Raw genomic sequence first — 57,671 nt, 5'->3', positions numbered from 1 at the left:
GCACTGGCACAGCCGGACAACCTGCACGTCACCGCCCCTTACCTGTGCGTGACCGGCGCCTACATGTGCATCACCCTGTCCCAGGGCTACTCCCAGGATGGTGAACTCCGGGTCCTGTGCTGCGACATTTTAGCCAACCCCACGCAGCCGCGAGTCAGCCGGGACTGATTCCGTACACCAGGGCGATCACCGTTACCGTTAAGGCGCCTATAAACAGGTTCATGGGCAATCCCACCCGCACAAAATCACTAAAACGGTAGCCGCCTGGGCCAAACACCATCATGTTGGTCTGATAACCCAGTGGCGTCGCAAAACTGGCTGACGCAGCCATCATCACTGCAATGACAAACGGCTCAGCTGCCACCCCCATGGTGGCCGTCATCGACAGCACAATTGGAATAACCAGCACAGCGGCCGCGTTGTTGGTGATGACCTCCGTCAGCACCGACACGGTGATGTACACCAGCAGTACCGCCAGCAGGATATTGCCCTGACTGAGCCCGAGAATGCCCTCAGCGACATAATTGGCGGCTCCGGTCTCCTGCAATGCCGCACCCAGGGCAAAGGATGCCGCGATGGTGAGGATAACCGGCACATCAACGGATTTCTGCGCCTGCCCTACCGAACAGCAACCGGAGATGATCATCAAACTGGCGCCCAGCAGGGCCGCGTTAAGCATGCTCAGCACACCGCAGGCCGCCAATCCGACCAGGACCAGCAGGATACCCCAGGACAGCCATGCGCGGTCGTGGCGGGGCGTCTCGGTGTCCAGATCGTTAATCAGCAAGAAGTCTTTGTTATAGCGCTGCCGGCTGACGAAGGCGGGACGCGCTTCCAGCAGCAACACATCGCCCGGTTTCAAGCGGATATTCCCGAGATTGCCGGATACCCGCTCACCACCCCGGGCGACTGCCAGCACCACGGCGCCATAACGATCACGGAAGCGGGCGTCACGAATGGTCTGTCCGAGCACATCAGACTGGGGGGACAGGGCCGCCTCTACCAGCCGGCGTTCAGCCCGGTCTTTACTCAGGCTGGGCTCATCCTCGTGAACGGAAGGTACGATGCCATTGATACGCAACAGGTCAGAGATGGCCTGGGTGTCACCAGCAAACACCAGGCGATCGCCGCCCCGGAGCCGCTCTTCCGAGGGCACTGCGGTAACCACGCTGCCGTCACGTTCGATCTCGACCAGATAGAGCCGCTCCAGTTCCCGCAAACCGGCCTCGCCCACGGTCTTTCCCACCAGCGGACCATCAAAGGACACGGCAACTTCCAGGGTAAATTCGCGCATCGAACCGAACTTCTGCTGGTCTTTGCGATCTGGCAGGAATCGCGGCATGACCAACAGCATCACCGCAACACCGATCACGGCCACCGGAAGCCCGACCGCCGTGATGGTAAAAATGGAAAAGCCCGGACCGCCGGTAAGCTGCTGAACCTGGCCATTAACCACCAGATTGGTGCTGGTACCGATTAGCGTGAGAGTACCGCCAAGAATGGCGGAGTAGCTCAGGGGGATCATGAGCTTGGAGGGCGAGATGCCAATCTTGCGAGACCAGGCATGCACCGCAGGAATCATGGTGGCCACAACCGGCGTGTTGTTCAGGAAGCCACTCAGCAATGACACCGGCAGGGCAATCCGGGCCTGGGCACTTCGAACGGTACTGGGGTTGCGGAGCAGGTGGTGCACCAGCAGATCAACACCGCCGGAGTGGTGGATACCGGCGGCTACCACAAACATGGCGACCACGGTGATCAGCCCCGTGTTGCTGAAACCGGAAAGCGCCTGTTCGGCAGAGACGATACCCGTGGCACTGAGCACGACCAGCACCCCCATCATCACCATGTGGGGTGCTAAGCGTCCAACACTCATGAGTATCAGCGAGGTGCCCGCCAGGCCCAGCGCAAACCAGCCTTGCCAGTCCATTTACGGTTCTTCCCGAACAGAAAACTGGCAGGATAACGACTTTGAGGAATACTGAGAAAGAATAAAGGATGCTTTTTATAGCACCCTTAGATATATCACGTCACGACGTCGGCGATGTTGCCGTAGGTTTCCAGCCAGGACCGACGATCGGATGCCCGCTTCTTGCCCAGCAGCATGTCCATACGGCTGTCGGTGTCGTCATTTTCTTCGATGGTGAGCATCACCAGGCGGCGAGTATCCGGTGCCATGGTGGTTTCCCGCAGCTGCAGCGGGTTCATCTCACCCAGGCCCTTGAACCGGGTGACCGAGATCTTTCCTTTGCGCTTCTCGGCAGCCAGGCGGTCGATAATGCCCTGCTTTTCGTGCTCATCCAGGGCATAGAAAGTTTCCTTGCCCAGATCCACCCGGTACAGCGGTGGCATGGCCACAAACACATGGCCCGCGGCCACCACCGGACGGAAATGCTTAACGAACAGCGCGCACAGCAAGGTGGCGATGTGCAGGCCGTCGGAATCGGCGTCCGCGAGGATGCAGACCTTGTTGTAGCGCAGCCCATCCAGCTTGTCGGAACCGGGATCTACCCCGATGGCGACAGCAATATCGTGCACTTCCTGGGACGCCAGCACTTCCGACGGATCCACTTCCCAGGTATTCAGAATCTTGCCTCGCAGCGGCATCACCGCCTGAAATTCGCGATCACGGGCCTGTTTGGCGGAACCACCGGCCGAGTCACCCTCAACCAGGAACAGCTCCGAGCGCGCAGTATCGCCACCGGAACAGTCTGCCAGTTTACCGGGCAGCGCCGGGCCGGACGTTACCTTCTTACGGGCAACCTTCTTGCTGGCGCGTAAACGGCGCTGAGCATTGCTGATAAACAGCTCCGCCAGCACCTCGGCAATGTCAGTGTGCTGGTTCAGCCACAGGCTGAAGGCGTCCTTGACCACACCGGAAATGAAGGCTGCGGCCTCGCGGGAAGACAAACGCTCTTTGGTCTGACCGGAGAACTGCGGCTCCTGCATCTTGAATGAGAGCACGTAGGCGGCACGCTCCCAGATATCCTCGGGCGACAGCTTAACGCCGCGAGGCAGCAGATTGCGGAATTCACAGAACTCGCGCATGGCTTCCAGCAAACCCGTCCTCAACCCATTCACGTGGGTGCCGCCCTGGGCGGTGGGAATCAGGTTTACATAGCTTTCCATGACCGTCTCACCGCCTTCGGGCAGCCACTGGATGGCCCAGTCCACAGCTTCTTTGTTTCCAGAAAAGCTGCCGGTAAACGGCTCAAGGGGTACGGCTTCGATGTCCGCCAGGGTGGACCGCAGGTAATCCCGCAGGCCATCCTCGTAAAACCACTCGTCCTTCTCTCCGGTTTTTTCCTGCAAGAAAGTCACCGTGAGCCCCGGACACAGAACTGCCTTTGCCCTCAGATTATGGCGCAGGCGACTGACGGAGAAATTCGGGCTGTCGAAATAGCTGGTGTCTGGGGTGAACTTCAGCCGGGTGCCGGTGTTGCGCTTGCCGACGGTGTCGATCACCTCCAGTTCACTGGCCTTCTCGCCATGGGCGAAAGTCATGCGGTGCAGCTGGCCATCACGCTTGATCGTGATTTCCAGATGCTTGGACAGCGCGTTAACCACAGAAACACCAACCCCGTGCAAACCGCCGGAGAAATTGTAGTTACCCTGGGTGAACTTGCCGCCGGCATGGAGCCGGGTCAGGATCAGCTCAACACCCGGCAGCCCTTCCTCTTTATGCAAATCCACCGGCATACCCCGGCCGTCGTCCTCAACACTCAAGGAACCATCGTTGTACAGGACCACATCAATGCGGCGCGCATGCCCCGCCAGGGCTTCGTCCACGCTGTTGTCGATAACTTCCTGCGCCAGATGGTTGGGCCGACTGGTGTCCGTATACATGCCCGGACGCTTGCGCACCGGGTCAAGGCCCTTGAGTACTTCAATGGCTTCAGCGTTGTATTGTTGTTGGCTCATAAGCAGGAAGAAACTCCGCGATTGGAACGAAAAGCTGGGGCATAGCTTAGGGATTCGGCCGGAAAGATCAACGGTTGTTTTCGACCGGTGCGATCCGGATGTCGTCCCAGCCGGACGCCGTGACCGCAATGGCCGCGCATGGGGTGGTGAGTGCCTGGCTTACCATCATTCCTGGCGCTGGCTCCCGGATGTCCACCGCGAGCACCAGCTCGTCGTCGATAATTTTCGCACCCGCCAGGGTGATACTGAATCCGCCGGTAGGCTTTTGGCCCAGGGCGGCCAGTACCACGTGTTCGCGGCTGAACTGGACCGATCTCAAGGACGCCAGCGGTAGCATGCGGCCCGGCAAGGCGTCCAGCCGGTCGACATCGTCAGCGCTGGCCAGGTGAATATGGCCGGGGGCAACCAGGCCACAGTGAGCCGACTGCGCGATCTGGCGGGCCAGCGGTGCGCCGGACTGGGTTTCGGTCTGGCTGACGGCGCAACCAGCACCGAGGGCACTGGCACACACCGCCACACTGATCGCCTTGCGAATGGATTGCGTCATGGTTGTGATAATGCTTTCACGTTGGTGGCGTCGGGATTCGGTGACAGCAACTGGTAGCCCTGGAAGTCAGGCCGCGGCAACTGCTCCGGAGAAGCCGCGGAAATCGACGGCCGGGAATAACTCGTGGTCATGCGAATACCTTCGATCGGGTTGCCTGCCGATAGGGTAATTTCCTGCCGCAACCCGGCAACCGGGTATTCGGCACAGGCCTCACCACCGTGACAAATCAGGCCATCATTATCCAGATCAGAGCCGGCCACCAGGATGTAATTGCCCGGCGACACCTCGTTCAATTCTTTTGGCGGCACGCCATCATCCGGTTCGAACACAAAGCGATACTGGCCATTCTCGGCCACCACGTTGGTCTGGGCCTCAGTGCTGAAGAAACCACCCTCCGGCTCCGGACTGACCAGCAGCACGAAATGCCTGCCGGCGTCTCGGGCCTGCTGGTCGGTAACCTGCTGGCCAACCACGGGAATCTCGAGTGTTCGAGTCTGGCTGTCGCCTTGGTACTCAACCTCAATGGTGGTTCTTTCAGACACCCCTGGTTCGAGGGCTGCCAGGTTGAGACTCACGGAAATATCAAAGCTCGTTCCAGAGTCGGTGCTCGCCGGAGCAGAGTCTATGGACAACCAGTCTGGCGGCTCAGAAACACTCCTGATGGTAACCGTGCTGGGATTGTCGCCGTAAACCTCAAGCGCTACGTTCGCCGTCCGCGCGCCTTCCGAGGACAGTGACACCACCGCCGGTGTGGCGGTGAGCAAATCGCGAATGGGCGTAGCCTGGGCCGCAGAGGCCGCTTTACTGGCATCCAGCAGCCCCCAGCCAAGCTGGTCGGTCCTTGGGCAGTTTTGACTGCCGCAATCGGCCACGGTCAAATCGCCAGCCATCAGAAAGCCGTTGATATCTTCGTAGTCCAGCGCAGCATTCTCGCCCTTCATCAGGGCCAGTACACCCGAGACATGGGGCGCGGCCATGGAGGTGCCCTGCAAACCGATGTAGGTTTCCTCGGTCCCGTTGATCACGCTGGTGCTGACCACCACGTCGCCGCGGCCATCGCCATTGCCATCACGGCTGGCGTCGCCACCGGGAGCCGCCAGATCAACCCAGGTACCAAAGTTGGAATACGACGCCAGCTCGCCAGCGCCATCCGCGGCGCTGACGGCAAATACGTCGGCAAAGGCCGCGGGGTAAGACTCTGTACTCGTCGATGAATTGCCGGCCGCCGCCACAAAGATCACACCGCGATTGGTAGCGTTGCTGATGGCATTCTGCAGGGACTGTATGAACGGCAAGCCACCCAGACTCAGGTTCACTATGTCGGCGCGTGGCTGACCACTTGGAGGCCCGGAGACCCACTGCAGCGCCGCCAGCAGATCCGCAGAGGAGCCGGAACCACCGTCTCCGAGAACACGAACTGGCAGCAGCGTGGATTCGAACGCGACGCCACCACCACCGGAGCCATTGACCACAGCGGCTACAGTGCCAGCGACATGGGTGCCGTGGTAAACACTGCCGCCCACACTGTTGCCGGGATCAGCTGGGTTATTGTCCCGCCCGGGCTGACCATCGTTGTCGAATTGCTCCGAGACAAAATCCGTTCCCGGAGGTAACGGTGAAATCACGTTGGCGTTGATGTCCTGATGCCAATTGCCACTGGATGCCCGGTACAGACCGGTGTCCATAACCGCCACCGTCACATTGCTCCCGGCATTAGGCGCCAACTGCCAGGCGGTTGGCCCATTCAACAAGCCATAGTGCCATTGCTGAGCGCCATATAAAGGCTCATCCACGGGCGTCATGGTCTGCATCCGGTAATTCGGTGTTGCCGATTCAATGCCTGGCTGGTGTTTCAGTGAACGGATCCAGTCCAGCGTTGCCACCTGGGCACTCTGACCACTGGCAGCCATGGCCTGCACCGGTGCTTTCACTCGCCAAAGGCCTGGTGCCAATTCCTGCGCAGCGGCCATATTGGCCTGAGCCATCATCGTCTGGGCCGATGCTGGGTCGGGACTCGCCTCCAAGACAACGATGGCCTCCCCTTCGACAAATTCATGGGCCGGCCAATCAAAAGATCTCGCCTGCCTCGAGGCATTCACCGCGGTCGAGAGGACATAGAGCATGGGCGTGGGGCCCTGGGATTCGACCCGAACGGTGGAGGTGCCATCGCCCCCGGCATTGGTCACCGAGATCTGACTGGCGGAACTGTTGGTGGTCGCCGAATCAACTTCACCACCACCCTGGCTCAACGACAATCTAAGCGCTGAGGCCCCTTCCCGGGTACCAAAGGCCTGAAGCTCAACCGACTGCCCAGTGCGCAGCGACATCGAGAACTCATCACTTGGGTCGGCGGCATAAGCGAAGGAGGGAAAGTCAGGGATCGAGGGATACACACCATCGGAAGCACTGACATAGCCCGCCAGCACGTATTCCTGCGGCAGGCTTTGTGCGGTGCTGCGGGGCGTCGAATTCAGAGTCAGGGCGTCGGCGTTATCGGCGTCTACCCGGGTGCCGGTTTCGATATCGATAAAACCAGACAGGGCCACATTCACTGACTGCAGATCTGAGTCAGAGCCACCACCGCCACAACCGGCAAGCATCAAAAAAGTCGCGGCAGACGCCGCCTTTTTAAAAAGCGTTTTGGGGGTCAGCATGATGTCCATAGCACTCATCTCTGCAACTGCCTCCAGCATACAGCATCCCGGGGCGACGTTTATTAACTGAGTGTTAACCGATACGCCCAAAGCTCTTACTCAGATGCGAAAAAACCGCCTGCGGCTGATGGCCGGAGGCGGTTTCGTATTAATCTGGACTGTTTACAGGGCGTAGAACATCATCGGTACGAACGCCACCAGCAACAACGTGGGTGCCATGACGGCCAGGGGCAATAGCAGGCGCTCGTAGCGGTGCCAGAAACTTCCGGTGCGTTCACAGGCCAGCACCTCTGTTTCGCCCACAACCTGGCGCGTCAGCAGGTGGTTCAACGCAACCGGCGGGCTCAGGTAGCCGAGTTCAAACGCCACCAGGCAAACAATCCAGAAGTGCAGTGGATCGATACCCAGCTGAATGGCGGGCTGAGCAATGGTCGCGGATACGAGGATCACCGCGCCAAAGGGATCCATCACCATGCCGATGAGTGTCAGCATCACCACAATCACCAACATCGCGATCCAGGGGCTGGTGAGACTCTCCGGAAACAGCGCGTGGACGATCTCGGAGCGCTCCAGAATGCCACCAAGGCAGATGGAGAAACCAATCAGTGCCAGCAGCGCACCGATATGCACGGCCGAATCACTGGCGGCGGCGGTGCTGCGATTCCAGAACGCCTGAAACCGGGACTCGCCCTCGTTCCGGGAGTCTTTACCCGCATCCAGCAGCACCAGCGCCAGCATCACCAGCGGCAGGATCAGCGGTGCACTGTATTCGTTGAATTGCAGGCCAAGAATCACCCAGACGGCCAGCACCACCAGCACAGCCACGATGACGTACGGCAGCAGTGGCCGGGTTTGCCGCACGGCAGCACGAAACGCACCTGGCGCAGGCCGCGGCTTCCAGTTGCCCTGGGTCTTGCAGACAATCAAGGAAAACAAGGTCGCGGACATGATGAACACCCAGAAACCCCAGCCGTACATTTCGGTGGTAGTGACTTCCTTGTTCAGGGCTGCAATCACCACAATCAGCAGGCACGGGTTCAGCACCACACCCAGGCTTCCGGACATGGCGGTGGTGGCCAGCGACAACTGGCGCCCAGCCCCGGCTCGCCTGAGCTCGTCATAAACCACACCACCAACTGCCAGGATAAAAATACCCGAGGCACCGGTGAAGGCGGTGGGAAACGCCGTGGCGAAAATGATCACTGAAGCCAGCATCGGCGCCGGCAGATTGAACGGTTTGATGGTGTTGAGCAGCAATTCCGGTAATCGGGTTTGCTTGAGGATCATCCCCACCAGAACGTACAAGCCAATGTTGATGAACATCGACGACAGATTGGACATCATGCCGAAATAGATCGCCAAACCTGACGCATAGCCATCCACGAAGAAGAAGTAGCTCATGGCGATCAACCCCATACCGCAATACAGGGGCAGTACCAATCCAGACGACAGCGCCAGGTTGCCGCGTCTCAGCCGATCCGGAACGTTCACAAACCGGACGGCATTGATCACCATGAACAAACCAAAGACCCCGGCCCAGGCGTACTGAAGGCTGACCGTTCCTTCCGATCCTGGCGAGCTTTCCAGCTTACCCAGGTACGAATTCAGGCTTGCCACCATCAGGCCATTGACTGCGAACTGGGCACCCTGACTCAGCCGCCACTCCGCCCGATTCCGGGGCAGGCGCAAGGCAATGTGATCGGCGTCCATTGCAGCAATCGCCGCGGCCAACGCAAACATCCCAATGAACAGGTATTTGGTCAGCTCAATGTTATCCAGCAGGAAGGTTGCCAACCCCTGCTCAACGGCTTTGAAGGCCCCCAGAGCAGGCGTGGCATGCTCCAGATTCTGCTCGTAAAGGGCGTACTTCTCCTGGCACAGCTCCAGGTTGCGCTCGAGCGACGTCCGCAACGCCTCTGGATTGGGTGGCGAGCTGAACAGATCATCTGGATCGGGCCTATAGGCATTGATGCGCTTGCGCACCTCTGCATCCACATCCATTTCGAGCTGGCACGACGGCTCGGTGGCATCCGGATTCAGAAGATAGTAGTTGGGCCAGGTTTGCTCCCCCACCCACAAAAGTCGGGAATGCAGGGAATTGCCCATGCCCAGCAGCAAGGTAAACAATAGAAGCAGCAGCAACACTACCCCGTGAATGCGATGCACGGGGTAAAGAGTTCTGGCTGCGGGCGCGGTTACGGCTCGCCAGTTCATCGGTGTTCCACCCTGTTATTCGCGGTTGCCCGCGGTGCACTCGGAGGATGCGGGATTGCTGGCACAACGAATCTTACTCAGCAGGCCCAGCATCTTGGGGTGGTAAACATCGGGGGCACCGTTCAGACCGTCACGCATCTCCAGGCGGTTCTGGCGGAACATCTCCTGATAGCCCTGGATATCCTTTTCCGGAATCCTCACCCACTTCTCGTCCGGAATCGCCGCCTCCTGACCGGAGATCAGGTTCATCGCTTGCGGGAACATGCCCCAGGCCACTTCACGGGCGGTCTGGGCTTTGTCGTCAGACAACACGTCATCACGGGCAATCACCTGCATGGTCAGTTGGGCCAGAGGATAGTCGACAACACCGCCCTCTTTGCCAATGCCCTTGTAAAGCTCCAAGGCCTCGTAGGCGAAAGCCGGGGCGTAGGCGGTATCGACCGAGCCATTGTTGAACTTGCCGGCAAAATTGGTGATGTCTGAAGGGACCACCGTCGCCTTGACGTAGTTCACCATGTGAATGGCGTCTTTCTGATAATCCAGCGTGGCCATGCGCTTACCTGCCAGTTCCCCGGCGGTATCAATGCTACGGTCGTTGACAAACAGGTACCCAGCGCCCACCGGCACAATGCCCAGCACCTCATAACCGTTTTCCTTCATCAGCGGCGCTGCTTTCGGCTGTGCCAGGGTCGCCAGCAGGGTTTTCAGATCGTCGTAGGTTGGCAATGCACCCACGGCACTGATGCTGCCGGTAAAGCGGTTGAACGGACGCGTGCGAAGGTCTGTTGCCGCCACTGCATCGCACTGGCCAGCATTGAAATCGCCCACGGCCACGCCTTCGTCGGTGTAGGGTTTGAGCTCAAAATCGACGCCGTGCGCCTTCATCTCCAACGCGTAGTCCTTAACCATGTTATAGAGATCACCGTTGGCGCCGATTACGTCGAACACGCACATAGACACGGTTTTGGCAGAAGCCACGGGAACAACGGCAGCTAGGGCGACTGCGGCGAGAGATTTGCGGATCATAACGACCTCCGGGTCATTTTTCTGTTTGTTAGTAGTCGGATAGCGGTGTGTGGGGACGCTAAAGCAAATCGTCCAGACTCATGGTTTCAACGTTGTCCATGTCTCGTTTCGGGCTCATCTTGCCGAAGTAACTTTGGGGCGTCCGGTACCCGTAGTTCGCAGTCCAGTGCTTATCGGAAGAAAACCGGATAACGCCGGCGGCCACTTCATCTACCAACTGGTAGTCGTCCCATACTTCAACCTTTTCCTCAGAGGCCGCAAACTGCGCGATGGTCTCGGCCAGCACATCCGGCCGGCCAAACGTCTCTGCCGCCACGGCTTCCAGAGCCATGGATGCACGCAGACCCTTCTTCACGCCAAGCTCAGAGCTGTGATCCAGCACCGTCCACGGATCCGGTGACAGCGGCGGCTTGGTATCCGGCAGCAGCAACCAGACCAGAGCCCGAATTGAATTGGGCAGGCCGCCCCATTTCTCGTTGTCGACACAGATCGCCGCACGCTCTGCCTGGGGCGCAATGTTGCGTGGAATGCCCGCCAGAGCGCCGGAGTTAGCGTCGTTCACGATCGCCTGCATCCCGGTCAGCAACCCGAGCAGGAAGGTCAGTTCATCCTGTTCGCTGAACAGGAACGGACACTCCAGCGGCTCTGCAGCGGGATCAAATTCGTAGGCCGCCATAGCGCGATTGAAGGCTCTGAGGCGACGCTCGGCGGTCTTGGCATTCAGGCGTTTGGCTTCTTCCCGGGCGTCTTTGGCAGCCGGGACATTGCCTTCGAAATCAGCGCGGAGGTAGGCAAGCTCTGCCTCCCAGGCTCGGTATTCCATGCAGTTACCCGCCAGCAGCATCAGCAATGAGCCGGTGGTATCCGGTGCGTCGGTTACCCGCGAGAAGGAATACAGCAAGGGGTCAATACCCTCGCCCAGAGAGCAGGCCATATGGGGATCCGACATCTGTAGCACGTAAGGCGTCGCTTCGCCCTCGGAGTAACCGGACAACACGACGCCGGTAGTGCTGTAGATGGGATTGGCGGAACAACCTGCCAGCAACAAAAAGAAAACCGCGGTCACGATGAACTTTACGGCGCCACCGGATCGCATGAAGGTATACACCTGCGAGGAATTCATAGTCCGTCCTGTTGTGCGTTTTTGTTATGAACGGCGACAAGCATGCTGCGAATCTTGTCCTACAAAAATGGCTTGAATGCCGATACCAAATGCCGATCAGGCCAATGGCCTATTCTGCACCATGCAAAAAGGGCAAACAGACATCAGGCGTGGAACCATTTCAACGCCCCCTCCGTTACCGATTGTTACAAAAACCAAAAGAAATAGAAGGACGGACCATGATTCCACACAAACACATACTCCCTCTGACCCTGGCGCCATTGCTCTTGGCAGGCTGCCTTTCTGGCGGCGACTCGTCGTCACCTGCTCCTGGCAATACCGAAACCACAGAGAAAACCCCTCCGAAATCACCACCTGAGATTCCGGATGTTGATGACGAGGTCGCTGAAACAGTTTACAGCGCCACGCTTCGGCGCACCGAATTCGGAATTCCGCACATCGAAGCGGACGATTTTGAAAGCATGGGTTACGCCTACGGGTATGTGCAGGCTGAGGATAACCTGTGCCTGTTGGCTGAAGACACCCTGACCATTCGGGGTTTGCGCTCCCGCTATCTGGGCGCCGACGGCACCTATCGGATCCCGTCCAACGGTGCCCAGACCACCAACTTGAACGCCGATTTCTTCTGGAAGGCCACGGCTACCGACAAGGCCATCGCTCCTTTGAAGGCCAACAGTGATCCGGAAGTTATCGAGGCCTCTGCCGGCTACGTGGCGGGCTTTAACCGCTACCTGAGCGAGATCAAGAGCGGCCAGCACTCCGGACGCCATGAAGCGTGCCGAGACGAGGAGTGGCTGTTCGAGCTGGAGGAAAGCGACATGTACCGCCGGTATTTCCGGTTGGCGGTGCTGGCCAGCTCCTCGGTGTTTGTCGATGGCATTGCGACCGCGAGCCCGCCTAAGCAGGATGGCACGGACAGCCCTCAGCCGGGGGAAGGCGACCTTACTGCCGAACATCTTGAACGCCTCCCCAAACGGGTAGCCAGAGCAATCGAAAATAACCTAGCCCCCCTTAGCAACCTACCGGACCAACCGGGAAACACCGAGCTAGATGCGCCCGACGACACCCAGCCCCTGGCATCGACTGAACGCGACCGAACTGAAACATTGCTCTCTGCGCTGCAGAAGGACGAGATCGAGCTGGGCTTTCCCTTCGACCGGGAACTCCCCATCGGCAGCAACATGTACGGCCTTTCCGCCGAGGCCAGTGCCAACGGCGAGTCCATGTTGTTCGGTAACCCCCACTTCCCGTGGGAAAAGACCGAACGCCTGTACCTGGCGCACCTGAAGGTCGGCGACAGTACCGAAATCATGGGTGCCTCACTGTACGGCCTGCCGGCGGTGCTGATCGGCTTCAACGAGCATTTTGCCTGGAGCCACACGGTTTCCACAGCCTACCGCTTTACCTTCTACGAGCTCACCTTGAATCCCTCCGATCCGACCCAGTACTGGTACGACAACCAGTTCGTGGACATGGAAGCGCGTGACATCAACATCGATGTATTGGAAGACGATGGCAGCGTTAGCACTCACACCCGCACGCTGTATTCATCCCATTATGGCCCGATGCTCACCTTTGAGGCCGCCGGTGTGCCGGTGCTGAACTGGTCTTCTGCTAAGGCTTACACACTCCGGGATGCAAATGCTGAAAATGACCGCTTGCTAAACCAGTTCTTCCGATGGAATCAGGCAAAAAGCTTTGAAGAATTCGTAGAACTTCATTCCTCTGTGCTCGGCGTTCCCTGGGTCAACACCGTGGCGACAGGCCCCGGCAAGCCGGCTTACTACGGCGACGTGACCGTCGTGCCGAACGTTACGGATGTCCAAGCTCAATCACCTGCCTGCGCATCCTCGCTGACTCCGGTGTTCGCTCAACTCGCACCCGGGCTTCCCATCCTGAATGGCTCCAACCCCGAATGCGCCTGGGGTAACGATGACGACGCACCAGCTAGGGCTGACGGAATTTTCGGGCCCAAAAACCTACCCAAACTGGAGCGTAACGACTGGGTACACAACTGCAACGACAGCTACTGGCTCACCAACCCCAAAGAACCGCTCACTGGCTTTGCCGGGATTATTGGGGATGAAAATACGCCTCGGACCCTGCGTACCCGAAAATGCATTTTGCAAGTTAAGAATCAATTGGAGAGCAACGAGCTCTTCGATTTGGCAGGTTTGCAGTCTGTGGTTCTCGACAGCAGCCTGTTGTCCGAGGAGCTGGCCCGAGAAGATGTCCTCAACGCCTATTGCGACTCTGAAACACTGCTGGCCAGTAATGGCGAACAAGTCAACATCACCCAAGCCTGTGAGGCCCTGAGGGCTTGGGACGGAACCCATAACCTGAATTCCGGGGGAGGACATACTTGGCGCGAATTCTGGCGCACTGTTGCCAGCATTTCCGACTCATCCCCTGACAAGTGGCTGGTTCCCTTCGATGCGACAGGTCAACTCGACGGCCCGGTTAACACGCCCCGGGTTCTTAACGTGGCGAATCCGCGCATTGAAATGGCCTTTGCAGACGCCGTAAAGGCCATTGAAAACGCGGGCATTCCCTTCGATGCCTCCATTCGGGAAATCCAAATATCTGGCATTCACGAAGGTGAGAACATCCCCGTCTTTGGCGGCGAGGGCTTCGAGGGCGCGTTCACCATCGCCATCAGCCGGCCGAACGACCTGAGTGACGGCAAATATGATGTCAACTACGGCAACAGCTACATTCAAACCGTAACCTGGAACGATGATGGCACTCCGAAAGCGGAAGGCTTCGTTACCTACTCTCAGTCTACCGATCCGGCCTCGCCCTATTACCGGGACATGACCGAGGCTTACTCCAGGAAACAGTGGATCCGTTTCCCCTTCACGGAAGAGGAGATCGCCCTGAACGAACTTCCGGTGCAATACCAATTTGAGGAGCTCGCCAAGGACTAGTCAGCCGATAATAACTCGGCCCCTAAAACGAAAAAGGACCCACTCGTGGGTCCTTTTTTTGGCCGCGCTTTTGCGAAGGAACGGGCCGCGATTACGCCCCCGGGGCAAAGCCCATCATGGCCATGGTCTGATCGGTGAGCCCGTCCAGGGTTAATCCGCCACGTTCTGGCCGATACCAGGTGACCGTCCAGCTCAGGGCTCCGGTGAGCATGCGGCGAACCACGAATGGATCCGCTAGCAGGCGTCCTTCCTGCCGCAATGACTCAAGGGTATCCAGCCAGAGCTTCTCGTAGATGTCCCGCAACTCCAGCACATCCGCCTGGGACTCTTCAGCCAGGCTGCGCCACTCAAACACCAGCACCGCCATGGCCTCTCCGGTCTGACCGTTGACCGATTCCAGCTCGGCGCGCACCAACGCCCGCAGCTTTTCCTGACTGGTCGGCGCCGCATCCACCGCTGCCTGCATCAGGGCGGTATTCAGCCGAATAGTCTCCACCATCACCGCTTTGAGAATTTCCTCTTTGGTGCGGAAATGGTGGAACAGACTGCCGGACTGGATGCCAACCGCGGCGGCCAGATCCCTGACCGTGGTGCGCTCATAGCCCTTGTCCCGGAACAGGCGTGCCGCCTCTTTTAACAGGCGACCGCGGGCGCCATTGGGGTCGGAGACAAGGTTGTCAGAAATCAGGTCCTTCAGGATTTTGCTTTGGTTCACAATGGCTTTCCGGCAGTCGAAACAGGCCAATGATTCTACCCGACATTTCCCTGTTTACAAACCAAGCGCTTGCTTGGTATTGTCAAAACCATCCAGGGACACTATCGAAAGACGCAGGCTGCCCTACCCGGCCAGATCGCCTCCGACCTCAAAGGGTTTTGACGCATGACAGACTCCGCCAAAGACACCGGAAAAACCATCCGCATCGGCTGCTCGGCTGCGTTCTGGGGGGATACCGAAACCGCCGCCGCACAACTGGTTCAAAGCGGCCGGATTGATTATCTGGTGGCGGATTACCTGGCTGAAATCACCATGTCGATCATGGCTGGACAAAAGATGAAAGACCCGTCCCAGGGCTATGCCCGGGATTTTGTGCAGACGGTCATGGGTCCGCTGCTGGGTGAGATTCGCGAAAAAGGCATCCGCGTGCTGGCTAATGCCGGCGGCTTTAATCCGGTGGCCTGCCGAGATGCTTTGCAGGCACTGTGCAAGCAGGCTGGCATCGAGATGAAGATCGCCCTGGTCCTGGGCGATGATCTGCTGCCTGAAAAGAAAACCCTGGCAGAGGCGGGCATTACCGAAATGACCACCGGCCAACCGATGCCGCCCATGATGGTGAGCCTGAATGCCTATCTGGGCGCGCCAGGCCTGGTGGCGGCGCTGGAACAAGGCGCGGACATTGTGATCACCGGTCGCGTTGCCGACAGCGCCTTGGTACTGGCGCCCCTGGTGCACGAATTCGGCTGGAACTGGTCCGACTACGACAAACTGGCCCAGGGCAGCCTTGCCGGCCACCTGCTGGAATGCGGCGCGCAGGTGACAGGTGGCAACTTTACCGACTGGGAGCAAGTAGCCGATGGTTACGCGGACATGGGCTTTCCGATTGCCGAGGTCAATGCCGACGGCGAGTTCGTGATCACCAAGCCCGAAGACACCGGTGGCCAGGTCAGCCTGGGTACAGTGGCGGAACAGCTGGTGTACGAGATTGGGGACCCACGGGCCTACCTGCTGCCCGACGTAACCTGCGATTTCACCCGAGTGACCCTGGAAGAAACCGGGCCAGACCAGGTCACTGTATGCGGTGCTATCGGCTTACCCCCTACCGACAGCTACAAAGTGTCCGGCACCTGGCCGGACGGCTTCAAGTGCACGGTTACCTTCCTGATAGCGGGCATCAACGCCCCGGCCAAGGCCCAAAAGGTGGCTGACGCCATCCTGGCGAAAACCTCACGCCTGTTCCAGGAGCGGGACCTGCCGGACTACACGGAAACCAGCGTGGAATTGCTGGGCACTGAAGCTACCTACGGCGCTCATGGTCGCGGCGGTGAGAGCCGGGAAGTGGTGGTGAAGATCGGCACCGCGCATCCAAAAAAAGAAGCACTGGTGCTGTTCTCCCGGGAAATTGCCCAGGCCGCCACTGGCATGGCGCCCGGCCTGACCGGCATTGTTGGGGGGCGCCCGGCCGTGTGGCCTAAAATCCGGCTGTTTTCCTGCCTCGTGCCCAAGACCGGGACCTCTGTATCCGTGGATCTCGACGGTAACCGCCAGCCGGTATCGGTCGCCACCGGCGGTGGCTTTGACCCGAGCCAACTGTCCGAAGCAACAGCAAGCCAGACCGCTCCGGCAACCGACACCACCGTTCCCCTGATCGAGCTGGCCTGGGCCCGCAGTGGCGACAAAGGCGACCACAGCAACATCGGCGTTGTTGCCCGCCATCCGGATTTCCTGCCCTTCATCGACGCGGCGCTGACCGAAACCGCCGTTGCCGAGTGGATGCAACACACCCTCAACCCCGACACCGGCAGAGTCACCCGCTGGGCCATGCCGGGGCTGAACGCCTTTAACTTCCTGCTGGAGCACAGCCTGGGTGGAGGCGGCGTCGCCAGCCTACGCATCGACCCCCAGGGCAAGGCCTTCGCCCAGCAACTTCTTGAATTTCCGGTTCCGGTTAGCCGGGCTGTCATGGAAAAAGGACACCGTACATGAGCTATCAATCCGTCTTTCATCCCGAGCTGTTCAAGGGCCAGACCTTCATCGTGACGGGCGGCGGCTCCGGCATTGGCCGCTGCACCGCCCACGAACTGGCCGCCCTCGGCGCCCGGATCGCTTTGGTGGGTCGCAAAGCTGAGAAGGTTGAAACCGTAAAGGCCGAAATCGAGGAAGACGGCGGCATTGCCTCCGCCCACGTCTGCGACATCCGCGAGGAGGACTCGGTAAAAGCCACCGTGGCCGCCATCCTTGAAGAGCACGGCGGGCTGAACGGTGTGGTCAACAACGCCGGCGGCCAATTCCCGTCACCGCTGACCGGCATCAACCAAAAAGGCTGGGAGGCCGTGGTTCGGACCAACCTGACCGGCGGCTTCCTGATGGCGCGGGAAGCCTACACCCAGGCCCTGGCCAAGACCGGTGGCGCCATCGTCAACATCGTCGCTGACATGTGGGGCGGCATGCCCGGCATGGGCCACTCGGGCGCGGCACGGGCCGGCATGGTCAACTTCACCCAGACCGCAGCGGTGGAATGGGGCACCTCCGGTGTGCGCGTCAACGCAGTGGCACCGGGCTGGATTGCCTCCAGCGGCATGGACAACTACCCCGAACAGATGAAGGAATGGATCCGCAGCCTGGGCGACAACGTGCCCATCAAGCGCATGGGCACCGAATCGGAAGTCAGCGCCGCCATCTGCTTCCTGCTCAGCCCCGGGGCTGCCTTTATCAGTGGCGACTGCCTGCGCATCGACGGCGGCGCCTCCCAGGGCGGGCGTATGTGGCCCTTCCCCAAGGCCAAGAACAACGAACCGTTCAATGGCTTCCACCGCGCCACCACCCCGAAAGTGCTGAGCGACGACTGAGGAGAACGCCATGCAAGTGCTGGAGACCACAGTCAATCCCCAGTCGGACGACTTCCGGGCCAACACCGAAGCCATGGAAGCTCACATCCAGACCTTCCGGGAAGTGGAGCAGAAGGTGCTGGACCTGGCCGAAGCGGCCCGGGAAAAGTTCACCAAGCGCGGCAAACTGCTGCCGCGGGATCGGATCAACCGGCTGCTCGATCGCGGCACGCCTTTTCTGGAACTCTGCTCCCTGGCCGGCTACCAGATGCACGACGACAAGGACGGCAGCCTGGCGGGCGGCGGCATCATCGCCGGCATTGGCACCGTCAGCGGTATTCGTTGCCTGGTGGTGGCCAGCAACAGCGCGATCAAGGGCGGCACCATCACCCCGGCCGGCCTGGACAAGACCCTGCGCCTGCAGCAGATCGCCGCCGAGAATAAACTGCCCGTGGTATCGCTGTCCGAAAGTGGTGGCGCCAACCTCAACTACGCCACCGACATCTTTGTGCAAGGCGCAAGGAGCTTTGCCAATCAGGCCCGAATGTCTGCCGCGGGCATTCCCCAGGTAACCGTGGTGCACGGCAACGCCACCGCCGGCGGCGCCTATCAGCCGGGCCTTTCTGACTACGTGGTAGCGGTGCGCGGCCAGGCCAAAATGTTCCTCGCCGGCCCGCCACTGCTGAAAGCCGCCACCGGCGAGGTAGCTACCGACGAGGAGCTGGGTGGCGCCGAGATGCACGCCCAGGTCGCCGGCACCGCCGAATACCTGGCCGAGGACGACGCCGACGGTATCCGCCAGGCCCGCAATATCCTCGAAGCCTTGTCCTGGAACGAACAGCTACCACCCCAGCGCGAGCTGACCTGGGACGACCCAAGGTTTCCAGCGGAAGAACTGCTGGGGGTGATCCCATCCGATTCCAAGAAACCCTACGATGTTCGTGAAATCCTGGCCCGTATTGCCGACGGCTCGAAATTCATGGATTTCAAGAATGAGTTCGATGACCAGACCGTGTGCGGCACCATCCGCATCGAAGGCCATGCGGTGGGCATCATCGGCAACAACGGCCCGATCACCCCGGCTGGCAGCGCGAAGGCGGCCCAGTTCATCCAGCTATGCGATCAGGCCGGCACGCCGCTGCTGTTCCTGCACAACACCACCGGTTTCATGGTGGGCACCCATTCCGAGCAGAACGGCATCATCAAACACGGCTCCAAGATGATCCAGGCGGTCGCCAACTGCCGGGTACCCAAGATCGCAATCGTGATCGGCGGCTCCTATGGTGCAGGTAACTACGCCATGTGCGGCCGCGGCCTGGACCCGCGTTTCATCTTCGCCTGGCCCAACAGCCGCACCGCAGTTATGGGCCCGGCCCAGGCCGGCAAAGTGATGCGCATCGTGGCCGAAGACAAGCAGCGGCGCGGCGGCATGGAACCGGACCCGAAGACCCTCGATTTTCTTGAGCAGGCCACCGCCAAGAAACTCGAAGATGGCTCCACCGCCCTATACGGCACCGCCCGGCTGTGGGACGACGGCTTGATAGACCCGCGGGATACCCGCCGGGTACTGGCGCTGGTGCTGTCGGTCTGCCGCGAAGCCGATGCCCGCCCATTACGCCCTAATTCGTTCGGTGTCGCCCGGCTGTAATCCGGCGGCACAGACACAACAATTAAGAACCGATTTCAGACAAGGAGAACAACAAAATGAAATTCACCGAAGAGCACGAAGCGCTGCGAAAAACAGTTCGGGACTTCGTCGAGAAAGAGATCAATCCGCACTGCGACGAGTGGGAAGAAGCCGGCGAGTTCCCGATTCACGACGTGTTCAAGAAACTGGGCAAGCTCGGCATTCTGGGCATCCAGAAGCCGGAAGAATACGGCGGCATGGGCCTAGACTACAGCTACAACCTGGTGGCCGCTGAAGAACTGGGCATGGCCCACTGTGGCGGCGTACCCCTGGCTGTCGGCGTACAAACCGACATGTGCACCCCGGCCATCGCCCGGTTCGGCTCCGATGAACTCAAACGCACCTTCCTGGCCCCCGCCATCACCGGCGACATGGTCGGCTGTATCGGCGTCAGCGAAGTAGGCGCAGGCTCCGATGTTGCCAACACCAAAACGGTTGCCCGAGCAGACGGCGACGACTACATCATCAACGGCTCGAAGATGTGGATCACCAACAGCCCGAAAGCCGACTTCATCTGCCTGCTGGCCAACACCAGCGACGACAAGCCCCACAAGAACAAATCCCTGATCGTGGTGCCGATGAACAGCCCGGGCATTTCCTTTAGCCCGCACCTGAACAAGCTGGGCATGCGTTCCTCGGAAACCGCCCAGATCTTCTTCGACGACGTGCGCGTGCCCCAACGCTACCGCATCGGCGCCGAAGGTACCGGCTTCATGATGCAGATGCTGCAGTTCCAGGAAGAACGCATGTGGGGTGCAGCCAACGTCATCAAGTCCCTGGAAAACTGCGTCGACAAAACCATTGAATACTGCCGGGAACGCAAAACCTTCGGCCAGTCACTACTCGACAACCAGGTCATTCACTTCCGACTGGCTGAGCTGCAGACCGAAATCGAAGCCCTGCGTGCCCTCACCTACCAGGCCTGCGAGCTGCACATCGAAGGCAAGGACGTAACCAAATTGGCCTCCATGGCCAAGCTGAAAGCCGGCCGACTGGGCCGCGAGGTTACCGACAGCTGCCTGCAGTACTGGGGCGGCATGGGCTACATGTGGGACAACCCGCTGTCGCGAGCCTTCCGGGACGTTCGCCTGGTATCCATTGGCGGCGGCGCCGACGAAATCATGCTGGGCATCATCTGCAAGATGATGGGCACACTACCGGGCAAACAACGCAATTAAGCAAACTTAGTGGAGTTGGTTGGGATGGAATCTTTACCTCATTGCGAAACACTGCTGCTGGAAAAGCAGGGCCCCACCCTGTTGGTCACCATCAATCGTCCGGATGTACGCAACGCCATGAGCCTGCAAATGGTCGCCGAATTATCCACGGTGTTTGCCCAGATCGAATCCGACTTGGCTATCCGAGCAGTGGTTATCCGCGGAGCCGGTGGCCATTTCTGTGCCGGTGGCGACATCAATGACATGGCTGGCGCTCGCAACCAGCCAGCGGCCGAGGGTGAGGCTGATCCGTTTTATCGGCTGAACCGGGCCTTTGGCCAAATGATCCAGCAGGTCAACGAATCCTCCAAGGTGGTCATTGCGGTTACCGAAGGCGCTGTCATGGGCGGCGGCTTTGGTCTTGCCTGCGTCTCCGATGTAGCCATCGCCGGCCCTACAGCCACTTTCGGCATGCCGGAAACCTCACTCGGCATCATCCCGGCCCAGATAGCCCCGTTTGTGGTGGAACGCATCGGCCTCACCCAGGCCCGACGCCTGGCGCTGCTTGGTTTGCGGATTAATGCGGAAGAGGCCTGCACCCTGGGCATCGTTCATGAAGCGGCCGATTCAGATCCGGAACTGGAAGAAATGCTCATCCATACCCTGAACCGAGTCCAACTGTGCGCGCCCGGCGCAACAGCGGAAACCAAAGCTCTCCTGCACCGGGTTGGCCACGAAAATATGAGCGGTCTGCTGGACGATGCTGCTGAGAAATTCGCCGAGGCAATCCGCGGTAGTGAGGGCGCCGAAGGCACCGTTGCATTTATGCAGAAACGGCCGCCGTCGTGGGCAGAACAAGATTAGTTCGAGGGAGTGAACGGTGGCGGACAGGCTTTCAGAAAATGTCGGAGGCCATGGATGGCCGGAGCCAAGCGCACATGGATGTGCTTTTAGCGGTTTTCTGAAAGCCTGTCCGGTACCGATCACGGACAGGCACAACCAACGAGACCTGCACCATGTTGACCAAACTGCTAATCGCCAACCGCGGTGAAATCGCCGTCCGCGTCATCCGCACGGCCAAAGCCCTGGGCTACCGCACCGTTGCCGTCTATTCCGAGGCAGACGCCAACGCCCTGCACGTGCACGAAGCCGACGAGGCGGTCTGCATCGGCCCCGCACAGGTAACGGCCTCCTACCTCAATGCCGAGGCCATTCTCGAAGCCGCCCGCAAAACCGGTGCCGACTGCATCCACCCCGGCTACGGCTTCCTGTCCGAGAATTCGAACTTTGCCAATGCCTGCAAAGCCGCCGGACTGGTGTTTGTTGGCCCACCTTCGGATGCCATCGAACTGATGGGCAGTAAACGCCGCTCCAAGCTTGCCATGCAGGACGCCGGCGTACCGGTAGTACCCGGCTATGAAGGCAATAACGCCACCGACGAAGAACTGATCGCTGCGGCCGCCGACATCGGCTACCCGCTCATGATCAAAGCCTCTGCCGGCGGCGGTGGCCGCGGCATGCGACTGGTCGATGCCGAACGGGAACTGGCCGACAACATCAAACGGGCCCGCTCCGAAGCCAGACAGGCCTTCGGCGACGACGAGCTGATACTCGAAAAAGCCGTACTCGAACCCCGGCACGTTGAAATCCAGGTGTTCGCCGACAGGCATGGCAACGCCGTGTACCTGGGAGAGCGAGACTGCTCGGTACAACGCCGACACCAGAAAGTGGTCGAAGAGGCCCCCTCCCCCTTTGTGACACCCGATCTTCGCTCAGCCATGGGCGAAGCCGCCGTCACTGCTGCCCTGGCCTGTGGTTACGAAGGCGCTGGCACGGTCGAGTTCCTGGTGGACAAAGACCGCAATTTCTACTTCCTGGAAATGAACACCCGCCTGCAGGTGGAACACCCGGTCACCGAACTGATCACCGGCCAGGACCTGGTGGCCTGGCAACTGGCTGTGGCTGAAGGCCGCCCGCTGCCATTGGCCCAGCACGAGATCGAGCTGAACGGCCACGCCATCGAAGTCCGGCTGTACGCCGAAGACCCAGCCAACGGTTTCACCCCCCAAACCGGCCCCCTGCTGCAATTCAAACCGGCCGAGGGCGAAGGCCTGCGCTTCGACACCGGGGTCCGATCCGGCGACACCATCACACCTCACTATGATCCGATGCTGGCCAAAGTCATTGCCTGGGGCCAAACCCGGGATGATGCCCGCCGGCGCCTGATCCGTGCCCTGGAAGAGACGGCCATTTTCGGTGTTACCACCAACCGTTACTTCCTCAGCCGCATCATCGCAGACGACACCTTTGGCGCCGGTGAAGCCACCACCGCCTTCTTGCAGCAGGCGTTCCGGGACGATCCATCACTTCAGCCCCAGCAACCGTCACTGCGGGAACTGGCCCTAGCCGCCGGCATACTCGACCACGGCCAATCGGGCCGCAAATCAGGCCAAACTGCCTGGAGCAATGCACCGGCGACCCGCACCCCAATCACCCTTGAACTGGCTGGTCAAAACCAGAAGCTGCTGGTGTCCCGGGCGGGCAACCGGCTGAACATCGCGGTTGGCGATCGCCAGCACGAACTGGTTATCGAAGCGTTTGAGAATGGCTCCCTATGCATGATCGACAATGGCGTCCGTCAAAGGTGCCAATATCACCGCGACGGCGATTCTCTATATTTTCAGGCCTTCGGGCAGTCCTGGTCGGCGCGCGATGTTACCCACCAGCCTCCCGCGGGCGGCCTGGGAGCAGGCAGTGGCCTGGTACAGGCATCCATGGATGGCGCCATCATCGAAGTGCTGGCCAAGTCGGGGCAAAGAGTCAGTCAGGGGGATACACTGGTTATTCTCGAGGCGATGAAAATGGAACATCCGGTCAAGGCCGACCGTGACGGTGTTGTCAGCCAAGTGCTGGCAGGTGCGGGCGACCAGGTTAAACGCAATCAGCTTCTGGTCGAGATAACGACTGAAGAGTCCGCCCAACAGGAGGCCGAGTCATGAACACACTGAAAGGACGCACCGTCTTTATCACTGGCGGCAGCCGCGGCATCGGCCGGGCCATTGCCTTGGCCTGCGCCCGCCAGGGTGCCAACGTGGTGATCGCCGCCAAATCGGACACCCCGCACCCCAAATTGCCGGGCACCGTCCACACGGTTGCCGAGGAAGTACGGGCGGCCGGCGGTCAGGCACTGCCCCTGGTGCTGGACGTGCGCGACGATCAACTGGTCAAACAGCGCATGGACGAAGCCGCTGACCACTTTGGCGGCATCGACGCCCTGGTTAACAACGCCGGTGCCATTCGGCTGACCGGTGTAGAGCACCTCAAGGCCAGTCGCTACGACCTGATGCATCAGGTCAACGCCAGGGCAGTGTTCACCTGCAGCCAGGCCGCGCTGCCCTACCTGAAACAATCCGATCGCGGCCACATTCTGAGCCTGTCGCCACCGCTAAACTTGAACAGCAAGTGGTTCGCCCAGTACGGCCCCTACACCACCACCAAATACGCCATGACCATGCTGAGCATCGGCATGGCCGAAGAATTCCGGCGCTACGGCATTGCCGTGAACACACTCTGGCCCAAGACCCTGATTGCCACCGCCGCCATCGAGTTTGAAGTGGGCGGCCCAGCCATGATGGCCCAGGGCCGCAAGCCGGACATCATGGCCGATGCAACGGTGAGCATTCTGAACCGGTCTGCAGATGAGCTTTCCGGCCAAAACCTGATCGACGAAGACCTACTGCGCCAAGATGGCGTAACTGATTTTGAGCACTACCGATACGCGGCGGGTGACAAGCCCCTGCTACCGGACCTGTTCCTGGACTAGGAAAAACAAGCATGAGCAATGATCAAGTCAGAGCCCGGGACATCGTACGAAGCCTACCCGGCATCGTCCGGAAGTTCCCTACCATCGCCCGGGGTTATTACTACTACGCCGTTAAGGACCAGAACCGGGAACTGACCCTCGGCACCCTGATCGAGCGCAATGCCGAGCGGCACGGCGACCGGCCAGCGGTGTTGTTTGATGACCGGGCGATCAGCTGGAGCGAGTTCAATGGCTGGGCCAACCGCATTGCTCATTTTTTCCAGAACCAGGGCCTGACCAAGGGCGACGCAATTGCCGTGTTCCTGGAGAACCGACCGGAACTGCTGGCCGTTGTCGCCGGCGCCGCCAAGCTGGGTGTGGCTTGCGCCATGCTCAACACCTCCCAGAAAGGCAAAGTGCTGGAACACAGCATCAACCTGATTGAGCCCAAGATGGTGGTTGTCGGCGAGGAGCTACTTGCCTCGTTCGACGGAGTAAAAGGTGGCCTGAAAACCGGTCATCCCGACCCGTTCCTGTTCATGGCCGACATCAACACCCTAAACGCCTTTGGCGAGGCTCCCGACGGCTTCACCAACATGGCCGAGCGGGTCAGTACCTTCAACAGCAGCAACCCGGCGCTGCTCGACCCGCCGCGCATGGGCGACACCGCCATCTACCTATTCACCTCGGGCACCACTGGCCTGCCTAAGGCCGCGCCCGGCTCACACCGAAAGTTCGTTAAAGCCTACGGCGGCTTCGGCATGATGTCCCTGGCCATGGAACCGGAAGACGTCCTGTACTGCACCCTGCCGCTGTATCACGGTACGGCACTGCTGGTGTGCTGGGGCTCGGTGCTTGCCGGTGGTTCCGCCATCGCAGTGCGCCGCAAGTTCTCCGCCAGCGCCTTCTGGGACGACGTCCGCCGATACCGCGCCACCACCTTCGGCTATGTAGGCGAACTCTGCCGCTACCTGTTGAACCAGCCCGCCAGCGAACAGGACCGAAACCACAGCCTGAGCAAGATGATCGGCAACGGCCTGCGGCCTTCCATCTGGCGCGAGTTCAAGGAGCGCTTTGGCATTGACACCGTGGCCGAACTCTATGCCTCCAGCGAAGGCAACATCGGCTTCAGCAACTTCTTCAACGTGGACAACACCGTTGGCTTCTCCACCGCTCCCTACAAGCTGGTGAAGTTCCACGACGGCACCCGGGATCCGGTCCGCGACAAGAAAGGCTTCATGCAGGAGGTCGCCAAGGGCGAGCCGGGACTGCTAATCGGCGAGATCACCAAGAAGTGGTCATTCGAGGGCTACACCCAGCAAGAGGCAACCGAGAAATCCATCCTTCGGGATGCCTTCAAGAAGGGCGACGCGTGGTTCAATACCGGCGATGTATTGAAAGAAATCGGCTGCCGCCATCTTCAGTTTGTAGATCGCATGGGCGACACCTACCGCTGGAAAGGCGAAAACGTCTCCACCAACGAAGTGGAGAACATCATCGACGGCTCGGGCATGGTCGAGGAAGCCATCGTCTACGGCGTGGAGATCCCCAACACCAACGGCAAGGCCGGCATGGTCACATTGGTGCCTCACTCCAACGGCAGTGAGTTTGACGTGAACAAATTGTTCGCTTACCTCAAAGCCAACCTGCCTCCCTACGCGATTCCAGTCTTTGTGCGGGTCACCCGCGCCATCGAGAAAACGGGTACGTTCAAGTACCGCAAAGTGGATATTCAGAAAGCCGGCTATTCGCTGGAACGGAAGAATGATGAAGTGTTTGCCTGGTTGCCCAGGACCGAGGGTTATACGCAGCTGACGTCTGAGCTGGTTGCTGACATTGATGCAGGGAAGGTTAACTTCTGACGTTTGGTTCGGGGACTTGTCTTTGGCCATAGCCTGAGAGGAATGGAGTCTGCCATGCTGCGGTTGCCTTCCCAAAAACCGCTACAAGCACATCCGTGTGCGCTTGTTTCGGGCCGTCCATGGCCCTCCACATTTTTGGGAAGGCAACCCCAGCACGGCTCGGAAACTCCAGCGGGATCGTCTATGAATTCTTGGCTAGATCCATCAAGTTGCTCATGCCCGAGACCAATATGACTATCTCCGTGTATTCCGAAGGGTATAGAGGGAAGCTTCTCCCAAAAGTGTCGAAGGCCAAGGATGGCCGTAGACAAGCGCACATGGACGTGCTCGTAGCGGTTTTTGGGAGAAGCTTGCCTCTATACCCCGCACCCAACCCCACAGGCTAGGTGCGGAGACAGATCCAAAATCAGGAGCCGACCTTAAGCACCACCTTCCCAGTAGCGCGACGCTCAGTCAGAGCACCCAGAGCCTTGGCGTAGTCTTCAAACTCAAACACTTCGCTGATCTTCGGATCGATCTTTCCCTCAGAGTAGAGCTTCATCAGCTCCATCATGTTCTGGGCACTGGCCTCGGGCTCGCGCTGGGTGAAGCTGCCCCAGAACACACCAACCACGGAGCAGCCTTTCAGAAGAGTTAGGTTGGCCGGGACCTTGGGAATGTCGCCGGCGGCGAAACCAATGATCAGGTGGCGGCCATTCCAGGCCATGGCGCGCAGGGCCTGCTCGGTGAAATCACCGCCGACCGGATCGTAGATGACATCCACGCCCTTGCCCTTAGTCAGGTTCTTCACCGCTTCCTTCAGGGGCTCTTCGCTGTAGTTGATCAGCTCATCGGCACCGGCTTCCTTGGCGATGGCCAGCTTTTCCGCGGAGCTTGCCGCCGCGATGACTCGGGCACCCATGGCTTTGCCCAGTTCCACTGTGGCAAGACCAACGCCGCCACTGGCTCCCAGCACCAACAGGCTTTCGCCGGGCTGCAGATTAGCGCGCTGCTTAAGGGCGTAGTAAGACGTGCCGTAGACCATGGTGAAGGCTGCGGCTTTCTCATCGGACATACCTTCCGGCACCGGCAGCAGGTTCTGTTCAGGAACAATGACTTCCTCGGCAAAAGCACCATAACCGGTCAGCCCCGCCACGCGGTCGCCCGGCTTGAAGCGTGTGACCTTCTCGCCCACCTCAATCACTTCACCGGCCATCTCGCCACCCGGGGAAAACGGCAGGTTCGGCTTCAGCTGGTACTTGTTCTCGATGATCAGGGTATCCGGGAAGTTGAGGCCAGCGGCTTTGACCCGTACTTTTACGCCGCGCCCCTTCACCTCCGGGCTTGCGACCTCTTCGATAACCAGCGTGTCGGCCGGGCCGTACTCCTTGCAAAGGATGGCTTTCATGGAAACTCCTGTAGTGACATTGTTATTGGGCTCAAAGCAGACCAAGGATCTGCCTGAATTCAAGTACCCGTCAAGCTAAACAGTGTCACCCCATGAAGCAAATAAAGCTTCCTAATCCATTTTTATAAGTGGGGCTTATCCGGCCTTCAGAGCATAGAACCTGCGTACAGCAATGCACCGAACAAGCCCAGAGCCGCCATGATCAGCCCCGTGCGCAGTCCGGTCGAGAATACCTGCGGGTGATCGGGCTGTCTGCTGCTACTCGCCTCATCGTGATTCACCAACTTTTGATCCGCACTGGAATTGCGGATCAGGTCGATCATTTCCTCACACTGCTCTGAAGTGAATTTGGCGGGATCAAACCTGGTAAGACCATGATTTTCAAGAAACCGTCGGACATCTCTGGACAGCGGTACGTACTTCATCGACCAGCTGGAAAACGTGGATGCCTCCAGTGGCTCCTCGATGAGCGTCACGATATTGCGGTGCCGATCATCCTTTTGGATTCTCCTGTAGAGCTCCTGAACGTCCGCTTCTTCACCCTCCAAATACTGGAAAAATCGGTTATCGCCATAGTAAAGCCCACCAACCAATTGGCGCTTGGCATTGTTCTGGCGAGACGTCATTAGAATCCTCGCGACGTGGGGTTCAATACCCTTTTCAACGGGGTTGTGCTCAAAGGTCGCTTCACTGGCATAGGCTAAACGCAGAAAAGGCATTTCCAAGGCTCCAAAATGGGATAGTTGTAATTAGCATACAACTACGCTCGTTAGGCCGTATCCGGATCAAAACCTAACGCACTGTTGACGACAGCACGATGATCTACTGATGATTTTCAGCTATTCTTCGCGCAGCCAGACCACGCCCACTGAGGCAATTCGACCAGTCAGGTTTTTTTGTGTTCGATATTATCTATCTGCTTGAAATGACCGGAATCATTGCCTTTGCCATCTCAGGCATGTTGGTGGCGCGGGTGAAAAATATGGACCCGGTAGGCGTCTTTACTATCGGCTTTATCACGGCAATGGGCGGCGGCACCCTGCGCGACCTGATCCTGGACAACCACCCGGTGTATTGGATTCAGCACCAGGAACTGCCGATGTTGATTCTGGTTTTGGCCATCGTGTTCAGTTACTGGCAGCGCGCCGGACGGCTTCCGACATCGAAGATCGTGCTGCCGGATGCTATCGGGCTGGGCGTGTTCTCCATCCTCGGTGCCCAGCTGGCGCTGGACCTCGGGCACTCGTGGTTCATCGCTTCGCTGCTTGGTGTGATGACCGGCACCTTTGGCGGCGCATTGCGTGACACCCTGTGCAACGAAGTGCCGTCCATTTTCCGCAAAGACCAGATCTACGCGTCGATATCCTTCGCAGGCTGCTGGGTCTACTTCCTGTGTCAGTGGTGGCTGGAAAACGAAGCCCTGGCGTTGACGATAGGCCTGTTTTTTATCGTCATCGTCCGAATGGCGGCTGTGCGCTTCGATATTCGCCTGCAACGGGATTCAACCCAGGGCTAATTCGCCGGCTCATCTTTAGCACACTGTCAATCATCCCTTGGCCTGAAAGCCTTCAGCCGGTAAGATTGTCGTTTTTTCGCGCAATCCGCGTTTCCCGTTCGAAACCGATTCCCAACTCCTAACTTTTGGCATCCTGAGAGGCAGACTCCCGTCATGCTTGAACGACTGTTCCAACTCCAGGCCCACGGCACCACTGTTCGTAAAGAACTGGTTGCGGGCGTAACCACCTTCCTGACCATGGCCTACATCATTGTGGTCAACCCCAGCATCCTGTCGTCGACCGGCATGGATTTTGGTGCCGTGTTTGTCGCCACCTGCCTGGCGGCCACCATTGGAACCCTGATCATGGGCCTCTGGGCCAACTACCCCATCGCCCTGGCTCCCGGCATGGGACTAAACGCCTTCTTCTCGTTCACCGTGGTCGGCAGCATGGGTTACAGCTGGCAGGTGGCGCTTGGTGCGGTCTTCCTGTCTGGTGTTATCTTCTTTCTGCTCAGCATCTTCAAGGTCCGTGAGTGGATCATCAACAGCATTCCGATGTCCCTGCGTTTCGGCATTTCCGCCGGTATCGGCTTCTTCCTGGCGCTGATCGCCCTGAAAAACGCCGGCATCGTGGTGGATAACCCCGCCACACTGGTCGGCCTGGGTGATATCAAGGTTGCCGAAAGCCTGTTGTTCTTCGGTGGCTTCGTGCTGATCTGTGCACTGTCGTTCCGACGTGTTACCGGTGCCGTTATGATCGGCATCATTGCCATCACCGGTATTTCCATGATGCTTGGTATGGTTGAGTACAACGGGCTTGTTTCTGCCCCGCCGAGCCTGGCACCGACATTCATGCAGCTGGACATAGCCGGCGCCCTGAACGTTGGCATGATCAGCATTGTCTTCGCGTTTCTGTTTGTTGATTTGTTCGACACCTCGGGCACGCTGATCGGTGCCGCCCAGCGCGGCGGCCTCCTGGACAAGGACGGCAAATTGCCACGCCTGGGGCGCGCCCTGATGTCCGATTCGGTCGCCACCATGTCCGGCGCCGCCATGGGCACCTCCACCACCACCAGCTACATTGAATCCACGGCCGGCATCTCCGCCGGTGGCCGCACCGGCCTGACTGCCGTGGTCGTCGCTGCCCTGTTCCTGGCGTGCCTGCTGTTGTCACCCATTGCCAGCATCATCCCTGCCTACGCCACCGCTCCGGCATTGATGTATGTAGCCGTGCTGATGACCGGCGGCCTGAAGCTGGTGGACTGGGACGACATCACCGACGCCGCTCCGGCAGTGGTGACGGCACTGATGATGCCGCTGACCTTCTCCATCGCAAACGGCATCGCTATGGGTTTCATCACCTATGCCATCGTAAAAGCCCTGAGTGGCCGCTGGTCTGACCTGAACGCCAGCGTTGTTACCATTGCCGTGGTCTTCGTCCTGAAATTCATCTTCCTGGATGCGGCATAAGCCGCATCCTGAATAATCACCGGATCTGTCATGGATTATTTCTCTGAAAGCATCAAGAAGGCGATTCGCACCGTGCCGGACTGGCCCAAGCCCGGCGTAGCGTTTCGCGACATCACCACGGTCCTGCAGGACAAGACCGCGTTTCGTAAGCTGATTGATGCCTTTGTCCATCGCTATCACGGCCATGAAATCGATGCCGTGGCTGCTGTCGATGCCCGCGGTTTTATCATTGGTTCGGCCCTGGCCTACGAGCTGAACGCTTCCCTGGTCCTGGTGCGGAAGAAGGGCAAACTGCCGTTCGACACCCTGGTCGAGGACTACGAGCTTGAATACGGCAACGCCTCCGTTGAGCTGCACAAAGACGCCTTCAAACCCGGCGACAAGGTGGTCCTGGTCGACGACCTGATCGCCACCGGCGGCACCATGCTGGCCGCCACCCGCCTGATTCGCCGAATTGGCGCGGAAATCGTGGAAGTAGCGGCGATGATTGACCTGCCCGATCTCGGCGGTTCCCGAAAGCTGCAGGAAGATGGGCTCCGGGTTTATACTGTCTGCTCGTTCGACGGAGAATAAACAGACAGCGCACGGGAGGCGGTTATGCAGGACTATCAACATCACTGGAAAGACGGCACACCCGTGCACTTGCCTCTGGGCAAGATTGTCTGCATCGGCCGCAACTACGCGGAACACGCCCGGGAGCTGAACAATCCGGTTCCGGATGAGCCGCTGCTGTTTATCAAACCCTCAACAGCAGCGGTGCACATCACCCGCCCGTTGGCGGTTCCCCACGACCGTGGCGAGGTTCATTATGAGGCCGAACTGGCCGTTCTGATTGGCCGCCCACTGACCAACGCCTCCGCCAGCGAAGCGGAAAGTGCCATTCTTGGTTACGGCATGGCGCTGGATCTGACACTGCGGGATATCCAGAGCAAGCTGAAAGAGAAAGGCCAACCCTGGGAACGGGCTAAATCCTTTGACGGCGCCTGCCCGCTCTCCCCCTTCGTCGCTGCCGACAAGCTGCATAAAGACCATATCCAGTTCACCCTGGATATCGACGGCGAGCGTCGCCAGACCGGCGACAGCCGCGAAATGCTCAACCCCATCGTGCCTTTGATTGCCCACATCAGCAGCCAGTTCAGCCTGATGCCGGGTGACATCGTACTGACCGGAACCCCCAAGGGCGTCGGCCCGCTCCAAATCGGCCAAACCCTGTCTCTCGAACTGGAAGACCTGCTGTTCGTCGAAACCAAAGTGGTTTAACGTTTGGCGTGAGCAAACTTATCTCCGGTTGAGGACGTACAACCTGCATGGCAAAAAAACCGGTAACTTCCCGTAGTGGTCGATTTCTGAAACTCGCAGGCATGACGGCTTCCGTGGCTGGTCAATACGCCGGTCAGCGGGCACGTCGCATATTCCGGAGCGAGAATGACGATGGCGCCCAGAGTGAAAGCTACACCCGTATGGCCGGGCAGATAGCCGACACGCTGGGCGAGCTCAAGGGCGCGGTCATGAAAGTTGGCCAGATCGCCTCACAAACCCAGGACTTTCTGCCCAAGGAATTCTCTGACGCCCTGCAAACCCTGCAAAAAGAAGCACCGCCGATGCCGTTCCCGGTGATCGTCGAGCAGATCGAAACCGAATTGGGCAAGTCCATTGCCGAGCTGTTCGAGTACCTGCAGGAGAAACCCTACGCTGCCGCGTCCATCGGCCAGGTCCACCGCGCCCGCCTTCACGACGGCACCGACGTCATTGTCAAAGTGCAGTACCCCGGCGTGGACGATTCCTGCGATTCCGACCTTAAGCAACTGCGCCTGGCACTAAAACTGGGCGGCCTGCTGAAAATGCCCAAGGAAGCCGTCGACCAGCTCTTTGGCGAGATTCGGGAGCGGCTTAAGGAAGAGTTGGATTACGTCAACGAAGCCGACAACCTGCGGCTGTTCCGGAAATTCCACGAGAAGGACGACTGGATCATCATCCCCGGCGTGATCGACAGCCACTCCACCCGCCGGGTCCTAACTTTGGAACTGGTGGAGGGCGATCACGTCAGCGAAGTGACACCTGCACGCTACGACCAGGACACCATCAACCTGATTGGCCACCGCATCTTCACCACCATGGCCGACCAGCTGTTTCGCTTCCAGTGCATCCACGGTGACCCCCACGCCGGCAATTTTGCCTACCGACCGGACGGCTCGATTATTCTCTACGACTTCGGCTGCGTGAAGAAGCTGAAGCCTGAAATCATCAAATCCTACCGCCAGGCCTTAGTAGCCGCACTGCAGGAAGACTATCAGGCCCTGGATCGCCATCTGATTGACCTGGGTGCACGGGTGGAAAGCCAGCCAGCGGTGGACGAGGCCTATTACGCCATGTGGCGGGACATCCTCATTGTCCCATTCGATCAGGAAGAACCTTACGACTTCGCGGAAGCGGACGTGCACCAGCGTGTAGCCGCCAAGACCAGCACGGTGTTCAAATACCTGGAGTATTTCAAACCGCCAGTGGAGAGTATCTTCATTGACCGCATGATTGCCGGGCATTACTGGATGCTGAAGCGGCTGGGTGTGCAGGCGGCGTTCCGGTCCGAGCTGGAAAAGTACCTGGAGACCTCGCTCGACTGAGCAGGCTCAGCCCCATCCTCGGGTAAATTCAGCTTAGGCCGGCAACCCAGTCGGCCACGCCTTCGCAGGCGCCCTTCTGAATAAAGCGGGCCCGGGACACGGACGGAGGTTCGGCCGGGTCCACAACCGTGACAGGAACTCCCGGCTCCACTTCATAAACCAGGCCTGCTGCCGGATAGACCTGTAGCGAGGTGCCGACGATCAGCAGATGATCGGCGGTACGAACCATCTCGGCCGCAGCATCCAGCATCGGCACTTCTTCACCGAACCAGACAATGTGGGGCCGCAGCTGGGCGCCGCGCTCGCAGGTTTCACCCGGCTGGATGTCCCGGTAGCCGATGTCGTAAACCAGCTCCGGGTGCTGGGAGCTGCGGGCTTTGGTGAGTTCGCCGTGGAGGTGAATGACATTGCTTGAGCCACCCCGCTCGTGCAGATCATCAACGTTCTGGGTGACGATGGTTACCCGGTATCGTGACTCCAGTTCCGCCAGCAACCGGTGGGCCTGGTTGGGCTGGGCAGATTCAAGCTGGCGCCGGCGGTCGTTGTAGAACCGCAGCACCAGCTCCTGGTTACGGGCAAATGCCTCCGGCGTCGCCACATCGTAGACACTGTGCTCTTCCCACAAGCCCCCGTTATCCCGGAAAGTGGAGAGGCCGCTTTCGGCGCTGATGCCAGCACCGGTCAGTACCACGACGTGATCACGCATCAGTCGAAGATCTTGCCAGGATTGATAACCCCATTGGGATCAAACACCTGCTTGATGGCCTTCATGTAGGCAATTTCGGCCTCGCTTCGGGTGTAATGCAGATACGGCTTCTTGGTCATGCCCACGCCATGCTCGGCGGAGACACTGCCCTCATAACGCTGAACAATCTCAAACACCCACTTATTGACCTGCTGGCACTTCTCGAAGAAGTCCTCGTTGGCCATGTCCTCGGGTTTGAGGATGTTCAGGTGCAGGTTGCCGTCGCCAATGTGGCCGAACCAGATGATTTCAAAATCCGGGTAATGCTGGGTGACGACCTCGTCGATTTCGGTCAGGAAGCCCGGCACCTTGGACACCACCACGGAGATATCATTTTTATAGGGCGTACGCGGCGCGATAGACTCGGAGATCCGCTCCCGCAGCTGCCACAGGTTCTGGGCCTGGGTTTCGCTCTGACTGATAACGCCATCCAGCACCCAGCCCTGCTCCACGCATTGCTCGAACAGGGCCATGGCATCGTCCATGACCTGGTCGGAAACGGCCTCGAACTCCAGCAGTGCGTAGTACGGCGCCTCGGTCTCGAACGGCGCCTGCACCTGGCCATGGCCCAGCACATGCTGCATGGCCTGGTGCGAGAAGAATTCGTAAGCGGTCAGGTCGATCTGCTTCTGGAAGGTCTGCAGCACGTCCATGGTGTTGGTGAGGTCGTTGAGGCCCAGCACCAGCACGGTCAGGTTATCTGGCTGCCGAGTCAGCTTCATGGTGGCTTCGGTAATAAAGCCAAGCGTGCCCTCCGCGCCAATGAACAGGTGACGAAGATCGTAACCGGTGTTGTTCTTTTCCAGATCCTTGTTCAGTTCCAGGATATCGCCCTTGCCGGTCACCACTTTCAGCCCGGCCACCCAGTCGCGGCTCATGCCGTAGCGGATCACCTTGATACCACCGGCGTTGGTGGACAGGTTGCCACCCAGCTGGCTGGAGCCTGCCGAGGCGAAGTCCACCGGATAATACAAACCATTCTCTTCGGCCAGATTCTGCAGCTGTTCGGTGACCACGCCGGCCTGGCAGTGCACGGTGCGATCGCTGGCGTTGAATTCCAGGACCTGGTTCATGTTGTCGAATGCCACAACCACTTCGCCATTGGCCGCCACTGCACCGGCGCTCAGACCTGTACGACCACCCGAAGGCACCAGTGCCACCTGGTTCTCATTGGCAAACCGCACCAGCGCCTGCACCTGTTCGGTGGTTTTTGGCAACACAATGGCGGTGGGCTTGGGCGGGTAGATCTTGGTCCAATCCTTACCATAGGCCTGAAGATCGTCAGGATCGGTCAGCACCTTGCCGGCATTGTCACCGGTGGCAATCAACTCTTTCAGGGAGGCGATGATTTTTTCGGAATTCATGGATAGGTCAGTCTCGTCGAGGTTGGTCCGGGGACCGGTAACCCTGCGGTTACCAAGGCCTTTTATTCAGGCAATCCGGCGCGCTGTGAAATTCTGCGTTTATGGTATCATACCGCCCCTGTTCTGTGAGCCAGCCCTGACGATCACTGGCCACAGGTCATTTCACGTGACGAAAGGTTCGGAAGCAAGCCCATGTCAAATACGTCTCTCGAAAAGAGCAAAATCCGGATCCTGCTGCTGGAAGGCGTGCATCAATCTGCGATTGATACCCTGAATGCCGCAGGCTACACCAACATCGAATATCTGACTCACTCGCTGTCCGAGGAAGACCTGATTGAGAAGATTGCCGATGCGCACTTCGTTGGGATTCGTTCGCGCACCCAACTGACTGAGAAAGTATTTGACGCTGCCAATAAGCTGGTAGCAGTGGGATGTTTCTGTATCGGTACCAACCAGGTGAACCTGCAGGCAGCGACCCGCCGCGGCATCGCGGTGTTTAACGCACCCTTCTCCAACACCCGTAGTGTTGCCGAGCTGGTTCTTGCCCAAGCGATTCTGCTGCTGCGTGGCGTACCTGAGAAGAACGCCAAGGCGCACCGCGGTGAATGGCTGAAATCCGCCAAGGACAGCTACGAGATTCGCGGCAAGAAGCTGGGCATCATCGGCTACGGCAACATCGGCACCCAGTTCAGCGTGCTGGCCGAGGGCCTGGGCATGGACGTCTATTTCTACGACGTCGTTTCCAAGCTGTCGATTGGTAATGCCACCCAGGTAGGCACCCTGCAGGAATTGTTGAACATTGCCGATGTAGTGAGCCTGCACGTTCCGGAAACCCCGGCCACCAAGTACATGTTCAAGGCTGAGCAGTTCGCGCAGATGAAGCCGGGCTCCATCCTGATGAACGCGTCCCGCGGCACCGTGGTCGACATCGACGCCTGCGCCGATGCCCTCAAGAGCGGCAAGCTCCTGGGTGCGGCCATCGACGTATTCCCGGTTGAGCCCAAATCCAACGACGAAGAGTTTGTGTCACCGCTGCGCGAGTTCGATAACGTGATCCTGACTCCACACGTAGGCGGTTCCACCATTGAGGCACAGGAAAACATCGGCCGCGAAGTGGCCGAGAAGCTGGCCATGTACAGCGACAACGGCACCTCGGTATCTTCAGTCAACTTCCCGGAAGTTGCGCTGCCGTCACACCCGAACCAGCACCGCCTGCTGCACATTCACGAGAACGTGCCCGGCGTGATGTCCGAGATCAACCAGGTGTTCTCCGAGAACGGCATCAACGTGTGCGGCCAGTACCTGCAAACCAAGGAAGACATTGGTTACGTGGTTGTCGACGTGGACAAGGCCTACGGTGAGCTGGCGCTGGAGAAGTTGCTCCAGGTGAAGGGCACTATCCGCTGCCGCGTACTGTTCTAACGCAAGCACCGATGAACGGGTAGTAAAAACCGGGGCCGAGACCCCGGTTTTTTTGGGCCTGCAGTTTACTGTTGAACGCGCAACAGCAGGTTTGGAGAACCGGCCTTGATACCCGACAGCACGTTGGGCGTGGTTTGCTGCACCAGTGCTTCGTGCACTGCTGCCGGGGTTAGCTGGCCATCCGCGGCCAGCAGAAGAGCGGCGTTACCGGCAACATGAGGCGACGCCATCGACGTGCCACTGATGGTATTGGTCTGGTTGTCACTCTGATACCAGGCTGCTGTGATGTTGGAGCCCGGAGCGAACAGATCCAGGCAGCTGCCATGGTTGGAAAACGAGGAGCGTTCGTCATTGCGAGTGGTGCTGCCCACCGTGACCGCCTCAGCAACCCGGTTCGGCGAGCCGCTGCAGGCGTCTGCATCATCGTTACCGGCGGCAACCACAAAGGTCACGCCTTCCTCGATGGCACCACGCACGGCGTTGTCCAGCGCCGTCGAATTACCACCACCCAGGGACATGTTGGCAACGGCTGGGGCTTCATGGTTTTCAGCGACCCAGTCCACGCCGGCAATCACGTCCGAGTTACTGCCGGCGCCGGCACAGTTCAGCACCCGGATTGGGGCGATGGCAGCGCCCTTGGCAATACCATACTCGGTGCCCACAGCAGTACTGGATACGTGGGTGCCGTGGCCATTACAGTCAGACGTATCTTCCGGATCGCTGGCCTCACCGCCCAGCAAACCAAACAGGGGTAACCCCAGGCCACCGGCACCGGCGAAATTTCGGCCTTCGCTCACGCGTCCGGTAAATTCAGTGTGCGAGTCTCTCAGACCGGTATCAATCACATACACGGTTACGCCGTTGCCTGCATTGGCAGGGTAAGCGTAGCGATCATTCAGCGGCAGGAACGCCTGGTCCACGCGATCCAGTCCCCAGGTGGCGTCCTGCTGGGTTTCGGAGGCCAGAACCACACGGTCCGGCTCCACCGCCTGCACGCCCGGCATAGACGTCAGCAAAGCGGCCTGGCTTTCAGACAACGCAACGGCGGCGCCGGTCATGGCGGTATTGTATAGGTGCAGCAGTTCTCCGCCACCGGTTGCAGTCAGCAATTGCTGGACGGCGGTTTCGAGGCTGGAGGTATTGAGCAGTGTCGGCAACGCCGGGTCCAGGGTCAGGATGAAACGCCCAGGAATCACGTCGCCAGCGGAGGCTGCAGCACCGGGAACTTCAGTTTGGCCGAGGAGCGGTTCGGCCAGATCAAACAGTGGCCCACCATGGGCAAGGGGCGCGGCGGCAAGCGTGATTGCGAGCGGGGCGGCAATCCATAAAGTCTTGTTCACGAAAAAACTCCTTACTCGTTGATTCTTGTCATTAGAGTTACCAGTGCGCGTTTTGCACGCGACTGCGCGCCCACGTTGGCACCCCACGTTATGAAAATCACGGGAATAGCCTTAATTTAGTTCCACATTTCAATAATTTAATCAGCTGTCCATGGAATCGCCCTTGAGAATTGGCAGCCTCCCACCATGTAATAGTCAGGCGCCGAAAGCGCCTGAATGTTCATCGAAAAGGAGTCGTGTATGTCTTTGAAGGAATCACTGCAGCACAAACTGGAAACCCAGACCGATCACTGGAGCAAACAGGTTGAGAGCCTGCGGGCACAAGCTGAAGAGAAGATGGCCAAAGCCAAAGATGAACAGTCCGAGGCAGAAGTTCAGCGGGAGTTCTCGGAGAAAATCCAAGCCCTTGAAGCCCAGATCGACACTGCCAAGGACAAGCTGAGTGAAGTGAAGGATTCCAGTGCTGACCAACTGGACAGCCTGAAGCAGCGTATCGACGACTGGCTGCCTGGTAAGAACTGATGCCGCCGGCACTCAGGTTTTAGCGAAAAGCATTAAAAAAGGCTTCGGTTAGATACCGAAGCCTTTTTTGTGTCATCGAATCGGCCAGCGCCCAATTACGGGACGATCACTGGCCGATTACTGCCTGTTTACTGCATCGGCACCAGCGTCAGCTCAACCCGGCGGTTCTGCTCACGCCCGGCGGCACTGTCGTTGGAGGCCAGCGGGTAGCGCTCACCATAACCCACGGCGCGGGTACGCTTTGGTGCAATGTTCTGATTCAACAGAAAATCGCGAACGGAGCTGGCGCGCTGCTCGCTCAGCAACTGATTGTAGCTCTGGGAACCGGAGCTGTCGGTATGGCCTTCAATCTGGATGATGGTCTTGTCGAACTCTTTCAGAACCAGAGCAACGGAATCCAGCGTATCGGTGAACGACGGCTTGATGGACGACTGGTTGAGATCAAAGGTGATGTTGCCCGGCATGATCAGTTCAATCTGGTCACCGTTACGGACAACGCGCACACCGGAACCTTCCAGTTTCCGGCGCAGCTGTGCTTCCTGCTTATCCATGTAGTAACCGATACCACCGCCGATGGCCGCACCACCGGCAGCACCGATCAGCGCGCCCTTACCACGGTCGCTTTTGCTGGAGGTCGCTGCGCCAACGGCCGCACCGCCCAGAGCTCCAATAATACTACCCTTGGTGGCACTGGAGGTCTTTTCTTCACCGGTGTACGGATCGTAAGTCATGCAACCGCCAAGTCCTACGGTTGCCACCGCGAAAGCAAGAATCGTTTTTTTCACAACTATCTCCTGTGTTCTCTCATTAGCGGCCAGCTGCGGTTTTTCCTTCAGTCTGCGCCGACGGGTTCGAAAATGTGTCAATGATGGTATTGAATACGGTCGCTTGCAGATCCTGGGCTTCATTCACCAGGTGATGGCGTCCGTCCGGGATTCTCAGCTCCTCAACCGACGAGAATTTGTTGCGGATAATCCGCAGATTGTGCTCCCAATCCACCGTCAGATCCTTCTCTCCCTGCACCACGGTTACTGGAAAATCCACTGGCCGCGCAGATTCAATATGGGGCACCCAGCTGCGCAAAGCGCCCACCCAGTCTACATGCACCGCCCGCGCCTGCAGTGGATCGTGCTCACGCAGGAACCGCAGGAACCGGGAGTTTCCGCTGTTCGCGGAAAAGGCCCTCCGCCAGCGCGTGATGAAAGGCTTCATCAGGCTGTGCAGCACCTTCGCTCCCAACCACCCCATCGGTCGTACCAGAGGCGCCAGCAACACCACCTTCCGGAAGGCAGACGTTTGCTGACTATGACCATTGGACAGCAGGTAATCGATAAGGATCGCACCACCGGTACTCTGCCCCACCGCAAACCAGGGTTGGCGGACTTTCGTCTGCACATGTGCCATCACATCCGACAACACACCCTGGTACTCGATGAAGCTGCCAATGGCGGCCGGCGTCCCGCTGGACAAACCATGGCCCGGCTGATCGTACGCCAGCACGTCAAATCCAGCACCCAGGCACCGATCGATGAGCTGGCTGTACAACCCGACATGATCGAAATAACCATGCAGGATGAAGACCGTACCCCGCGGGGTAAACGACTCAGGCAGCCGGTAATAATGCACCATAACCTGATGACGTCCCGCCTCTACATAGCCCTGATGGTAAACCACCTCGGGGTGCTCGACCCACAGGTCCAGGCCGTAAAAGCGGCAGTAGGCGACCATCTGGTCGCTTAACTCCCTCGGAGTCGCAGGGTCAAAAGCCTCCAGCCGATCTAACAGCGAATGCCTGTCCCAATCCGGAATTTCTATGGTATCTGTTTTCCAGTACACGTAGAGTTAAACGCCTGTCATGATTGATTAATAACCTGTTTGATCTGCAATCCTAACGCATAGCGGGGGTAGAACACAGATGCTGCAACACCTTCTTGAGGCGGGCCTGCGCCAGACCATGCGACGATTGGTACGCCCGGTGCTTCACCCGGCGGTGCCAGTGCAGCTTCAACGCACCCTCACCCGCCAGGCTTATCGCAGCTCCGTGCCGCCCCGAGGGTGCCGCTTTGAGCAGGATTCCATCGGCGGCCTGCCCGTCACCCGGACCCTGTTTGGTGACACCAGCCGGGGCGTCTTACTGTATCTGCACGGTGGTGGTTTTATTATTGGTTCCGCGGCCACCCACCGTGGCCTTACCGGTCACCTGGCCAAGGCCAGCGGCTGCACGGTAATCACTCCCGACTACCGGTTAGCGCCGGAACATCCCTTCCCGGCCGCTCTGGACGACGTCGAGGCGGTGTACTCGGCCCTGCTGGAACAGGGTGTCGCCCCGGCGCAAATTGCCATCGCCGGGGATTCCGCAGGCGGCGGGCTAACCGTTGCACTGGCCATGCGACTCAGAGATCGGCAGCTGCCATTGCCGTCATCACTAACCGTTTTCTCGCCCTGGGTCGACCTGACCCAGCAACACCTTTATGCCCCGGAAATCGAACCCGTACTGCAGCCCCGCTGGACCGGAAAAGCGGCACGACTGTATAGCGGGAGCGAGCCGCTGACCAACCCGCTGATCTCACCGGTTTACGGTGACCTGTCAGGCCTGCCACCGCTCCTGATCCAGGCCGGTAGCGAAGAAATGCTGCTCAACGATGCCGAGCGACTGGCCGCAGCCGCGCAGCGGGATGATGTGTCCACAACGCTCGAGATCTTCAACAGCCTCTGGCACGTGTTTCAGATTCACAGCGGCCAACTGGACCGGGCGACCGACGCGGTGGCCGGCGCTGGGGCACACATCAAACGTCATCTGGCAGCGTGAGCCGCCCACTGACCAGCGCCTCTTTGCGCGCCCGCGTCCACTGCTTGATGCGCCATTCCAGGCGGGATGCCCGGCTGCGATCACCAGCCGATGCGTGAAATACCAAGGTGAGCGGCCCCTTGCCCCGAAGACTACGCGCGCCTTTCGGTGCGCCCGCCTGGTGTTCGGAAAACCGGCGTTCCACGTCGGTGGTGATGCCGGTATACAGTGCGCCCCCGGACGTCCGGACCATGTAGACAAACCACTCAGGAGCCATGGGCCAGTGCCTGCTCCCGAACCCGAACTTTTTTCTGCTGCAGCCAAAGACCCGCGACGATCAGCACCAGCCCAATGTAAGTAGAGGGCAGGATCTGTTCACCCAGAATGAAGTAGATAAAGACCAGCGACAAGAACGGGGAGATAAAAATCAGGTTGCTGACCCGAGACGTGTTTTCGGCCTTCTTCATGGCGTACGACCAGAGCACGAACGCGATCCCCATTTCGAAGACCCCGACATACACGGCCGCAGCAAAAGCCCCGGGGCCCGGCAGGTTAAAGCCCTCGGTCAGCCCGCAAATCAATGCAATTACCGGCAACCCGAACAGGAAATTGAGGAACAGGCCGACCACCGGATCCCGGGCGTCCCGGGTTGCCAGTATCCAATAAGACGCCCAGATCACGGTGCTGCCAATGGCCAGCGACACCCCCAGCGGATCCGAGAACGTGAGTGACGTTACCGCACCCCGGGTGGCAATCACCACCACGCCGGCGTAGCACACCAGTCCGGCAAGGATGTCGGTCTTTCTTAACCGCTGTCCCAGGAAAGGCACGGACAGGTACGCCAGCACCAGGGCCCAGGTGTAATTCAGCGGCTGCGCCTCCTGGGCAGGCAGACGATCAAAGGCACCGAACAGCACGAAGTAATACAGACAGGGATTGATCAGCCCCATACCAAACGACTGGGCGTATTGCCGGCGACTGAGTGAAAAAACCTGATGCCAGCGGCCTTGAATCATCAGAATGATCGCGATCACCAGCACCGACGAGGTACACGCGATCAACAGCATTTCGACCGGCGCCAACTCCCGCAGCGCCAGTTTGAAGGCGGTGGCAACGGTGGACCAAAGCAGGACAGTCGCGAGCCCGTATAGCATCGCCTGCTTCTGGTTTGTCATACTCTTACTCCGACGGCAGTGGACAGGAAGGCTCCAGTCCAAATGTGTTACTTTAGCGGCAGTTAAACATTCACCCCGGCTCTGGAGAACGGGATATGCGCATCACGGGCCACTGGCTTCCCTTCCTGGCAATCCTGCTGCTGTCCATGGCCGGCTGTTCTGAGAGTGAATCCACGTCATTGGGTAAGGCGACGCCGGAAACCACGCCCCCAGAATACCCCGTCACCTGGCGCTTCGCCCTGGAAGAAATTGAGGGCAGTGTACAACACGCCTACGCCCAGGCACTAAAAGAGAGTATTGAAGAACGCTCGGATGGCAGAATCCTGCTGGACATCTTTCCCTACGGCTCCCTGGGCACCTCGGCACAGCTGACCGAACTGGCCAAGAACGGCTCGGTGCAACTGGCATTTGCCTCCCCCGGGCACCTGGCTGACCAGATTCCGGAAGTGGGTGTCTTCACCCTGCATTACCTGCTGTCCGACGACGGCAACGTGAATCGCCAGCTGCTGGCCAGCCCTGAGCTGCTGGCCATGTTCGAAACACCCTACGCCAGCCGGAACCTGAAACTGCTGGCGTTCGTGCCAGAGGGCTGGATGACCTGGACCGCAAACAAGCCGCTGCGGTCGCCGGCGGACTTCCAGGATCTGCGCATCCGAACCATGACCTCCGACATGGCGGCCGCCAGCTACCGCGCCTATGGCGCGCAACCCGAACAAACGCCCTTCTCCCAGGTCTATACCGATCTTCAGCTGCGTAAAATCGACGCCCAGGCCAACCCGGTTTTCGCGATTGAAGAGATGGAGTTCTACGAAGTTCAGAGCACCCTGACCATTGCCCGCCCTACTCAGTTCATCGCCTCACTGGTCACCAACCGGGACTGGTATCAGGCATTGCCAGAGAAGCAGCAGCAGTGGCTAGACAGTTCTCTGAAGGAAGTCGCCGAAATAGCCTGGCGCTCTCAAGAAGAGCTAAATCAGGCACGGCTGAAAACGATGCTGGAAGGCGAGCAGCTCAAGGTGGTTGAGCTTACCGAAGAGGAACGTGCGGTCTTTGCCGAAGCCAGCCAACCCGTCCGTCAGGACTATATCAATGCAACGGGCGAGCGGGGCACCGAGATTCTGAAACGTATCCAGCAGCTTGTGGAGACTCTGGAGAATCAGGCGCCAGAGTCAGCGAGCGAAACCGGAGGCTGACTCTACTCCGGCACCAGCCAGTCCAGGTGGTGGCTGACACCGAGACCTTCCGGGCCCTCCTTAATCTTTTCGATCATCGCCGACAGGCGATCATCAAAGCCCCATGGCGGGTTGACCACCAGCATGCCTGAGCCGGTCATGCCGCGCTCCGGCGGCTGTTCAAGATGAACCTCACTTCGCAGCACTTTCCGGACCGAACCCTGCCGCACTGCTTCGAGCAGTTCCTGCTGGAGCCCACTAGTCAGGATGGGGTACCAGATAAGGTAAACGCCGTGACGGCATTTCTGCCAGGCCTTTTGCAACGTTGCCGCGACATCGGCGTAATCGGATTTGATCTCGTAGGATGGATCGATCAGCACCAGCAGCCGTGGCTGCCGTGGAGGAAGTAGATTGAGCATGCCTGACAGGCCATCGGCTTTTACCACCCGAATCTTCGGAGACGATGCCCAATCAGACAGTAGCTCACCTTCGGTTGGGTGCAGCTCAAAGGTAACCAGTGAATCATCGTCCCGCAAAAAATGACGAAACCAGGCCGGCGATCCCGGGTAACGTCTGAGCTGGGCTGTCTTTCCGTTCAGGCCAGCCAGAACACTAAGCACTGGTTGCCAGTCCGATGAACTGAGGCGTTCGCGTGCCGCCCAGAGCTTTTGTATACCGCTATCCGCTTCACCGGTTTTTCGGGCCCGCTCGCTACCAAGATCATAAACAGCACTGCCAGCGTGGGTATCGATGAAGGCAATCCCGGACTTCTTGGACTGCATCATCGTGGCGGCCAGTGCCAAAGCTGAGTGTTTTTGAACATCGGCAAAATTGCCAGCGTGAAAAGCATGAAGATAACTGAGCATAGATCGGTTCCCTGTTTCAGGCGCCCATTAAGCACCAAGCAAAAACGTCAGGCAAGCAAGTAGCCCTGCGGTGAGCCTGGCTGCTTTTGGTCTGTGCACGCCACCGCAACGTACATCGAGGTTCAGGGGTATTTGAAGTACTGGTATCCTTACCACTCAATTGCCCCGAGGACATCGGTTTGCCCAAGCAGAACTCTGACACTCTTGACCAACTCTATAGCCTGATTGCCAATGAGGAAGACGCACGGGTTTGCAAAGACATCCCCGCCGAAGCTTGCCGGGAAGTGCCCCGCAACTTCTTTCTGATTCTGGCGAGCAACGTACTGACCAAGCTCGGTGACCTGCTGACCAGCCCGAAAACCGTGCTCGCCTGGTTAATGAGTGCGGTCGGCGCACCGGCCCTGGTGGCGTGGCTGGTTCCGATTCGAGAGTCCGGCTCCATGGTTCCGCAGATGGTGATTGGGGCCTGGGTGCGGCAAAAGGCGGTCCGTAAGTGGTTCTGGACTATGGGTAGTTTTGGCCAGGCCATTAGTGTGGTGGGCATGGCGGCCAGCGTCTGGTTCCTGGAGGGCTATGCCGCCGGCGGTGGCATTGTGGCCTGCCTGATTGCCTTCTCACTTGCCCGCGGTTTCTGTTCGGTCTCCATGAAAGATGTCCAGGGGAAGTGCATCCCGAAAACCCGTCGGGGCCGCCTGTCCGGGTTGGCAACTACTCTCGGTGGCACGGCGACGGTGATCATGACGGCCCTGCTGTTCTGGGATCGGGGCGACCCCAGCCTGACCTTCTACAGTGCTCTGCTCCTTCTCGCTGCCGGTCTGTGGGTTATCGCCGGGTTCCTGTTTGCTGGCGTGGACGAGTATGCAGGCGAGACCGGCGGTGGAGGTAACGCCCTCAAAGATGCAGTGCAAAGCTTGTCCCTGCTGCGCGACGACGCGCCATTCCGGCATTTTGTGATTACCCGGGCCCTGTTGCTGTGTTCAGCCCTGGCTTCCCCCTATTTCGTCGTGCTGGCCCAGAAAGAATCCGATATTGGCTGGATGCTGGGTGTTTTCCTGCTGGCAAGCAGCCTGGCCAGTTCGGTGAGTGCCAGCTTCTGGGGCTGGATGGCTGACACCTCCAGCCGCCGGGTGATGATCCGGGGCGCGGCCATGGCCAGCGGCGTGTGCCTGGTGGTTGGCATCAGCACCCTCATTTTCGGCACCGACTTTGCCGGTGTCTGGTTCTACCCCATAGCCTTTTTCTGCCTGAGCATTGCCCACGCCGGTGTCCGGCTGGGCCGGAAAACCTACCTGGTGGACATGGCCGGAGGTAACAAGCGCACCGACTACACTTCGGTCAGCAATTCCGTCATAGGGGTGCTGTTGCTAGTGACCGGTGGCCTGACTGCCGTCGTATCCCTTGTCTCAGAGGTCGCGGTGATCCTGGTGCTTGGTCTGATGGGGTTTGCAGGCATGGTCAGTGCCTTGAAATTAAAGGAGGTGACGAGCGATTGACCTTTATTTTTGCGACAGATGTCACATTTATCAATGTTTTTGGAACCAAAGTGCGTCATCTTGCGTGATGTAATACATCCGCTGCCACGGAGCTGGGTAACGGGCTAAAAGAAAAAGGACCGGTTGTTCCACTGCGTAGCCAAAAACGTCGCTACAGAGAGGCAGAGAAATGCGAACAGGCACATCAATTCCCAGCGCACATCGTGGCCGTTTACTGCATACCGTATATGGCTGGTACGCCCTTACCCGCGAGCAGGCAGACCTCGGCCCCTTCGACACAGCCGAAAGAGCTTCCCGCGCGCTCACCAGCCACATTAACATCTACAGAGGCCTGAACAACCGCAACCCAGATGATCAGGCGCGCATGCACCTTCACGATTCCGAGCACTGTTCACGAACCAACTGCGCTCTGTGTGTCGAGGCCAAAGTGGCCCAGCACTCAATGATGCTGGTTGCGGTATGACCCCCGAACGCGCGCCGGAGTCTATGCACCAGCCTAGCCTGGTGCCCCCGCACCGCAGGGCCCGGGTCGCGTTCGCGTTTGTGATTTTCTCGCTCGGTCTGTGTTTGCTGAGTTACGTCAGTACCCTCTAATCAATCCGCTCAGCTAACTGACCCCTTACGACAGCACTGTCCGCTAAAGGGTCTCGCCTTCATTCAGGGCCAGGGCGCCCTTCACGATGCGGTAGATGATCCAGATTGAGATACCCAGCAAAATAAACCAGCCAATGACCAGCGGCATGGTCACGATTCCAACGACGGTCCACAACAGCCCGATCCAGAAAGTCCGGATCTGCCACCGGAAGTGCGATTCGATCCAGGTATTGCGGACATCATCCAGCTTGACGTAATTGATGATCACGCCGACCAACCCGGTGATGCCTCCAACAAAAAATGACAACGCCTGAAGTATGTAAACCACCACGGCCAGATTACGGGCCGGGTCGGAACGGCGGGCTATGGGGTCGGGATTTGCAGGAACGTGCTCTGGTGCGGCCAAGACATCACCTCCTTAAATGAACTCCATTGGCAGTCTATCATTTCATTCATGCATACCTGACCAAAACGAAAAACCGCAAAGCGGACTACCCCATTGGGAGCACCAGCCCGCTTTGCGGCAGCTTGAAAAACTTACCCGCCTAGATTTGAACTTACGCCCCGATCACGCCTCCATCGTTGCGAGTCACGATCACCGTGGCATCTCGGGGATGATCGCCCTCGGTGCCAAAGGGCCAGTTGGCATCCGGATGCTGGATGTTCACAAACATGGTTTTTACATCGGGCGTGGTTACCACACCAGTGACTTCGCAACCCACCGGCCCCACGAAGAAGCGCTTGATTTCGCGAGTCACTGGGTTAGCGGCGAGCATCATGTTGTTCTGATAGGGCTCGGCGTCGGAACCATCGGTCTGGATCCACAGGCGGCCGTTGTAGTCGAACCACAGGCCATCCGGGCTGTTGAAGATGTTATCGTCGTCCAAGGTGACAACCGCCTCACCGTCGACAACCGTTTCGGTACCCTGCTCGCCGCCAAAGACAAAGATGTCCCAGTCGAAGCTGACCGCAGCATGGTCGCTGCTCTCTTCAGTCCACCGAATAATATGGCCAGTGCGGTTGTCCGCCTGGGGGTTGGCGGCATCGGTCTGCGCTTCAGTCCGGTTGGAATTGTTTGTCAGGGTGAAGTAGACCTCGCCGGTGTTCGGATCCACAGCGCCCCATTCCGGGCGGTCCATCGGCGTGGCACCGGCGATGTCGGCGGCTAGGCGGGTGTTCAGGAGCACGTCGGCCTGATCGTCAAAGCCGGTGAAATTGATGTCGCCCACCATGGTACCTTCGGCTGCTGCGACCTTGGCGGCGAAGTCCGCATCCTCAAGAGACAGGGCCAGCCATTCACCGCTGCCGTCGTCATTAAACTTGGCAACGTAGAGGGTGCCCTCGTCCAGCAGATAGCCGCCAGCGGTTGCTGCCGAGTATGGCTGGGACGAGACAAATTTGTAGATGTATTCGAAGCGGGAATCGTCACCGGAGTAGCACACCACCGGCTTACCCTCGGTTACCGATGCGAAGATCACGCCCTCGTGGCCGAAACGGCCCAGAGCGGTACGCTTCTGGGGCTTGGCTTCCGGTGTGAATGGGTCAATTTCGACCATGTAGCCGTAGGTGTTGGCTTCATTGCGGTAGTCAGTGTCTGGATCTCCAAGACCCGGCGTCACGTCAAAACGCACGTATTCGTCGGCACCACTATCCGCCAGTTCCCAATCGTACCGGCTGGAATTGCCCACGCCGTGGCGCGTCTGTTCACGGGGTTGATCGGGATTGCTATTGGCAAAGTAGCCGTGCCAGTTTTCCTCGGCGGCCAGGTAGGTACCCCAGGGCGTCGGCCCCATGGAACAGTTGTTCAGCGTGCCCCGGGTTTCGGTGCCGTTCGGACTGAACTTGGTGACCAGCTTTGAGTTGCCACGTACCGGGCCGCGAATGTCCATTTCAGTATTGCCGGTAATCCGGCGATTGAACGGGCTACCAAACACCACGTCCCAGGCGCCTTCGCTGTCCTGTTTGATGTGCACCACCGACACACCATGGGCGGCGATTTCCTTGCGCACTTCGTCGGCAGGACGCTCACCGAGGACATAGGTCGCGCCAGTCGGATGCAGGGCAGCCTGATTGATGTACTCGTGGTTCATCACCAGCAGACCTTCGGTGGAGCTATTGCCGCCGGCCTTCTGGTCGATCGGGAAAAAATGAAGCCCATCGTGGTGCATGCCCACCTGTTGTTCCTGCTCGGCGCCGGTGTTGGAGGCATCGGCTCGGAACTCAGGGTAAGACCCGGTAATCGGGGTGCCCCAGGGTAGGAAGGCCTTCGCAGAATAGCCCTCGGGAACAACCACCTGATTGGCATTGGACACAGGGACGGCCTTGAAGCCCAGGTCAGTCTGCACACCAGCTACTGAACCCGTGTCGTTATCGTCGTCATCACTGTCACAACCAACCAGAGTCATGCCCATGATACTGGCGAGCGCCGCGCCCACCGTGCCTTTCATGACTGCACGACGCTTTAGCCGGGCAGCCAGCACCTCTTGAAACGGGTTATTGCCGCTCTGGTTAACGACCGGTTCGTAATTCGGATCCAGGTAGTTCGGATCAAGATCGTGTTTGGCCATGATTCCCTCTCTTATCAGAACAGACATTCGTTATTGAGGGGCCAGTTTCGACAAGAAATGTGACAATGGTGAAACAGGAACAAGTCAAAACCGTTACTGTTTTTTGACAAGGGCCTGTGCACGCTGGTTCTTGCACAACACTTTTTTCAAGGCACAAAAAAACCGGCACAGGAAACCTGTGCCGGTTTTGTACTACCCCATTACTGGGTAGCTTCATCATAGCCTTCTTCCATGGCTTCACCTGCTTCTTCAGCAGCCTCTTCCACTTCTTCGGCTGTATCTTCTGCAGCGTCCTTGGTCTGCTCCCAGGCTGTCTGGCCAGTCGCATCCTCGTAGGCGTTCTCAGCCGCATCGCCGGCGTCGTCCATCATCTCTTCGGCGTTATCGGCAGCCTGGTCGAAATCGGCGCCTTCGTCCTCGGAGCTGCAAGCGGCAAGACCCAGTGTCATGACCATTGCCAGTGCGCTCAGTGTGAACTTGTTCATAACCATGTCCCTCTGTTGGTCCGTGATAAATCAACATCAGGTTACGATTACACACTGTCACATACAATTGCTCGGGGATTACCGTTTGGTTACTAACGACTTACGGCAAGGGTTCGGCCATCGAGGGTTATGATGTGGTCAAGACTGACCATACTTCCCCGCCCCAGCAGAATGTACTCATGGCCGGCCCGGCTGAACAGGTCCCTGATAACATCGTGAACCATGCGAATCTGGCCCGCACTGTCTCGGTAGACCACTTCCGCCAGCCGTCCAGAGGTGAGGTACTCCACCAGCATTCCCCGCACGCTCCAGTGCACGGCGGCCGAGGACGCATTGGGTGTTGTCATGGCTATTCCATCCTTGTGGTTGAGTGGTTCTTTTTATTGGTACTCAACATGCCGAGCAACATCCGCAGCGGCGGACCCATAAAGTCTGGCTCACAGTGATGGATTTCGCCACTTACCGGCCGCCAGGATCACGGCCGGTTTTTTTTAGCGGCATCGGGTCTATTGCCTCAGAACCACTCCGCTTTCATCGCCAGACATGTGTCATCCTGGTTCTTGAGCAGTACCAGGTCCTGGGCAACGGTGGGCAGTTCCCAATGGAAGAAATACTGGGCCGCCTGAATCTTGCCCTGGTAGAAATTCCGCTCATCGTCAGAGCTCACCGTCGCCAGTGCCTTTTCCGCGGCGTTGGCCTGGCGCAGCCACATCCAGGACACGATGATGTGACCAAACAGGTGCAAGTAGCACGAGGCGTTTGCCAGTACACGGTCGGGATTCTCGCTCATCAGTGATTTACCCAGGCTCTGGGTGACCTTCACCGCCTGCTGCAGGGTTTCGCTCAGGGACAGCGCCCACTGCTGACAGCGATCTGATGTAGCGGCCTCCAGATCCAGCTGCATTTGCTGCATAAGCAGCTGCAGACCGTGGCTCTGGTCCTGCCAGATCTTGCGACCGAGCAAGTCCAGGGCCTGAATGCCGTTGGTGCCTTCGTGTATAGGGTTCAACCGGTTGTCACGCCAGCATTGCTCGACCGGATACTCCCGGGTATAGCCGGCACCACCATAGACCTGGATCGCCAGATCATTGGCTTTTGGGCCGTACTCAGAGGGCCAGGCTTTAATCACTGGGGTCAGCAGGTCCAGCAGTTTGGCCGCTTCCTGTCGCTTCTGCTCATCCGGGTGCGTGTGCTGGTCGTCCATGAGCCGCGCGCCATACAGGCACAGCGCCAGGCCACCTTCACTGTAGGCCTTCTGGGCCAGCAGCATGCGACGCACATCGGCGTGCTCGATGATCGGCACCTGCGGTGTTTCCGGGTTCTTTTCCGACGGCTTGCGGCCTTGCAGCCGATCCTTGGCATACTCCAGGCTGTGCATATAGCCGCGATAACCGATCACAGCCGCGCCGAAGCCAACGCCCACGCGGGCCTCGTTCATCATCTGGAACATATACTTCAAGCCCTGGTGCGGCTCGCCCACCAGATAGCCGTGGCACGGAGCGTCATCACCGAAGCTCAATGCGGTAGACGTGGTGCCACGGTAGCCCAGCTTGTGGATCAACCCAGCGAGGTTCACGCCGTTGCGCTCAGTGGCGTTACCGTCCTCGTCCACCAGGAACTTGGGCACGATGAACAGCGAGATACCTTTTACCCCGGCCGGTGCGCCCTTAATCTTGGCCAGCACCATGTGCACGATGTTCTCGGTCAGCGACTGTTCGCCGCCGGAGATATAGATCTTCGCGCCTTTGATCAGGTAGTCGCCGTCCTCCGTCGGTGTCGCCGAGGTGCGGATGTCCGCCAGCGAGGAGCCTGCGTGCGGCTCGGTCAATGCCATGGTGCCTGTAAAGCGACCTGACAGCATGTGCGGCAGGAAAGTTTGCTGCTGTTGTTCGTTACCAAACACCCGAATGAGGTTAGCCGCAGCGGTGGTCAGGAACGGATAACCAGCCGTGCCTGGGTTAGCTGCGGTGAAGAAGCCGTTGCAGGCCGCCATTACTGATTCCGGCAGCTGCATGCCGCCCAGATCGTAGTCGTAGCGCCCGGCAATGAATCCGGCCTCGGCATAGGCGTCGAAAGCCTCTTTGACGGCCGGGAGCATTTCCACGGCACCATCCACAAATTTTGGCTCATCTTTGTCGGCGGCGCTGTTGTGGGTGGCAAACTTGTCCCGGGCGATGCGGTCGGCGGTTTCAACCACGGCATCGAAGGTGTCACGGCTGTGCTCACTGAAGCGCTCGCGTTCGGTCAGGGTCTCGGTGTCGAGGACTTCGTAGAGCTGAAACGCCAGGTCGCGGCGATCGATCAGGGTGTCGGTCATTGTGCTTCTCCTTTTAATGGCACACAGAGTGTCACAGCGACAAGGGTTAGAAAACCGGCATTTATGACATAATGTTGGCCAATATCGCCAATCGGTTAGACCGTCCGGATGCCGATGCGGGTATTGTTCCCGGGACGCGCTGTAAATACGTCCCTGTACACTTGAGTGCAGCATCCCTGCTGCACACAGTCCCGGATACAATACCCGCACCAGCACCCTACCTTGGAGGCATAATGCACAGTGTTTCGGTGATTGGTTTTGACGGCGCCCTTGCCAGCGCCATTACGGGGATTATTGACCTGTTCCGCCTGGCCGGTGTGACCTGGGCCAGAATTCATGGCGAACCGCCCGAACCGCTGTTTCGGACCCGTCTTCTCACAGAGAGCGGCGATCCTTGCCGCTGCATTAATGGCATCACTCTGCTCGCCGATGGCAGCTGGAATGACCGTGAGCTGCCGCCAGCGGACATCCTTATCGTGCCCACCATCGGCGCACCCATCACCGATGTGCTGGCACACAACCGGCAGCTGGTGAGCTGGCTGTCCCGGCAGGACAGCTCGCCAAGGCTGTTGGCAAGCAATTGCACCGGGGCGTTTCTCCTGGCGGAGGCGGGGCTGCTGAATGGCCGCGAGGCGACCACCCACTGGGGCTTCAGCAATCAGTTCCGTCAGCGTTATCCAGAGGTAATCTGCCGGCCGGAAAAACTGGTGACGGTCGATGGCGACATTGCCTGTGCCGGCGGTGGCATGGCCTGGTGGGATTTGGGGGTGTACCTGGTGGAGCGTTACGCCGGACCGGATGCGTCCCGACAGCTGGCCAAGGCGTTCGTCATTGACGCCGGGCGGACCAGCCAGGCGCCCTACAGCGCCCTCCAGGCAAAACGCTATCACACCGACGCCACGGTCCTGCAGCTGCAGGACTGGCTGGACAGTCACTTCACCCAAACCATTGCGTTATCGGAACTCGCTCACCAGGCCGGGCTTAGCGAACGCTCCCTGTTACGGCGCTTCAAGGCGGCCACTGGCGACACTCCGAATACCTATTTGCAACTGCTGCGGGTGGAGCACGCCCGGCACCATCTGGAGACATCGCGACGGCCGATTGACGAAATAATTAACACCATCGGTTATGAGGATGTCAGCTCGTTCAGCCGTCTGTTCCGGAAACACACTGGCTTGGCGCCCGGCGCCTATCGTTCACGATTTGGCCGTTAGATCTGTAACACATGGCCCACGTTATGCATCTCTATCAGTAGACAGGCCGATTTTTGGCGCTAGTCGTAAAAGATTTTGACACAGGTGTCAAAATGGGGAGGTAGCCATGGGCACACCGATGAAACAGAGCCAGGCCGATATTCTCAGCCGACTCTATGACATGAAGCAGAAACAGCTGGCCCAGGCGCTGCAGCAAGGCCATAGCCTGCGCTGCCAGGTTCTGGAAGCGGAAGCAGAGGCCATCTTCAACGCACTGAAATCCGCCCGGTAAGCTAACTGACGCAACGCGTCACAATCAGCCAATTCGGGGCCGGATAGGCCCCGAATGGAAAGCTTCAGAGTTTCGCCGCAACCTCGGTTCCCTGGCGAATTGCCCGCTTCGCATCGAGCTCTTCAGCCACGTCCGCACCGCCAATCAAATGCGCCCTCGCGCCACTGTCAACGATCTGGTCATACAGCTCCCGGAAGGGTTCCTGTCCGGCACACAACACCACGTGGTCCACGTCCAGCACGCGGGTTTCCGCCGCCTTGCCATCCTTGTCGGTGATGGTGATGTGCAGGCCATCGTCGTCTATCCGGTCATAGCGACAGCCCCGCAGCATCTCCACATCGCGGTGCTTGAGGCTGTTGCGGTGCACCCAGCCTGAGGTTTTGCCCAGGCCGGCGCCAACTTTGCCGGTTTTGCGCTGCATCAGGTAGATCTTGCGCGGTGACGCCGTCGGCTGTCGCTCCGCCAGTCCGCCCGGACCTTCATAGTCCGGGTTCACGCCCCATTCCGCCTGCCAGGCCTGCACGCTGACTTGCTCACCCTCAGGGTGCTGCTCGAAGTCGTGGGTGAGAAATTCGCTAACATCGAAGCCGATACCGCCGGCACCGATCACCGCGACACTTTTGCCCACTGGCTTGTTGTGGCGCAATACATCGAGATAGCCCAACACCTTGGGATGGTCGATACCCTCGATGGCCGGCGTCCGCGGTTTTACGCCCGTGGCAATGATCACATCATCAAAGCCGTCGCTGGCCAGCCGGTTGCTGTCGACCCGGGTGTTCAGCTGCAGATCAACACCCAGCAACTCGATCTGGCGCTTGAAGTAGCGCAGGGTCTCGTAGAACTCCTCCTTGCCAGGGATCCGTTTGGCGTAATTGAACTGGCCGCCAATCTGGTCATCCGCTTCAAACAAGGTGACCTTGTGACCACGCTTGGCGGCCGTTGTGGCCGCCGCCAGACCGGCGGGACCGGCTCCGACCACCGCCACGCGCCGGGCAACGGGGGCTACGGTGAGTACCAGTTCGGTTTCATGACAGGCTCGGGGGTTAACCAGACAACTGGCTCGCTTGGCCTGAAAGGCGTGATCCAGGCAGGCCTGGTTGCAGGCGATGCAGGTGTTAATTTCGTCGGCGCGGTTTTGCTCGGCCTTGCGGACAAATTCGCTGTCGGCGAGCAACGGCCGGGCCATGGACACCATATCGGCCTTGCCAGCGGCGAGGATCTCCTCACCTTTCTCCGGGGTGTTGATCCGGTTGGTGGTACACAACGGGATCTCTACCTCGCCGTAAAACTTTGCGGTTACGTCGGCGAACCCACCTCTTGGCACCGAGGTCACGATGGTTGGCACCCGGGCTTCGTGCCAGCCGATACCGGTATTGATAATGGTGGCACCGGCTTGCTCGATGGCTTTGCCCAAGGTGACAATCTGATCCCAGGTCTGGCCACCTTCTACCAGGTCGAGCATCGACAACCGATAAATAATGATGAACTCAGGCCCCACTGCCTCGCGAATGCGGCGGACGATTTCCACCGGCAGGCGCATGCGATTCTCGTAGGACCCGCCCCACTTGTCGGTACGCTTGTTGGTGCGTTCACACAGGAACTGGTTGATGAAGTAGCCTTCCGAGCCCATCACCTCGACGCCGTCATAACCGGCAAACCGGGCTAGTTTGGCGGCGCTGACAAAATCGTCGATCTGCCGCTCGACACCCTTGCTGGACAGCGCCCGCGCCTTGAATGGGCTGATCGGCGACTTGGTAGCTGAGGCGGAAACGATTAATGGCTGATAACCGTAGCGCCCAGCATGCAGCAACTGCAGACAGATTTTCCCACCAGCCTCGTGCACGGCACCGGTAACATGACGGTGCAGCAGCGCTGTCGCCCGGTTGTTCATGGTCGAGGCCAGCGGCGCCAGCTGGCCGGCCAGATTGGGCGAGTAACCACCGGTCACCATGAGCCCTACCCCGCCTTCAGCGCGTTCCGCGAAATAGCGGGCGAATTTGTGGATATTCCAGAACCGGTCTTCCAGGCCGGTGTGCATGGACCCCATCAGCACCCGATTTTTCAGCTCGGTAAATCCAAGATCCAACGGTTTGAGTAGATTTGGGTAGGTGGCATTCATAATGTGGCCTCAGGAATTTTTGCACAGAGTATACACGTGATCCGGTACCGGGTGACTTGACCTGCGAGACCGACCACGTATCATCAGCGATCAAGTTTGACTAACGGAGCAACCATGACCGCAAGGTCCTTCGGCTGCATATATGCCCAGCGCCCACCTATTACCGCCGACATTGCGCGGCACCGGGGCCGTTTACCCTACTTTCCTGACCCGCCTGCGATTGCTCTTGATTAACTCCACCGCACCCTTGTCTGCGCCTGAATAGTCGTTATGCAGGGGAGCCGGTCGAAGACTAAACTCACGCGAACACCCGTCTCCATTCACGGAATAGATAAATCCTAACGAGGTTGCGATGTCGCTACCGCTGGTTGTTTTACTGCCGTTTCTGGGCGCCATAGCCGCGCCTTTATTTGCCCAAGGTGGGCGTACGGCAATTGCTGTCGCATCGTCGGTGCCAGCACTGATTGCTCTGGCCGCTCTGTTTCCTCACTGGGAAACTCTGGCTGACGGCGGCATGGTGCTGCATACCTATGAATGGCTGCCGGCCATTGGTCTCTCCCTGAGCTTCCGCCTGGACGGGCTGTCGCTGCTGTTTGCTCTGCTGATTCTGGTCATCGGGCTGCTGATCATTCTCTACGCCCGCTATTACCTGAAAGAAAAAGAGAACGTCGGCAAGTTCTACGCTCTCCTCCTGTGTTTCAAAGGCTCGATGCTCGGCATCGTTCTGTCCAGCAACCTGCTGCTGATGATGATTTTCTGGGAATTGACCAGCCTGACTTCGTTCCTGCTGATCAGCTTCTGGACCCACAAGCAGGACGCTCGACGCGGAGCCCGGATGGCACTGGCCGTAACCGGTGGTGGTGGCCTGGCGCTGCTGGCCGGCATCCTGATCCTCGGGAACATCGTCGGCAGTTTCGAGCTCGATGACGTTCTGGCCGCAGGTGCCGAAATCAAGGCCCATGCCATGTACCCGGTCGCCCTGACCCTGGTGCTGCTGGGCGCCTTTACCAAATCTGCCCAGTTCCCGTTCCATTTCTGGCTGCCTCATGCCATGCAGGCGCCCACGCCGGTCTCAGCGTACCTGCATTCCGCCACTATGGTGAAAGCCGGCATCTTCCTAATGGCACGCCTGTATCCGGCGCTGGCCGGAACCGAACAATGGTTCTACATGGTCAGTTTCACCGGCATGGCGACACTGCTGCTGGGCGCCTATGTGGCCATGTTCAAGCATGATTTGAAGGGCCTGCTGGCCTACTCCACCGTCAGTCACCTGGGGCTGATCACCCTGCTGTTCGGCATGGGCACCAAACTGGCGGCCGTGGCTGCAGTCTTCCACGTCATTAACCACGCCATCTTCAAGGCCTCACTGTTTATGGCGGCGGGTATCATCGACCATGAGACCGGCACCCGAGACATGCGCCGCATCAACGGCCTGTGGAGGTATATGCCGCATACCGCTACGCTTGCCATGGTGGCGGCCTCCTCCATGGCCGGGGTGCCGCTACTGAACGGCTTCCTGAGTAAAGAAATGTTCTTTGCCGAATCCCTGCAGCTAAACCTGCCGGGATACTGGGCCTGGTTGCCGCCGCTGGTGGCTACCCTAGCCGGGACCTTCGCCGTCGCGTACTCCGCCCGCTTCATCCACGACGTGTTCTTCAATGGCAAACCGGTGGATCTACCGGTATATCCGCCCCATGAGCCGCCCCGGTATATGAAGATCCCGGTAGAAATCCTGGTGTTCGCCTGCATCATGGTGGGCATTTTCCCGGCCATTTCCG

At 59.0% G+C, this 57,671-nt stretch carries 48 protein-coding genes (2 of these 48 running past the window's edge); 24 read left to right on the top strand and 24 right to left on the bottom strand.

Annotation, left to right across the window (positions count from 1 at the left end; all coding sequences use genetic code 11):
- Positions 1-168 carry the final stretch of an EAL domain-containing protein gene (locus tag FGO67_RS07605; protein WP_203300151.1) on the top strand. It extends 1,128 nt beyond the left edge of the window, so the window shows 168 of its 1,296 coding nt (coding positions 1,129-1,296); its start codon lies beyond the left edge, outside the window; its stop codon occupies positions 166-168.
- On the opposite strand, the gene FGO67_RS07600 is transcribed toward FGO67_RS07605, so the two are convergent.
- The 7 genes from FGO67_RS07600 to FGO67_RS07570 form a co-directional block, all read right to left on the bottom strand.
- Positions 155-1,930, bottom strand: a complete 1,776-nt coding sequence (locus FGO67_RS07600; protein WP_203300150.1) for an SLC13 family permease — start codon at positions 1,928-1,930, stop codon at positions 155-157. The genes FGO67_RS07605 and FGO67_RS07600 overlap by 14 nt on opposite strands.
- A gap of 95 nt (positions 1,931-2,025) precedes the next feature.
- Positions 2,026-3,921, bottom strand: a complete 1,896-nt coding sequence (parE, locus tag FGO67_RS07595; RefSeq protein ID WP_203300149.1) for a DNA topoisomerase IV subunit B — start codon at positions 3,919-3,921, stop codon at positions 2,026-2,028.
- 67 nt (positions 3,922-3,988) lie between these two features.
- Complete coding sequence (locus tag FGO67_RS07590; protein ID WP_203300148.1) at positions 3,989-4,468, bottom strand: protease complex subunit PrcB family protein; 480 nt, start codon at positions 4,466-4,468, stop codon at positions 3,989-3,991.
- Complete coding sequence (locus tag FGO67_RS07585; protein ID WP_203300147.1) at positions 4,465-7,161, bottom strand: S8 family serine peptidase; 2,697 nt, start codon at positions 7,159-7,161, stop codon at positions 4,465-4,467. The genes FGO67_RS07590 and FGO67_RS07585 overlap by 4 nt, the downstream gene beginning before the upstream one ends.
- Before the next feature lie 123 nt (positions 7,162-7,284).
- The gene (locus tag FGO67_RS07580) at positions 7,285-9,336 is read right to left on the bottom strand and encodes a TRAP transporter large permease subunit (RefSeq protein WP_203300146.1); all 2,052 of its coding nucleotides are present in this window, start codon (positions 9,334-9,336) and stop codon (positions 7,285-7,287) included.
- A gap of 15 nt (positions 9,337-9,351) precedes the next feature.
- On the bottom strand, positions 9,352-10,362 hold the full coding sequence (locus FGO67_RS07575; protein WP_203300145.1) for a putative solute-binding protein: 1,011 nt from the start codon (positions 10,360-10,362) through the stop codon (positions 9,352-9,354).
- 58 nt (positions 10,363-10,420) lie between these two features.
- Complete coding sequence (locus FGO67_RS07570) at positions 10,421-11,485, bottom strand: hypothetical protein (RefSeq protein WP_420844501.1); 1,065 nt, start codon at positions 11,483-11,485, stop codon at positions 10,421-10,423.
- 218 nt (positions 11,486-11,703) lie between these two features.
- Between FGO67_RS07570 and FGO67_RS07565 the strand changes: the two genes are divergently transcribed.
- A complete protein-coding gene (locus tag FGO67_RS07565; protein WP_203300144.1) occupies positions 11,704-14,412 on the top strand; it encodes a penicillin acylase family protein in 2,709 nt (902 codons plus the stop codon).
- A 91-nt stretch (positions 14,413-14,503) separates the two neighbouring features.
- Here FGO67_RS07565 and FGO67_RS07560 read toward each other — a convergent pair whose 3' ends face one another.
- A complete protein-coding gene (locus FGO67_RS07560; protein WP_203300143.1) occupies positions 14,504-15,127 on the bottom strand; it encodes a TetR/AcrR family transcriptional regulator in 624 nt (207 codons plus the stop codon).
- Between the two features lie 165 nt (positions 15,128-15,292).
- Between FGO67_RS07560 and FGO67_RS07555 the strand changes: the two genes are divergently transcribed.
- The 8 genes from FGO67_RS07555 (at position 15,293) to FGO67_RS07520 (ending at position 26,463) form a co-directional block, all read left to right on the top strand.
- Positions 15,293-17,113 (top strand): acyclic terpene utilization AtuA family protein, encoded by a 1,821-nt coding sequence (locus tag FGO67_RS07555; RefSeq protein WP_203300142.1) that lies wholly within the window; start codon positions 15,293-15,295, stop codon positions 17,111-17,113.
- Positions 17,110-17,976 carry an SDR family oxidoreductase gene (locus FGO67_RS07550; protein WP_203300141.1) on the top strand — a complete coding sequence of 289 codons (867 nt, stop codon included), beginning with the start codon at positions 17,110-17,112 and terminating at the stop codon, positions 17,974-17,976. Before FGO67_RS07555 ends, FGO67_RS07550 begins: the two co-directional genes overlap by 4 nt.
- Before the next feature lie 10 nt (positions 17,977-17,986).
- Entirely contained in the window at positions 17,987-19,603 is a 1,617-nt protein-coding gene (locus tag FGO67_RS07545; protein ID WP_203300140.1) for an acyl-CoA carboxylase subunit beta, read from the top strand.
- 56 nt (positions 19,604-19,659) lie between these two features.
- Positions 19,660-20,820 carry an acyl-CoA dehydrogenase family protein gene (locus FGO67_RS07540; RefSeq protein ID WP_203300139.1) on the top strand — a complete coding sequence of 387 codons (1,161 nt, stop codon included), beginning with the start codon at positions 19,660-19,662 and terminating at the stop codon, positions 20,818-20,820.
- Between the two features lie 24 nt (positions 20,821-20,844).
- Positions 20,845-21,663, top strand: coding sequence for an enoyl-CoA hydratase/isomerase family protein (locus FGO67_RS07535; RefSeq protein WP_203300138.1), 819 nt, complete (start codon positions 20,845-20,847; stop codon positions 21,661-21,663).
- A gap of 152 nt (positions 21,664-21,815) precedes the next feature.
- Positions 21,816-23,798: an acetyl/propionyl/methylcrotonyl-CoA carboxylase subunit alpha gene (locus tag FGO67_RS07530; protein WP_203300137.1), complete on the top strand. Its 1,983-nt coding sequence runs from the start codon at positions 21,816-21,818 to the stop codon at positions 23,796-23,798.
- Positions 23,795-24,622, top strand: coding sequence for an SDR family oxidoreductase (locus FGO67_RS07525; protein WP_203300136.1), 828 nt, complete (start codon positions 23,795-23,797; stop codon positions 24,620-24,622). Before FGO67_RS07530 ends, FGO67_RS07525 begins: the two co-directional genes overlap by 4 nt.
- An 11-nt stretch (positions 24,623-24,633) precedes the next feature.
- Positions 24,634-26,463 (top strand): long-chain-acyl-CoA synthetase, encoded by a 1,830-nt coding sequence (locus tag FGO67_RS07520; RefSeq protein ID WP_203300135.1) that lies wholly within the window; start codon positions 24,634-24,636, stop codon positions 26,461-26,463.
- 406 nt (positions 26,464-26,869) lie between these two features.
- On the opposite strand, the gene FGO67_RS07515 is transcribed toward FGO67_RS07520, so the two are convergent.
- Both FGO67_RS07515 and FGO67_RS07510 read right to left on the bottom strand, forming a co-directional pair.
- On the bottom strand, positions 26,870-27,850 hold the full coding sequence (locus FGO67_RS07515; RefSeq protein WP_203300134.1) for an NADPH:quinone oxidoreductase family protein: 981 nt from the start codon (positions 27,848-27,850) through the stop codon (positions 26,870-26,872).
- A gap of 146 nt (positions 27,851-27,996) precedes the next feature.
- The gene (locus FGO67_RS07510) at positions 27,997-28,569 is read right to left on the bottom strand and encodes a BLUF domain-containing protein (protein ID WP_203300133.1); all 573 of its coding nucleotides are present in this window, start codon (positions 28,567-28,569) and stop codon (positions 27,997-27,999) included.
- A gap of 179 nt (positions 28,570-28,748) precedes the next feature.
- On the opposite strand from FGO67_RS07510, the gene FGO67_RS07505 reads away from it, so the two are divergent.
- From FGO67_RS07505 to FGO67_RS07485, 5 genes are all read left to right on the top strand, one after another.
- Complete coding sequence (locus tag FGO67_RS07505; RefSeq protein WP_203300132.1) at positions 28,749-29,366, top strand: TRIC cation channel family protein; 618 nt, start codon at positions 28,749-28,751, stop codon at positions 29,364-29,366.
- A gap of 153 nt (positions 29,367-29,519) precedes the next feature.
- Positions 29,520-30,818 (top strand): NCS2 family permease, encoded by a 1,299-nt coding sequence (locus FGO67_RS07500; protein ID WP_203300131.1) that lies wholly within the window; start codon positions 29,520-29,522, stop codon positions 30,816-30,818.
- 30 nt (positions 30,819-30,848) lie between these two features.
- A complete protein-coding gene (locus FGO67_RS07495) occupies positions 30,849-31,391 on the top strand; it encodes an adenine phosphoribosyltransferase (RefSeq protein ID WP_203300130.1) in 543 nt (180 codons plus the stop codon).
- Between the two features lie 24 nt (positions 31,392-31,415).
- Positions 31,416-32,078 (top strand): fumarylacetoacetate hydrolase family protein, encoded by a 663-nt coding sequence (locus tag FGO67_RS07490; protein WP_203300129.1) that lies wholly within the window; start codon positions 31,416-31,418, stop codon positions 32,076-32,078.
- Positions 32,079-32,125: 47 nt separating this feature from the next.
- Positions 32,126-33,439, top strand: a complete 1,314-nt coding sequence (locus FGO67_RS07485; RefSeq protein WP_203300128.1) for an ABC1 kinase family protein — start codon at positions 32,126-32,128, stop codon at positions 33,437-33,439.
- Between the two features lie 28 nt (positions 33,440-33,467).
- On the opposite strand, the gene FGO67_RS07480 is transcribed toward FGO67_RS07485, so the two are convergent.
- Entirely contained in the window at positions 33,468-34,145 is a 678-nt protein-coding gene (locus FGO67_RS07480) for an SIR2 family NAD-dependent protein deacylase (protein ID WP_203300127.1), read from the bottom strand.
- Positions 34,145-35,548, bottom strand: a complete 1,404-nt coding sequence (locus tag FGO67_RS07475; protein WP_203300126.1) for an FAD-binding oxidoreductase — start codon at positions 35,546-35,548, stop codon at positions 34,145-34,147. The genes FGO67_RS07480 and FGO67_RS07475 overlap by 1 nt, the downstream gene beginning before the upstream one ends.
- Positions 35,549-35,740: 192 nt before the next feature.
- On the opposite strand from FGO67_RS07475, the gene serA reads away from it, so the two are divergent.
- Complete coding sequence (serA, locus tag FGO67_RS07470; protein WP_203300125.1) at positions 35,741-36,970, top strand: phosphoglycerate dehydrogenase; 1,230 nt, start codon at positions 35,741-35,743, stop codon at positions 36,968-36,970.
- Between the two features lie 65 nt (positions 36,971-37,035).
- Here the strand turns inward: serA and FGO67_RS07465 are convergent, their stop codons facing one another.
- Positions 37,036-38,310 (bottom strand): S8 family serine peptidase, encoded by a 1,275-nt coding sequence (locus FGO67_RS07465; RefSeq protein ID WP_203300124.1) that lies wholly within the window; start codon positions 38,308-38,310, stop codon positions 37,036-37,038.
- 240 nt (positions 38,311-38,550) lie between these two features.
- Between FGO67_RS07465 and FGO67_RS07460 the strand changes: the two genes are divergently transcribed.
- Positions 38,551-38,832 carry a hypothetical protein gene (locus FGO67_RS07460; protein WP_203300123.1) on the top strand — a complete coding sequence of 94 codons (282 nt, stop codon included), beginning with the start codon at positions 38,551-38,553 and terminating at the stop codon, positions 38,830-38,832.
- Between the two features lie 128 nt (positions 38,833-38,960).
- Here FGO67_RS07460 and FGO67_RS07455 read toward each other — a convergent pair whose 3' ends face one another.
- Both FGO67_RS07455 and FGO67_RS07450 read right to left on the bottom strand, forming a co-directional pair.
- Positions 38,961-39,617, bottom strand: a complete 657-nt coding sequence (locus FGO67_RS07455) for a YiaD family glycine zipper/OmpA-like lipoprotein (RefSeq protein WP_203300122.1) — start codon at positions 39,615-39,617, stop codon at positions 38,961-38,963.
- Positions 39,618-39,639: 22 nt separating this feature from the next.
- On the bottom strand, positions 39,640-40,668 hold the full coding sequence (locus FGO67_RS07450) for an alpha/beta fold hydrolase (RefSeq protein ID WP_203300121.1): 1,029 nt from the start codon (positions 40,666-40,668) through the stop codon (positions 39,640-39,642).
- Positions 40,669-40,747: 79 nt separating this feature from the next.
- On the opposite strand from FGO67_RS07450, the gene FGO67_RS07445 reads away from it, so the two are divergent.
- Positions 40,748-41,641 (top strand): alpha/beta hydrolase, encoded by an 894-nt coding sequence (locus tag FGO67_RS07445; protein ID WP_203300120.1) that lies wholly within the window; start codon positions 40,748-40,750, stop codon positions 41,639-41,641.
- Here the strand turns inward: FGO67_RS07445 and FGO67_RS07440 are convergent.
- Both FGO67_RS07440 and FGO67_RS07435 read right to left on the bottom strand, forming a co-directional pair.
- Positions 41,619-41,897 (bottom strand): GIY-YIG nuclease family protein, encoded by a 279-nt coding sequence (locus FGO67_RS07440; protein ID WP_203300119.1) that lies wholly within the window; start codon positions 41,895-41,897, stop codon positions 41,619-41,621. The genes FGO67_RS07445 and FGO67_RS07440 overlap by 23 nt on opposite strands.
- Complete coding sequence (locus FGO67_RS07435) at positions 41,887-42,795, bottom strand: DMT family transporter (RefSeq protein WP_203300118.1); 909 nt, start codon at positions 42,793-42,795, stop codon at positions 41,887-41,889. The genes FGO67_RS07440 and FGO67_RS07435 overlap by 11 nt, the downstream gene beginning before the upstream one ends.
- Before the next feature lie 95 nt (positions 42,796-42,890).
- Between FGO67_RS07435 and dctP the strand changes: the two genes are divergently transcribed.
- The gene (dctP, locus tag FGO67_RS07430) at positions 42,891-43,988 is read left to right on the top strand and encodes a TRAP transporter substrate-binding protein DctP (RefSeq protein WP_203300117.1); all 1,098 of its coding nucleotides are present in this window, start codon (positions 42,891-42,893) and stop codon (positions 43,986-43,988) included.
- 2 nt (positions 43,989-43,990) lie between these two features.
- Here dctP and FGO67_RS07425 read toward each other — a convergent pair whose 3' ends face one another.
- Positions 43,991-44,833 (bottom strand): 23S rRNA (adenine(2030)-N(6))-methyltransferase RlmJ, encoded by an 843-nt coding sequence (locus FGO67_RS07425; RefSeq protein WP_203300116.1) that lies wholly within the window; start codon positions 44,831-44,833, stop codon positions 43,991-43,993.
- 179 nt (positions 44,834-45,012) lie between these two features.
- On the opposite strand from FGO67_RS07425, the gene FGO67_RS07420 reads away from it, so the two are divergent.
- Together FGO67_RS07420 and FGO67_RS07415 are read left to right on the top strand one after the other, a co-directional pair.
- On the top strand, positions 45,013-46,326 hold the full coding sequence (locus FGO67_RS07420) for an MFS transporter (protein WP_203300115.1): 1,314 nt from the start codon (positions 45,013-45,015) through the stop codon (positions 46,324-46,326).
- A 169-nt stretch (positions 46,327-46,495) separates the two neighbouring features.
- Positions 46,496-46,789 (top strand): hypothetical protein, encoded by a 294-nt coding sequence (locus FGO67_RS07415; RefSeq protein WP_203300114.1) that lies wholly within the window; start codon positions 46,496-46,498, stop codon positions 46,787-46,789.
- 174 nt (positions 46,790-46,963) lie between these two features.
- Here FGO67_RS07415 and FGO67_RS07410 read toward each other — a convergent pair whose 3' ends face one another.
- The 5 genes from FGO67_RS07410 to FGO67_RS07390 form a co-directional block, all read right to left on the bottom strand.
- Positions 46,964-47,326, bottom strand: coding sequence for a DUF4870 family protein (locus tag FGO67_RS07410; protein ID WP_203300113.1), 363 nt, complete (start codon positions 47,324-47,326; stop codon positions 46,964-46,966).
- Positions 47,327-47,477: 151 nt separating this feature from the next.
- On the bottom strand, positions 47,478-49,487 hold the full coding sequence (locus tag FGO67_RS07405; RefSeq protein WP_203300112.1) for a PhoX family protein: 2,010 nt from the start codon (positions 49,485-49,487) through the stop codon (positions 47,478-47,480).
- A gap of 200 nt (positions 49,488-49,687) precedes the next feature.
- A complete protein-coding gene (locus FGO67_RS07400; protein WP_203300111.1) occupies positions 49,688-49,972 on the bottom strand; it encodes a hypothetical protein in 285 nt (94 codons plus the stop codon).
- Positions 49,973-50,064: 92 nt separating this feature from the next.
- Positions 50,065-50,319, bottom strand: a complete 255-nt coding sequence (locus FGO67_RS07395) for a hypothetical protein (RefSeq protein ID WP_203300110.1) — start codon at positions 50,317-50,319, stop codon at positions 50,065-50,067.
- Between the two features lie 167 nt (positions 50,320-50,486).
- Positions 50,487-52,289 carry an acyl-CoA dehydrogenase gene (locus FGO67_RS07390; protein ID WP_203300109.1) on the bottom strand — a complete coding sequence of 601 codons (1,803 nt, stop codon included), beginning with the start codon at positions 52,287-52,289 and terminating at the stop codon, positions 50,487-50,489.
- Positions 52,290-52,522: 233 nt separating this feature from the next.
- Between FGO67_RS07390 and FGO67_RS07385 the strand changes: the two genes are divergently transcribed.
- Together FGO67_RS07385 and FGO67_RS07380 are read left to right on the top strand one after the other, a co-directional pair.
- Entirely contained in the window at positions 52,523-53,503 is a 981-nt protein-coding gene (locus FGO67_RS07385) for a GlxA family transcriptional regulator (protein ID WP_203300108.1), read from the top strand.
- 106 nt (positions 53,504-53,609) lie between these two features.
- The gene (locus FGO67_RS07380) at positions 53,610-53,774 is read left to right on the top strand and encodes a hypothetical protein (protein ID WP_203300107.1); all 165 of its coding nucleotides are present in this window, start codon (positions 53,610-53,612) and stop codon (positions 53,772-53,774) included.
- Between the two features lie 64 nt (positions 53,775-53,838).
- On the opposite strand, the gene FGO67_RS07375 is transcribed toward FGO67_RS07380, so the two are convergent.
- Positions 53,839-55,893, bottom strand: a complete 2,055-nt coding sequence (locus FGO67_RS07375; RefSeq protein ID WP_203300106.1) for an NADPH-dependent 2,4-dienoyl-CoA reductase — start codon at positions 55,891-55,893, stop codon at positions 53,839-53,841.
- A 352-nt stretch (positions 55,894-56,245) separates the two neighbouring features.
- Here FGO67_RS07375 and FGO67_RS07370 point away from each other — a divergent pair, with 352 nt between their 5' ends.
- Positions 56,246-57,671, top strand: partial view of a monovalent cation/H+ antiporter subunit A gene (locus FGO67_RS07370; protein ID WP_203300105.1) — the 5' portion only. It continues 1,376 nt past the right edge of the window; 1,426 of the gene's 2,802 nt are visible here — the first part of the coding sequence; it begins with the start codon at positions 56,246-56,248; its stop codon lies off the right edge, out of view.

Origin of the sequence: Marinobacter sediminum, assembly GCF_016820575.1 — a bacterium.
Taxonomy (GTDB): Bacteria; Pseudomonadota; Gammaproteobacteria; order Pseudomonadales; family Oleiphilaceae; genus Marinobacter; species Marinobacter sediminum.
The sequence above is the reverse complement of the archived record's forward strand: the minus strand, read 5'-3'. Positions and strand labels throughout refer to the sequence as shown.

What these genes read in the sequence shown, in the direction of transcription:
- FGO67_RS07590 (WP_203300148.1), bottom strand. Translation starts at nt 4,468, where the DNA reads ATGACGCAATCCATTCGCAAGGCGATCAGTGTGGCGGTGTGTGCCAGT.
- FGO67_RS07445 (WP_203300120.1), top strand. Translation starts at nt 40,748, where the DNA reads ATGCTGCAACACCTTCTTGAGGCGGGCCTGCGCCAGACCATGCGACGA.
- FGO67_RS07375 (WP_203300106.1), bottom strand. Translation starts at nt 55,893, where the DNA reads ATGAATGCCACCTACCCAAATCTACTCAAACCGTTGGATCTTGGATTT.
- FGO67_RS07390 (WP_203300109.1), bottom strand. Translation starts at nt 52,289, where the DNA reads ATGACCGACACCCTGATCGATCGCCGCGACCTGGCGTTTCAGCTCTAC.
- FGO67_RS07475 (WP_203300126.1), bottom strand. Translation starts at nt 35,548, where the DNA reads ATGAATTCCGAAAAAATCATCGCCTCCCTGAAAGAGTTGATTGCCACC.
- FGO67_RS07510 (WP_203300133.1), bottom strand. Translation starts at nt 28,569, where the DNA reads ATGCCTTTTCTGCGTTTAGCCTATGCCAGTGAAGCGACCTTTGAGCAC.
- FGO67_RS07600 (WP_203300150.1), bottom strand. Translation starts at nt 1,930, where the DNA reads ATGGACTGGCAAGGCTGGTTTGCGCTGGGCCTGGCGGGCACCTCGCTG.
- FGO67_RS07500 (WP_203300131.1), top strand. Translation starts at nt 29,520, where the DNA reads ATGCTTGAACGACTGTTCCAACTCCAGGCCCACGGCACCACTGTTCGT.
- FGO67_RS07385 (WP_203300108.1), top strand. Translation starts at nt 52,523, where the DNA reads ATGCACAGTGTTTCGGTGATTGGTTTTGACGGCGCCCTTGCCAGCGCC.
- FGO67_RS07530 (WP_203300137.1), top strand. Translation starts at nt 21,816, where the DNA reads ATGTTGACCAAACTGCTAATCGCCAACCGCGGTGAAATCGCCGTCCGC.
- FGO67_RS07545 (WP_203300140.1), top strand. Translation starts at nt 17,987, where the DNA reads ATGCAAGTGCTGGAGACCACAGTCAATCCCCAGTCGGACGACTTCCGG.
- FGO67_RS07535 (WP_203300138.1), top strand. Translation starts at nt 20,845, where the DNA reads ATGGAATCTTTACCTCATTGCGAAACACTGCTGCTGGAAAAGCAGGGC.
- FGO67_RS07480 (WP_203300127.1), bottom strand. Translation starts at nt 34,145, where the DNA reads ATGCGTGATCACGTCGTGGTACTGACCGGTGCTGGCATCAGCGCCGAA.
- FGO67_RS07380 (WP_203300107.1), top strand. Translation starts at nt 53,610, where the DNA reads ATGGGCACACCGATGAAACAGAGCCAGGCCGATATTCTCAGCCGACTC.
- FGO67_RS07435 (WP_203300118.1), bottom strand. Translation starts at nt 42,795, where the DNA reads ATGACAAACCAGAAGCAGGCGATGCTATACGGGCTCGCGACTGTCCTG.
- FGO67_RS07490 (WP_203300129.1), top strand. Translation starts at nt 31,416, where the DNA reads ATGCAGGACTATCAACATCACTGGAAAGACGGCACACCCGTGCACTTG.
- FGO67_RS07570 (WP_420844501.1), bottom strand. Translation starts at nt 11,485, where the DNA reads ATGAATTCCTCGCAGGTGTATACCTTCATGCGATCCGGTGGCGCCGTA.
- FGO67_RS07395 (WP_203300110.1), bottom strand. Translation starts at nt 50,319, where the DNA reads ATGACAACACCCAATGCGTCCTCGGCCGCCGTGCACTGGAGCGTGCGG.
- FGO67_RS07515 (WP_203300134.1), bottom strand. Translation starts at nt 27,850, where the DNA reads ATGAAAGCCATCCTTTGCAAGGAGTACGGCCCGGCCGACACGCTGGTT.
- FGO67_RS07440 (WP_203300119.1), bottom strand. Translation starts at nt 41,897, where the DNA reads ATGGCTCCTGAGTGGTTTGTCTACATGGTCCGGACGTCCGGGGGCGCA.
- dctP (WP_203300117.1), top strand. Translation starts at nt 42,891, where the DNA reads ATGCGCATCACGGGCCACTGGCTTCCCTTCCTGGCAATCCTGCTGCTG.
- parE (WP_203300149.1), bottom strand. Translation starts at nt 3,921, where the DNA reads ATGAGCCAACAACAATACAACGCTGAAGCCATTGAAGTACTCAAGGGC.
- FGO67_RS07405 (WP_203300112.1), bottom strand. Translation starts at nt 49,487, where the DNA reads ATGGCCAAACACGATCTTGATCCGAACTACCTGGATCCGAATTACGAA.
- FGO67_RS07550 (WP_203300141.1), top strand. Translation starts at nt 17,110, where the DNA reads ATGAGCTATCAATCCGTCTTTCATCCCGAGCTGTTCAAGGGCCAGACC.
- FGO67_RS07555 (WP_203300142.1), top strand. Translation starts at nt 15,293, where the DNA reads ATGACAGACTCCGCCAAAGACACCGGAAAAACCATCCGCATCGGCTGC.
- FGO67_RS07415 (WP_203300114.1), top strand. Translation starts at nt 46,496, where the DNA reads ATGCGAACAGGCACATCAATTCCCAGCGCACATCGTGGCCGTTTACTG.
- FGO67_RS07540 (WP_203300139.1), top strand. Translation starts at nt 19,660, where the DNA reads ATGAAATTCACCGAAGAGCACGAAGCGCTGCGAAAAACAGTTCGGGAC.
- FGO67_RS07565 (WP_203300144.1), top strand. Translation starts at nt 11,704, where the DNA reads ATGATTCCACACAAACACATACTCCCTCTGACCCTGGCGCCATTGCTC.
- FGO67_RS07425 (WP_203300116.1), bottom strand. Translation starts at nt 44,833, where the DNA reads ATGCTCAGTTATCTTCATGCTTTTCACGCTGGCAATTTTGCCGATGTT.
- FGO67_RS07495 (WP_203300130.1), top strand. Translation starts at nt 30,849, where the DNA reads ATGGATTATTTCTCTGAAAGCATCAAGAAGGCGATTCGCACCGTGCCG.
- FGO67_RS07485 (WP_203300128.1), top strand. Translation starts at nt 32,126, where the DNA reads ATGGCAAAAAAACCGGTAACTTCCCGTAGTGGTCGATTTCTGAAACTC.
- FGO67_RS07580 (WP_203300146.1), bottom strand. Translation starts at nt 9,336, where the DNA reads ATGAACTGGCGAGCCGTAACCGCGCCCGCAGCCAGAACTCTTTACCCC.
- FGO67_RS07525 (WP_203300136.1), top strand. Translation starts at nt 23,795, where the DNA reads ATGAACACACTGAAAGGACGCACCGTCTTTATCACTGGCGGCAGCCGC.
- FGO67_RS07460 (WP_203300123.1), top strand. Translation starts at nt 38,551, where the DNA reads ATGTCTTTGAAGGAATCACTGCAGCACAAACTGGAAACCCAGACCGAT.
- serA (WP_203300125.1), top strand. Translation starts at nt 35,741, where the DNA reads ATGTCAAATACGTCTCTCGAAAAGAGCAAAATCCGGATCCTGCTGCTG.
- FGO67_RS07575 (WP_203300145.1), bottom strand. Translation starts at nt 10,362, where the DNA reads ATGATCCGCAAATCTCTCGCCGCAGTCGCCCTAGCTGCCGTTGTTCCC.
- FGO67_RS07585 (WP_203300147.1), bottom strand. Translation starts at nt 7,161, where the DNA reads ATGCTGGAGGCAGTTGCAGAGATGAGTGCTATGGACATCATGCTGACC.
- FGO67_RS07400 (WP_203300111.1), bottom strand. Translation starts at nt 49,972, where the DNA reads ATGAACAAGTTCACACTGAGCGCACTGGCAATGGTCATGACACTGGGT.
- FGO67_RS07520 (WP_203300135.1), top strand. Translation starts at nt 24,634, where the DNA reads ATGAGCAATGATCAAGTCAGAGCCCGGGACATCGTACGAAGCCTACCC.